Source organism: Pseudomonas sp. FYR_7 (assembly GCF_043106155.1).
Lineage (GTDB): Bacteria > Pseudomonadota > Gammaproteobacteria > Pseudomonadales > Pseudomonadaceae > Aquipseudomonas > Aquipseudomonas parafulva_B.
The window spans coordinates 1-56,617 of sequence record NZ_JBICMI010000076.1 but is presented as its reverse complement, the minus strand read 5'-3'; the positions used below and the strand labels follow the sequence as shown (position 1 = coordinate 56,617).

Below are 56,617 nucleotides of genomic sequence, written 5' to 3'. Positions count from 1 at the left end.
AGATGCCGGCGAGCAAGGTGCATCGTTACCTGCAAGCTCTGATTGCCAGCGGGTTCGCCGAACAGAATGCGGCTACCAATCATTACGGCCTGGGGCGCGAAGCCTTGCGCGTGGGCATGGCCGCGCTGGGCAGCATCGATGTGCTGAAAGTCGCCGCGCTGCCGCTCTCCCAGCTGCGTGATGAACTGAACGAGAGTTGCTTTATTGCGGTGTGGGGCAATCAGGGGGCGACCGTGGTAAGCATCGAACCGGCCGTACGCGCCGTCACCGTGGTGACGCAGATTGGCTCGGTATTGCCGCTGCTGACCTCGTCCACCGGGCTGGTGTTCGCGGCCCATTTGCCTGAGCGGGAAACCGTGGACTTGATGGCGCGCGAGCTGACCCAGCTCAAGCTAGGGCCTGGGGATTATCAGACGGTGCTGGCAGGTATACGTGAACGCGGTCTGCACCATATCCACGGGCTGCTGATGCCGGGTGTGGATGCGCTGTCGGCGCCGATCTTCAACGCCATGGGGCAGATCGCTGCGGTGATGACGGTGGTGGGGCCCACGTCGATGTTTCATGCCGATGAACAAGGCCCTGCGGCGCAGCGGCTTTTGGCTGCTACGCGCGAGGCAAGCTGGCGCATGGGGTACTGCCCAGCCCCTTGAACACCGCAGACTGTTGCCTGGTATGTAACGGTGAATGTCGCCGTATGCGGTTTTTCCAGTCGATTCAATTGCTTATTATCGGATCACTGGCTGGCACCGAGGGCTCTCCCCCCGCTCGCGGTGCCAGTCAGGTGTATCGACGTAGATTTTGAAGCTCCTTGATCTGACGTCTCGATTGACCGCTGCGAAAGGCAGCGGTTTTTTTTGCCTGCCGTTTGATCCTCAGGAGCCCGGTTGCCACGTCATCGGGTCAAAACCTGGCCACTTTGAGCGAGCCGAACCCTTGGGCGGGTTCCCTGAACGCCAGGTAATGACGCAATACCTGTTGCGGCGCTTCGGTATGCGGATGGTGGCCAATACCCTGCAACAGCACGACATCGGCGGTCGGAACGTGTCGACGGTAGTGCTCGACCATGTGCGCGCCATAAAGGGGATCGACTGCGCCGGCGATCAAACGCAACGGCACCGCCCCCTGCAGCGCCTGCGTCCAGCGATCACGGTGCTGCAAGCGTTCAGGCACGTAGCCGGCAAGCCTGTGCAGCACGCGCGTGCCGCGATTGGCAGCCAGCATGCTCCAGAAGTCGTCGAGCACGCTTTCGCTCGGGTGGGTACATGGCCCATAGACACGGGTCAGGTGACGCACCAGGTCATCGCGGCTGAACGAGCGCGCCACCAGCCAGCCCAGGCGACTTAGCAGCAGCTTCTGCAGTAACAGCATGCGACAACCTTCAGGAAACAGGCCGCTGTTGAGAAAGACGCAGCTGGCGATATTGGCGCGCTGCTCATGATGCCGAGCCAGCAGCTCCTGGGCCACGCTACCTCCGTAATCATGAGCCAGCACATCCACCGGCTGGTCGATCTGCAGGTGAGCCAGCAAGGCCTGCTGCAAGTCGGCCTGCTCCATCAGGCTATAGGCGTGATCAACTGGCTTGGCCGAATCGCCGAACCCCAGCATGTCGCAGGCCACCACCCGATAGCGCTGGGCCAGAGGGCCCCACAAGTAATGCCAGTCCCAGCTGCCTGTAGGAAAACCATGTAGCAAAAGCAGGGGCGTTCCTTGCCCTGCGGTCCAGTAGCGGATGCTCTGGCCCCGGAATGTGAAACTCTGTCCCCGGGTACGCCAGACGCACAATGGAATTTCGGCCATGGGCATCGGAAGGCACCGGGTTAAGGGATGTGGACGCGATAAGGCAAGGCTGCTGTCATTGCATGTCACCTCGGCACTTGCATGTGCTCTCTGTGCGAGACACAGTCTAGCCAGCGGCCGAGGCGCTTGAACTTGCGTTGCCAGCCAGCTTGATGACTGAGCGAGTCACCTGCACCAGCGGTAGGCGCAGCCTGACTGGTTGCCGGCTGCGTATCCTTCCTGCAAAAACGTCAGGCGCTCAGTGCCTGCACCAGTTCAGCCAGCCACGGCTCGGCATCGGTTTCCGGTGTCACGGTTTCGCTGGCATCAAGCCGCAGCATGGGCAGCACCTCCTGCACGCCAAGTTCGGCAAACAGTTCGCGCATCTGTTCGCCGCCACCGCAATAGGTATCGCCATAACTGGAGTCGCCCAAGGCGATGACTGCACCCGGCAGGCCACGCCAGTCGGCCGGCAGGGTGTCGCGCAGGGCGCTGTAGAGGGGCATGAGGTTGTCGGGTAACTCGCCCATGCCTGTGGTGGAGGTCACCGCCAGTACGGCCTGCGGGCCGAACGCCTGCAAGTCTTGCAAAGAGGCTCGGTTGGCGTGCCAGGCTTCCAGGCCAGCGGCCTTGAGCAGCGACTCGGCGTGACGGGCAACTTCTTCGGCGGTGCCGTACACCGATCCGGAAATAATGACGACTTTCATCAGGGAAAAGGATTCCGATACTGAGTGAAATCGTAGGATACTAGCACCCAGCGCTGGCACAAGGCCGTGGCAACGCCCGCGGCCCTCATTCCTTCACTGCATGACCCAGACATGATCAATGCGCAGTTGCTGCAATCGATGGTCGATGCCTCGGACGACGGTATCGTGGTCGCTGAACAGGAAGGCGACGACACCATCCTCATCTACGTGAACGCGGCTTTCGAGCGTCTCACCGGCTACAGCCGGGATGAAATCCTGTACCAGGACTGCCGCTTTCTGCAGGGGGACGACCGTGACCAATTGGGCCGCGCGCGCATCCGCAAAGCGCTGACCGAGGGCCGGGCATGCCGTGAAGTGCTGCGTAACTACCGCAAGGACGGCACCGCTTTCTGGAACGAGCTGTCCATTACCCCGCTAAGGCACGCGGCTGACCAGCGCCTGTACTACATCGGCATTCAGAGGGACGTTACCCGGCAAGTGGAAACGGAACGCGAACTGGCTGAGCTGCGCGCTCGTCAGAAAGCCGGTGATGGTGCGTGAACCAATGCGCTTTGGAGTCAATCGGGCCGTAGAACCCTCCACATCGAGTTTCAACATGCCCCCCGACACACTTCTGACCCAGGATGAGCTGGACTATATCCAGGATGTCCAGCACTCCCCGCAGTTTGACATGACCGAAGCCATGACGAGCCTCCTGGTCAATGGGGACAGCCGCATTCAGGGTCTGCTCACGCGCCTGGTCGCTCATGAGCAGGTTACCTTGCAGGCCCATGTCGACAACCAGCAGATCAGCATTCCGCTTCAGCTGATCGAGGACGAGTTTCATACGCTGCAATTGCAACTGGGCGCGCCCGATATCTTCGAGATAGGCCCCAGGCTGCGCCCATGGCGGCTGACCCTTGATCCGCCCTGTGCATTGCTCGACGCCCACGGTGAGGAGAGCGGGCTCTGGGTGTGCGATATCTCTGTCAAAGGTGTGCTTGTGCATGTGCGCGACCTGCTAGACGCTCCTGATGTCTTCACGCTCCGATTCGCCCCGGACGGTGTCTGCCCCATCGAGCTTCACGGCAAGCTGGGCCGGCGTATCGACGGCTCCAAGGCCGCCTATGACCTAAGTGGCACTGCCCAGGAAGACATCGAACGCCTGCGCGATTTCATCCTCCACAAGCACCGGCTTGCTCACCCTGAGTTGCATACGCAAATGCCCGGCTGAAGACGACACCCGACGAACGCACCGTGTTCTCCCACGGCGGTGGCTTACGCCCGCTCGGTCGATACGCCATAATCCGCGCCCACTTCTTGCATGCCTAACTGAGTCGACCACCACCCCGGCCGACACAGCCAAGGGGCCAGCTACCCGCCAGCCTCGTCGTCAGGAGATACACGATGTCTAGATCCCCCGTCACCTTGATGGTGTCGCGGCGCGCCGCCGATGGCCGCTATGAAGAACTGCTGGCCTGGCTCCATGAGGGCGAACAGCTGGCCACCGATTTCCCCGGCTACCTGGGCTCAGGGATTCTCGCACCGCCGCGCGACGGCGATGAATTCCAGATCATCTTCCGCTTCAGCGATGAGCCGACCTTGCATGCCTGGGAACATTCGGCCTCGCGGCGCGCCTGGCTCAAGCGCGGCAACGGGCTGTTCGAGCGCCCCAGGGAGGCACGGGTCAGTGGCATAAACGACTGGTTCGGCACTGCCTTGGTGCGTAAACCACCCCGTTGGAAACAGGCCACGGCGATCTGGCTGGCATTCTTTCCGGTGTCACTGGCCTTTAACATGCTGTTCGGTCACTGGCTGGCAGGCATGGACCTGTTGCCACGCGTGCTTGTCAGCACCCTGGCGCTCACCCCCCTGATGGTGTACCTGTTCATCCCCCTTTCAACGCACCTGCTGGCGGGCTGGCTGCAGGGGGCGGCGGCACGCGAACACGCCTGGCGTAGCCGGTAGGCGCAGGCCACACACGCGTTGGGCAGTTGGGGTATGCTGGGCGACAACCTTCGACTCATACAGTTGACCGCCCCGAACATGAACAGCCCTATCCTGATAACCGGAGCCAGCCAACGCGTCGGGCTGGCCCTGGCCATGGAACTGGCCCAGGCCGGCCATACGGTGGTTAGTGCCAGCCGCAGCGTCCAGCCTCAATCGCCACACCCCAATATCATTCCGTTCACCGCAGACTTGTGCCAGGCGGCCGATCGCCAGGCACTGATCGACTACCTCTACAGCCATTACGATGGCCTGCGCGCCGTCATCCACAACGCTTCGCTGTGGCTCGACGATGACCTGGCCAACCTCGACACCATGTTCCGCCTTCATGTCGAAGCGCCCTATCATCTCAATCTGGCCCTGGGCGAGCTCTTGGCCAAGGTCGACAAGGCCGACATCATCCACGTCTGCGACGAAACGTCCTCACGCGGCAGCAAGAGCCACATCGGCTACGCCGCCACCAAGGCCGCGTTGCAGAACATGGTGTTGTCGTTTGCCGAAAAGTACGCACCCACGGTACACGTCAACGGTATTCTGCCTGGGCTGCTGATCCTCAAGGAGGGCGGCGACGAAGCCTATCGCCAGCAGACGCTGAAGAAGGCACTGCTGGAATTCGAACCGGGCGCCGGGCCGCTGATCGAGACGGTCAAGTACCTGCTTGCCAGCCAATACAGCACCGGCAGCCAAGTGGTCATCAACGGTGGCCGCCACCTGAAAAACCGCATCATTTGAGAGAAGCCCATGACCCCACAGCAACAGCTCGAACTGGAAGCCGCCGCTTTCCGCCGGCTCGTGGAACACCTGCGCTCACGCACCGACGTGCAGAACATCGACCTGATGAACCTGTCCGGGTTCTGCCGTAACTGCCTGTCCAAGTGGTACAAGGCGGCAGCTGACGAGCGCCAGGTGGACCTGAGCCTGGATGACGCCCGCGAAGCCGTCTACGGCATGCCTTACGGCGAGTGGAAGGCCCAGTATCAAAAAGAGGCCAGCCCTCAGCAGCAGGCCGCATTCGAACAAGGAAAACCCCGTGACTGATCTGACTACCCTGCGCGCCAGCCTGGACAGTGGTGAACATGTGTTCGCCGACACCTTGGCATTCATTGCCGAACACTATGCCTATCAGCCCCAGGCCTTCAGCAACGGTGGCGTCGAAAACGCGGCCGGGCAGAACGAAGGTTCATGCAAGACCTTGGGCCTGGCGTTGCTAGAGGGATTGACTGATCGTGAGGCGCTGCTGGCCTTTGGCGAGCATTATCGAGATGTGCAGGCCACACCCGAGGGCCACGACCATGGGAATATCCGTGCGCTGATCGCGTACGGCCTGGCAGGCGTCAAGTTCGAGGCATTACCACTGTCGCGCAAGGCTTGATGGGGGTTGTCCATCCAGCGGTCTGCGCCCTGGAGTCGCGCACGGCAGCATGAAGACTGGGGCTGCTTGGCAGCCCCAGTAACCTGACCTCAGAGCGTTACAGCTGCACGCAATCGAACTGCACGTCGGTCGCCACATCTTCGTCGTAGTCGACGTCCGTGCGCTCGAAGCCGAACAGGTTCAGGAACTGCTTCTTGTAACCGGCATAGTCGGTCAGCTCGAACAGGTTCTCGGTGGTCACCTGTGGCCACATGGCCTTGCAGGCATCCTGCACATCATCACGCAGTTCCCAGTCGTCCAGGCGCAGGCGGCCTTTTTCGTCGACCTGCGCCGGGGCGCCGTCGGTGCGATACATACGGTCACGGAACATGCGATCGAGCTGATCCTGGGTACCTTCGTGGACACCCTTCTCCTGCATGATCTTGAACACCATCGACAGGTACAGCGGCATGACCGGGATGGCCGAACTGGCCTGGGTCACCACCGACTTGAGCACGGCCACATTGGCGCCGCCCTTGACCTCAGCTGCCAGCTTCTGGTCCAGGCGCAGGGCAGTGTCGTCCAGGTCCTGCTTGGCCTTGCCCAGGGCGCCGTGCCAGTAGATGGGCCAGGTGATTTCGGTGCCAATGTAGCTGAAGGCGACGGTGCGAGCGCCTTCGGCCAGCACATCGGCACCGGCCAGGGCGTCGATCCACAGCTGCCAGTCCTGGCCACCCATGACGGTCACGGTGTCGGCGATTTCCTGCTCGGTGGCCGGCTCGATGCTGGCCTCGATGATGGCGTCCTTGTTGGTGTCGATGGCCGTCGACTTGTACGGCTGGCCGATGGGCTTGAGCGCCGAGCGCACCAGTTCGCCCGTCTGTGGCAGCTTGCGCACCGGCGAGGCCAGCGAATAGATGACCAGGTCGACCTTGCCGCCCATGTCGTTCTTGATCAGCTCGATAACCTTGGCCCGCGCTTCGTCGGAGAAAGCGTCACCGTTGATCGACTTGCTGTACAGGCCCTCGGCCTTGGCGAACTTGTCGAACGCCGCCGCGTTGTACCAGCCTGCGGTGCCGGCCTTGGTTTCGGTGCCTGGCTTCTCGAAGAACACGCCCAGGGTGTCGGCCTTGAAACCGAAGGCCGCAGTGATGCGCGCGGCCAGGCCGTAGCCACTGGAAGCACCGATGACCAACACCTTCTTCGGACCATCCTCGCGCACGCCCAGTTTGCGGGTGGCTTCGATCTGGTCACGGACGTTGAGCTCGCAGCCCTTGGGGTGAGTCGTGGTGCAGATGAAACCGCGGACCTTAGGATGAATGATGGCCAATGTCTGTACCTCGTCTGGTTTATGCACGAAAACGCCACACAGGGCGCTTTCAGAATGGACTGAGGGGTAAGACTCACCCCGCAGGTTAGGCGACACATCTTAAGGGTTGAGCGCAGCGATGCAAAATCGGTGGCCGGTTGGCGACACGGCACGCGGCCCGGACGCACCCTTGCCGCGCCGAGGTATTGATTCGGTTTTCCTATCAATGGGCAATAAAAACAAACTTAACAAATGAGCAAAATGCGCCGATGCTGGTTGCCCTCACCTTCAGACGGAGAACAACAATATGAACGAAGTGGTGATCGTCGCCGCGACCCGCACCGCCATCGGTAGCTTCCAGGGCGCCCTGGCGGGCGTCCCGGCCGTCGACCTGGGGGCAGCCGTGATCAAGCGTCTATTGGAGCAGACCGGGCTGGAGCCGGCTCAGGTCGACGAGGTGATCATGGGCCAGGTGCTCACGGCCGGCGCCGGGCAAAACCCTGCACGTCAGGCAGCGATCAAGGCAGGCCTGCCGTTCAGCGTGCCTGCCCTGACCCTGAACAAGGTCTGCGGCTCCGGTCTCAAGGCACTGCACCTGGGCGCCCAGGCCATTCGCTGCGGCGACGCTGAGGTGGTGATCGCCGGCGGCCAGGAAAACATGAGTCTTGCCCCTTATGTAATGCCTTCTGCCCGCACCGGCCAGCGCATGGGCCATGGCCAGCTGATCGACAGCATGATCAGCGACGGCCTATGGGACGCGTTCAACGACTACCACATGGGCATCACGGCTGAAAATCTGGTGCAGGAGTACGCGCTGAGCCGTGAACAGCAGGACGCCTTCGCGGCCGAGTCGCAGCGCAAGGCGGTGGCAGCCATCGCCGCTGGCCGCTTCGAGGCCGAAATCACCCCGATCGTGCTGCCACAGAAAAAAGGCGAGCCCAAGGTTTTCGCCCAGGACGAACAGCCACGTTCGGACACCACGGCCCAATCCCTTGCCAAACTGCGCCCTGCCTTCAAGAAGGACGGCAGCGTGACGGCAGGCAATGCCTCCAGCCTCAACGATGGGGCCGCGGCAGTGCTGCTGATGAACGCTGCAAAGGCCCAGGCATTGGGCTTGCCCGTGCTGGCCAGGATCGCGGCCTATGCCAGCGCTGGGGTCGACCCCGCCGTGATGGGGATAGCCCCTGTCTCGGCGACTGAACGCTGCCTGGGCAAAGCAGGCTGGCAACTGGCCGACCTGGACCTGATCGAAGCCAACGAGGCGTTCGCGGCCCAGGCGCTGGCCGTTGGCAAGGCGCTGGCGTGGGATGCTTCGCGGGTCAACGTGAACGGCGGGGCGATTGCGTTGGGTCATCCCATCGGTGCATCCGGGTGCCGCGTGCTGGTCACCCTGCTGCACGAGATGATCAAGCGCGATGCCAAGAAAGGCCTGGCAACGCTGTGTATCGGGGGTGGGCAAGGCGTGGCCCTGGCGATCGAGCGCTGATCAACCGAGCCATGGGCATTTGGACGCCGCCGTGCACGCCCTAGCGGCGGCATCTGCGATGCACAATCAGGCGTTGGCTACCTGCAGGGCGTGGAACGCAGGTGGCGTGGCCTTGATCGGATCATTGAGCGCCCTGACCAGCCGGACCACTTCCTCACAGGCCTGCACGGCGACGCCCAGCGGGCTGTGCAGCAGTGAGCACGCCGTACCGATCCACAGTCGCTCCCCCAGACGCTCATTGGCTTCACACAGCCAGTGCCACTTGCTGTCCAGGGCATGCTGGGCATCGTTTTCTGGGTCGACCAGGCCCAACGACAGCACTTTGTAGGCAGGCAGGCGGTCCAGGGTGGTCGTCAACTGCTCAGGGTCGCTCACCAGATCGATGTGCAAGCCGTCCACCGGCAGGTGCGCGGCCAGGCCAAGGTTGCCCTGCAAGCCGCCAGCCCACGTCGCGATCAGCTTCTTCAACGGAGCGCGCTGCAGGATGTTGTAAACCCGCTCGTAGGCGTTCTTCCAGTCCTGCGGCAGCGCCTGGGCAAGGATCGGCTCATCGATCTGCACCCACTGCACGCCTTGTTCGGCCAGGCGATTGAGGACGGCGTCATAGTGCGGAAGCAGTTCGTCGACACATTCCAGCGCCAGGCTGTGCCCGTCTTGCGCCGCGCTTTGCCACAAATAGGTCAGGGGGCCGACGAGAACAGGTTTGACGGTGTGGCCCAGCGCGCTGGCCTGGGCCACTTCCTGTAGCAGCTGATCGGCAAGCAGGGTGAAATGCCGCGTCACAGGTGCCTGAGGGTCGCGCGCTGCGCCGCCCTGCCAGTCCACATCGCCTACAGGCAATAGCTCGATACCGGCGTCTTTCTGCATCTGCCAATGACGTGCGCGAAGCGCATGGTCGTTGCCAGTGCGTGGAAAGCCCAGGTTATGCGCCAGTGCCATGTGTATGTCCCCAATGTGCAGAAATGATGGGGGCATTTTCAGATCGATGAGCGTTTGAAACAAACTCAATAAATTTGAGATCAACTCAAGTTTCCCTCATGTTACTCGCGCTGGCGCACCCGTGACGCCTAGCCATGTCTTGATCAGATCAATGCGCTGCGCAACCGGGCATGACCCATTCACAGGGCTGGCGCACAATGCCAGCCTGCCCACACTCGGTGTTCCGTCATGAGCGTGCTCAAAACTGCCCTGCAACAACAGCAATTCGCTTGCGTCATGGAGTTCGTCCCCAAGCCGTCAGCAGAGCGTTTTGCGGCGATGGACGCCATAATGGCCCGCAGGCAGCTGTGTGGCTGGCCGATGACACTCGCCATTGGCGACCGGGTGAGCAGCCCGCTGGACATGTCACCCCTGGATGCCTTGGCCTGTTTTGAGCATCCGGTACCTGCCCTGCCCCACTTTTCCGGCAAGGACCGGGAGCGCCATCACCTGCTCGCCCAGATGCGGCGCATGGATGCTGCGGGCCAGCACCAGTTGCTGATGCTGACAGGGGACCGCCTGCCAGGCCATACCCCAGGCAAGCGCCCGGTGCGCTACCTGGAATCGGTGGCAGCGCTGCAGATCGCCCGGCAAACCTATCCGCACTGGTGGCTGGGCGCAGCGCTCAACCCGTTCAAATACCGTGAAGAAGAAGGCGCCGCTCAGTACCTGAAGGCTGAAAAGAAATTGGCAGCCGGTGCCGACTTTTTCATCCTGCAGCTAGGTTTCGATGCTGCCAAGCACCAGGAAGCCATGCACTGGATGCGCCGCCAGCGCGCACCTAAACCTATGCTGGCTTGTCTTATGAGCCTTACCCAAGGCCGTGCGGGCATGCTCGATCATGTCGCAGGCGTGACCGTCACCCCGTCGATGCGGCAAATGCTGGAAGCCGAGGCGGCGCAATCCAAGGCCTTTGCCCAGGCTCGCAGCATCGACCGCCTGGCCCTGCAGGTCATTGGGGTTAAGCTGATGGGCTATGCCGGCGTGCATCTGTCGGGCATCCATGAGCCCAGCCAGCTGCTTGCCTTGGAGGCACGCCTTGCGCACTGGCAGACGCAAGTGGCCACGCTGGAGCAATGGGCGCCTGCCTGGCAGGCCAGCTGGCAAATGCCTAGCCTACCGGCAGTGACGTTTCACCCACCGCAGGCGGCATGGCGCGAGGGAGAGTCGCGTGTCGTGGCTTCGTTTGCCCAGAAAGCCCGCTACCACGCCATGCATGGCATGCATGGCCTGTTATTCAGTCGTCGCAACCCGGTGAGTCAGTTGTTCGGGTGGGCGGTTCGCCAGCCGATGTGGGCGACAGGCCTGGGCGCCCAGGTGCTGCACAGCGTGGAGCGGGCCGTGAAGCGACCACTGCTTGGCTGCGACACCTGCGGTCGTTGCCGCCTGGAAGACACCTTGTACACCTGCCCCGAGACCTGCCCCAAGGGCCTGGCGAACGGCCCCTGCGGCGGTACCACCTTGAACCGGTGCGAGTTTGGCGATCGTGAGTGCATCCACAGTGCCAAGTACCGCACGGCCAAGGCGGTGCGGCAAACCGATGTGCTGGCCCAGCGCTTGATCCCTTGCGTGGAGCAGCACAACCGCCATCGAAGCTCCTGGCCGGGTTGGTTCGGTGGAAAGGTTCAGCCCGTCACTCGGCCGTCAGCGCCTCGAAGCCGGCGCGAATCGTAGCCTCGGGAAGATCATCGGCAATGAACACCATGACGCTCTCGCGCGGTTCGGCCTCAGCCCATTCAGCGTCCCAGTCGAACCCGTAGAGCTTGAGCACGCCCTGAAACACCAGCTTGCGATCCTCGCCCGCGATATTGAGCACGCCCTTGTAACGCAACAGTTGCGTGCCATGGGTTTCCAACAGGCCATTCATGAAGTCGCTGAGGCGGTCGATGTCCAGCGCCTTGTCGGTGCGCAACACCAAGGTGGCGATACGGTCCGGGGTGGCGGCTTTGAGTACTGGACGCAGGGTGGGTTTGAGGTTGGCGCCCAGGTCCGGGTTGAGGTTGAAGCCGCGTACATCGAGCAGTGCACCCAAGTCGATGCGGCCTTGTTCGACCACATGCATGGCGGCCCGCCCATTGATGCGGGCCAGGCGCTCGCGCAAGGCTTGCACGGTGGCCGGTTCCACCAGGTCGGTCTTGCTCAGCAGCAGGCGATCGGCAAAGCCCACCTGGGCCTGGGCGATGGTCTGGGTCAGGTGGACGTCGGCGTGAGCGGCGTCGACCAGGGTGATGATGCCGTCCAGGATGTACCGCTCGCGCAGCTCTTCGTCGATGAAGAACGTTTGAGCCACAGGCGCGGGGTCGGCCAGCCCTGTGCACTCGATCACCAGCCGATCAAAGGCAATTTCGCCAGCATCGAGCCGCTCCAGCAGCAGGAACAGCGCACGGGTAAGGTCGCCATGGATGCTGCAGCACACACAGCCGTTGGCCAGGGTCATGACCTGCACCGGCTCGTCGCCGAGCAACTGGCTGTCGATGCCTGCTTCGCTGAACTCGTTTTCGATCACGGCCAGCCGCAGGCCGTGCTCGGCCTTGAGCATGTGCTTGAGCAGCGTGGTCTTGCCGGCACCGAGAAAGCCGGTCAGTACGGTTACGGGAATCGGGGTCTGCACGCAGAACATCTCCTGTTCGGAAAAAACACAGGCCCCACCGCGACAGGCCTGCGCTCATCACCAGCACCTGCCCCCAAGAGGAGCGGGCTTGTCGATGACCACAGGCTGCCGACGATGGGGCCGGTACAGCTTAACGCTTTGGGCTTAACAGCACTTTGGCCCGGACTTGCCACCATAACGTGCTTCCTGGCGCTCTCGGAAGAACGCTTCGTACGTCATGACCGGTTTGTCCGGATGCGTCTTGTTCATGTGTTCGACGTAATTGTCGTAGTCAGGCATGCCCACCATCAAGCGTGCAGCCTGCCCCAGGTATTTGCCCAGCCGACCCAGGTCATTGAACATCGCAGCAGTCCTCTCAAGCGTCAGGCAGAGCCTGGAACGGGGTTTCCTTGTCGGTCCGCTCTTTGCGACCCCAGGCGGCGTAACCCACCTTGATCGCGAAGAACAGAATGCTGAATACCACCAGCAGGAACAGGATGGTCAGCCCGGCGTTAGTGTAGGCGTTGTAGATCACGTGCTGCATCTGCCCGATGTCCTTGGCCGGTGCCAGCACCTGACCAGCGTCCAGTGCGGTGCTGTATTTCTTGGCCAAGGCCAGGAAGCCCACGGCCGGGTTGGGATCGAACAGCTTGATCAGGCCGGCCGCCGTGGTGCAGATCAGCAACCAGGTGGCTGGCAGCAGCGTGACCCAGATGTAGCGCTGGCGCTTCATCTTGATCAGCACCACGGTGCCCAGCATCAACGCAATACCGGCCAGCATCTGGTTGGAGATGCCGAACAGCGGCCACAGCGTATTGATACCCCCGAGCGGGTCGATCACGCCTTGGTAGAGCAAGTAGCCCCACATGGCGACGCAACCTGCGGTGGCCAGCAGGTTCGCGCCCCACGATTCGGTGCGCTTGAGCGCTGGCACGAAGCTGCCCAGCAGGTCCTGCAGCATGAAGCGCCCGGCACGGGTACCGGCGTCCACGGCGGTGAGGATGAACAAGGCCTCGAACAAAATAGCGAAGTGATACCAGAACGCCATGGTGTTCTCGCCAGGCAGTACTTGGTGAAGAATCTGCGCGATACCCACGGCCAATGTCGGCGCACCGCCGGCGCGGGCCAGGATGGTGTGCTCGCCGATGTCACGGGCAACCGCCTCGAGCTGCTCAGGCGTGATCAAGAAGCCCCAGCTACTGACTGTCTGAGCCACCGAAACCGCGTCTGCACCGACCACGGCAGCCGGGCTGTTCATGGCGAAATACACGCCCGGCTCGATCACCGAGGCCGCGACCATGGCCATGATCGCCACGAACGATTCCATCAGCATGCCGCCGTAGCCGATGTAGCGGGCGTTGGTTTCGTTGTCCAGCAGCTTGGGCGTGGTGCCCGACGAGATCAGGGCATGGAACCCAGAGACCGCGCCACAGGCGATGGTGATGAACAGGAACGGGAACAGCGTGCCTTTCCAGACCGGGCCGGTGCCATCAGTGAACTGGGTCAGCGCTGGCATCTTGAGCTCAGGGGCGATGATCAGGATGCCGATGGCAAGGCCCACGATGGTGCCGATCTTGAGGAAGGTGGACAGGTAGTCACGCGGGGCCAACACCAGCCAGACCGGCAGCACGGCTGCGACGAAGCCGTAGCCCACCAGCATCCAAGTGATTTGAACACCGGTGAAGGTGAAGGCTGGGCCCCAAACCGGATCCGCGGCAATCTGACCACCCAACCAGATGGAAGCCAGCAGCAGCACCACGCCGATGAGGGAAATCTCACCAATGCGGCCAGGGCGGATGTAGCGCATGTAGACGCCCATGAACATGGCGATCGGGATGGTCGCCATCACCGTGAACATGCCCCAGGGGCTCTCGGCCAGGGCCTTGACCACGATCAGCGCCAGCACCGCGAGGATGATGATCATGATCAGGAAACAGCCGAACAGGGCGATGGTGCCCGGAATGCGGCCCATCTCTTCGCGCACCATGTCGCCCAGCGAGCGGCCGTTGCGGCGTGTGGACAAGAACAGGACCATGAAGTCCTGGACGGCACCGGCCAGTACCACACCGGCAATCAGCCACAGGGTGCCGGGCAGATAGCCCATCTGCGCCGCCAGCACCGGGCCGACCAAGGGGCCTGCGCCAGCGATGGCCGCGAAGTGGTGGCCGAAGAGGATGTGCTTGTTGGTTGGAACATAGTCCAGACCGTCATTGTTGAGCACCGCAGGGGTGGCGCGGCGCGGATCGAGTTGCATCACTTTGGTGGCGATGAACAGACTGTAATAGCGGTAGGCGACCAGATAAATGGCCACTGCCGCGACCACGATCCACAAGGCATTGATCGCTTCGCCACGGCGCAGGGCGACGACACCCAGCGCGCAGGCTCCCAGGACTGCCAGCACCAGCCACGGGAGGTGGCGTAGCAGGCTGTTGTTATTGTTCATAGTTGGCTTCCAGCTGAGAGGTTGGAATTGATGGCCCTCTGAGTCTAGGGCCTGCCTGCCGGCTTTACCATCTCCAATTGCATGCCGATTTACAGCGCAACTCCACGTGGTAGAGCGGCACCGCACTGCCAAATACCTGGTAGTTCTGCCAGTTGTCCCGCCAGGGCCGATTGGCCGACCTTTGGTACTTCCAACTCAGCAAGGAAGTCGCCATGAACTCACTTCATCTCATCATCGCAGCCAGCCTTGCGGCAGGCAGCATGCACGGCAATGCCGCACCTGTAGAGCCGATGCATGGCGCAGTCGAGATGCCTATTTCCAGGCAGTACTACTGTTATCAACAAGGTGACTACAACTGGCCAGTCGACGGTTCAAACATCAAAAGCCCAGGGTGCAAAGCGGCTTACCAGCATGTGTTTAAAAAGTTTGGCAACAATGCGCAACAGGCTGTGTACCAGTTCAATCAATGGCATGAGGTGTCGAAGAACGTCGTTGATTTCCGCAATAAGGAGGCTGTCAAAAAAGCCATTCCTGATGGTCAGCTGTGCTCGGCAGGCAATAGCGTGACGGATACGAATACGAAGGCTGGGCAGGTCAATGACAAGAGCGGCTTGGACATCCCTGCCGATTGGTACGCCCAGGACTGGAAAAAAGATGACGACAACAAGGCCCACTTGCGCTACAAAATCATGGCGCCGCACAACCCTAGCTACTGGGAAATCTATGTGTCCAAGCCGGACTACGACCCCACCCAGCGGGCCTTGGAGTGGGATGACTTGGAGCTGGTACAGGAAATCGGAGATGTCCAGCCTGTCAATGGCTACTACGCGTTCGATGTCGATCTCAAAGAACACGCTGGCCGACGTGTGGTCTATACCCGCTGGCAACGTGATGACGCTGCAGGCGAGGGTTTCTACAATTGCAGCGACGTGAATATCGTCAAGTAGTGCAGGGACGAATACGCGATCATGGCTGGTCTATAGTCTGAACATCAGATGAGGACTCGCCATGACCCCGCCACATTCCGAGCGCCGCCGCTTCCAACGCATCGATTTCGACGCACCTGCCGAACTTCGCCAAGGCGAGCAGCGCTGGCCTGCCAGGCTCATCGATCTATCCCTCAAAGGCCTTCTGGTCGAGCGCCCGACCGACTGGAACCCAGACCCAACCCAGAACTACGAGGCGGTCATCCAACTTGACGCCGATACCTGGGTGAAGATGCAAGTCGAACTGCGCCATGAAGAACTCACGCGGCTGGGCTTCGTTTGCCTGTACATCGACATCGACTCCATGAGCCACCTGCACCGTCTTGTGGAACTGAACATTGCCGACAGCACCGAAATGATGCGTGAGCTGCGTGAATTGATCGAATAACAGGATCTATTAGCTGGCTAACTGCCCGACCACCGCCCCTTTCCTGTCCATCTAGACAGCTTCCTGCCTGTCTCAGGCACCGTTGTATACACCCTTTCGTACAAGCGCTTTGGGTTGGTATGCCTCCTGCAACGAGGACGCGTACGCCCCAAGGCTGCCCATGACGGCGCTTGGATCAAAAAATTGTATACAATTTGTGTAGTACCTGTAGGCAATAACTGACTACAGTAGCTCCACAACAATAAACAGAGAGCCTGCGCCATGACTACGTCCACAAACACGTCTCCCGCCCAGCGGCCAGAGGACGAAAACCTCGGCCTGGGTGCCAATCTGGCCTATGGCCTGCAGCACGTGTTGACCATGTATGGGGGAATCGTTGCCGTACCCCTGATCCTGGGGCAGGCCGCAGGCCTCAATGGCGCAGAAATCGGTATGCTCATCGCCGCTTCGCTGTTTGCAGGTGGCTTGGCGACCTTGTTGCAAACCCTCGGCCTGCCGTTCTTCGGCTGCCAACTACCCCTGGTACAAGGGGTGTCGTTTGCCGGCGTCGCCACCATGGGCGCCATCCTCAGCAGTGAGAGTGGGGGCGGGCTGCCGGGGGTGCTGGGCGCGGTGATGGCCGCCTCGCTGATAGGGCTGCTGATCACCCCGGTATTCTCACGCATCACCAAGTTCTTCCCACCGCTGGTCACCGGCATCGTGATCACCACCATCGGCCTGACGCTGATGCCGGTGGCCGCGCGCTGGGTGATGGGTGGCAACAGCGCCTCACCTGACTTCGGCAGCATGGCCAACATTGGCCTGGCCGCCCTCACTTTCGCCATCGTGCTGCTGTTGAGCAAACTGGGCAGCGCGACTATATCCCGGTTGTCCATCCTGCTGGCGATGGTGGTCGGTACGCTGATCGCCTGGGCACTGGGCATGACCGACTTCAGCAAGGTTACCGAAGGCCCTGTTTTCGCCTTCCCCACGCCCTTTCACTTCGGCATGCCGGAATTCCACATCGCCGCCATCCTGTCGATGTGTATCGTCATCATGGTGACGCTGGTCGAAACCTCGGCCGACATCCTGGCCGTGGGTGAGATCATCGGTACCAAGGTCGACTCCAAGCGCCTGGGCAATGGCCTGCGTGCTGACATGGCCTCGAGCATCCTCGCGCCGGTGTTCGGCTCATTCACGCAAAGTGCATTCGCCCAGAACGTCGGCCTGGTGGCGGTCACCGGCGTGCGCAGCCGCTACGTGGTGGCCACCGGCGGTGTGATTCTGGTGGTACTGGGCCTGCTACCGATCATGGGGCGCATCATCGCTGCGGTGCCTACCCCCGTGCTGGGCGGCGCGGGCATCGTGTTGTTCGGCACGGTGGCAGCCAGCGGCATTCGCACCTTGTCCAAGGTCAGCTACCAGAACAACGTCAACCTGATCATCGTCGCCGCTTCCCTGGGCTTTGGCATGATCCCGATCGCCGCACCGGCCTTCTACCATCAGTTCCCCAACTGGTTCGAAACCATCTTCCACTCAGGCATCAGCTCGGCGGCGATCATGGCCATCCTGCTGAACCTGATCTTCAACCATTTCACGGCAGGCAACTCGGACCAGCAGTCAGTGTTCGCTGCCGGCTACGAACGCACCATTCGCTACTCGGATATCTCCGCACTACGCGACGGGGACTATTTCAAGGATGGCAGGCTGTTCGATGCCGAAGGCCACGAGGTGCCGATGAGGGGCCAGGACGAGCACGGCAGCGAGCCGGCCAAGCGCGCGGCGGTCACCGAGCACTGATCCATCAGGTGGGTGTTGTACAGGGCCGATGCGCATCGTCGGCCCTTTTTTTTGCCAGTGAATTATTCGAACAAGGCATCCAGCGCCTGCTCTAGACGCGTCACGGCGATCACCTCCAACCCTGCAGGCGCCTCTTTGGGTGCATTGCCCTTGGGCACGATGGCGCGCTTGAAGCCGTGCTTGGCAGCCTCCTTGAGCCGCTCCTGGCCACTGGGCACAGGCCGCACCTCACCCGACAGGCCGATTTCCCCGAACACCAGCAGGCCATGGGCCAGCGGCCGATTGCGCAGGCTGGACATGACGGCGGCGAGCAATGCCAGGTCCGAAGCCGTTTCCAGTACTTTCACACCGCCCACCACGTTCAGGAACACATCCTGATCGTGGGTCGGGATGCCCCCGTGCCGGTGCAGAACGGCCAGCAGCATGGCCAGGCGGTTCTGATCCAGGCCCAGGGTCACGCGGCGCGGGTTGGCCAGGTGGCTGTCATCGACCAGTGCCTGGACCTCGACCAGCATTGGCCGAGTGCCTTCCCATGTGGCCATCACGACACTGCCGGGGACTTCTTCCTGGGTGCGATTGAGAAAGATCGCCGAGGGGTTGGAGACTTCTTTCAAACCTCGGTCGGTCATGCCGAACACGCCCAACTCGTTGACCGCGCCGAAGCGGTTCTTCACCGCCCGCAGCAGCCGCAGGCGACCGTCGGATTCGCCTTCGAAATACAACACGGTATCGACCATGTGCTCCAGTACCCGCGGGCCTGCCAGCGAGCCTTCCTTGGTCACGTGGCCCACCAGGAAGATCGCCGTGCCACTTTGCTTGGCATAACGCACGAGCAGCGCCGTACTTTCACGCACCTGCGCGACCCCGCCTGGGGCCGATTGCAACTGTTCGGTGAAAATGGTCTGGATGGAGTCGATCACCATTACCCGTGGTTTTTCCTGACGGGCGGTGGCGATGATGGTCTCGATGCAGGTTTCGGTCATCACCTTGAGCTGGTCCTGGGGAAGGCCCAGACGCCTGGAGCGCATGGCCACCTGCTGCTGGGATTCCTCGCCGGTGACGTACAGCGCCGGCATGCCGACGGCGATGTTGCACAGGGTCTGCAGCAGGATCGTCGATTTGCCGATCCCAGGGTCGCCACCGATCAACACCACAGAGCCATCAACCAGGCCACCGCCCAGCACACGGTCGAGCTCGGTGCTGCTGGTGGTGAAGCGCGGGATCTCCTCGACGCTGACCTCAGCCAGGGTCTTGATCTGCGCCTGTTGCCCCGTCCAGCCGGCGCGGCCCGTGCTGGGTGCTGCGGCGCCGCCGCTCTCGATCATGGTTTCGACCAGCGTGTTCCAGGCGCCACACTCGCCGCACTGGCCAGCCCATTTCGGAAAAGTCGCGCCGCACTCGGTGCAGCCATACAAGCGCTTGGCCTTGGCCATGGGTGGGTGCCTCCGGGCAAAACCTGCATGATACCCGAGGCTGGCCGTGCCCCGAATGCCTTGGGATGCGACAAAACTATTCGGTGCGACGGAAGTCACTACCCCTGAATGCAGCGCATGAAGCGTTTAAGTGGCTTACACTGCGTTTACCTCACCATTTGTTACAAAGGAATCGAAACATGGGCATGATCAGTGAGTTCAAGGCCTTCGCGGTCAAAGGCAATGTCGTCGACATGGCGGTAGGTATCATCATCGGCGCGGCCTTCGGCAAGATCGTCTCGTCCTTCGTCGGCGACGTGGTCATGCCACCGTTGGGCCTGCTGATCGGCGGCGTTGACTTCAGCGACCTGGCCATCACCTTGAAGGCAGCGCAAGGCGACATCCCGGCCGTGGTGCTGGCCTATGGCAAGTTCATCCAGACTGTGATCGATTTCGTGATCATCGCTTTTGCGATCTTCATGGGCGTCAAGGCCATCAACCGGCTCAAGCGCGAAGAGGCCGTGGCGCCAAGCGTACCGCCCGCGCCGTCCCCCGAGCAGACCCTGCTTACCGAGATTCGCGACCTGCTCAAGGCTCAGAACCGGCCCTGAAGTGCACCGTTACAGGCTGCAGGAAGCGGCAAAGCTTCATGCACCGCTGCGCCCCTGTAGCCTGTAGCGGCACGCCGGCTACCAGTACGTCTCGACGGCCACCTGGCCCGGCCGTTTGCTAAGGCTCAATTGCAGATCACGGGCCTTGAGCACCTTGCGCGTTTCATCGATCATTTCAGGGTTGCCGCACAGCATGATTCGCGAATGCTCCGGTGACAGCTCAAGCCCTGCCGCCCTTTCCAACTCGCCGCTTTCGATCAAGGTGGTGATGCGCTGATTCAGGGCGCCTGGATGTCGCTCACGTGTCACGACCGGGATGAACTGCAACTTGCCGGCATGCTCGGCCAGGTACTCACGCTGCTCCAAGCCAGCAATCTCGTCCAGATAGGCCAACTCTTTGGCCTCACGCACCGAATACACCAGCTTGATGTTGTCGAAGCGTTCCCAGGCTTCGAAGTCCTGCAAAATCGACATGAACGGCGCGATGCCTGTACCCGTGGCCAGCAACCACAGGTCGCGTCCGTCGACAAAACGGTCGAGGGTGAGAAAGCCAAAGGCTTGCCGCTCCACCAGGAGCGAATCGCCCTCACCCAGTCGGCTAAGCTCACTGGTGAATTCGCCACCCGGCACTACGATTGAAAAGAACTCAAGGTATTCGTCGTGGGGTGCACTGACCATGGAGTAGGCGCGCCAAACCACACTGCCATCAGCCTTGGTCACGCCCAGGCGAGCAAACTGACCGGAGCGAAAGCGAAAACCCGCATCACGGGTGACCCGCAGGCTGAAGAGGTTCGGCGTGAGCGGCTGAACCTCGAGCAAGGTCTGGCGGGTGAATTTTTCGTCGCTGGCGGTCATGTCGGGCTCCATATCTTGGGGCCCTACAGTGTCGCGCAAAGCGCCCGCGATAAAAACCACTGGGTTTTTGCGGCTTCGAAAGTTGTACAAAGATATACAGAAGCACAGCACAGTTATAGCGAAAAAGACGGACACACCGGTTTGGAGCTATCTACACTGCCTTCGAACCCATACGGACTGGGCCGCGTCGCCCTTGGAGACTCACATGTTTCACTGGAACCCCGAGCACCTACACGCCCTGGTGAGTGAGCGTAATCCTCGGAAGCTGTTCGACATCGCGGTGCATCTGGTTCAGGATCTGGGTTTCGAGTATGTGGGACTTAAGCTTCGCATTCAGATTGCTACCCAGACACCACGGCATTACTTGTACAGCAATTACCCCAGCGCATGGATCGAGCGCTACCAGCGCGGAGAATTCTACAAGCAGGACGCAGCGGCTGCGCTCAGCCACCGCTCGACCAATCCTGTGGTATGGAGCGATGAGGTCTACCGCGAGGCACCGCATTTTCGCGAGGCAGCCTGCGAGCATGGCCTGCGTCATGGCTGGACCCAGTCCTTGCATGATCTGCAGCACAACGAAAGCCAGATGAGCGTGTCCAGGCCGCTGCGCACCGTCGAGACCGCCGAGCTGTTCGAAAAAGCCGGGGCCATCCAGTGGTTGTGCCATACCGTACATGCGGTGCTGAGCGCGCATCACCTCGATGCACTGTGCCCCTCCCAGCCCAAAATGAGCGAACGCGAGTTGGAAGTGCTGAAGTGGTCTGCGGCAGGCAAGACTGCTTCCGATGTCGCCTGCATCCTGTCACTGTCGCAGAGTACGGTGAACTTTCACATTCGCAGCGTCATTACCAAGACCAACGCCGCCAACAAAGCGGGCGCTGTCGCCATCGCCGCGTTGCGCGGCTGGATCTGATCCCGGGCCTGCGAGCCCAGCCAAAGCCCTGTAGAATCGCTCGACTAAGCCCGCAGCGAACGGTTGCGGGCAGCTTTGTACCCGAGCCAGATTGCCATGCCCCTGTTGACCACGCCCTTCGCCGAACTCGATCTGATCCGCCAGCCGGACCAGGCCAACGATCCCTTGCAGGCCTTTGACGCCGCCGATGAGTACCTGCTCGAACAATTGCATGCCCAGGCGTTGCCAGCCGGCAGCCGTGTGCTAGTGCTCAACGACAGTTTCGGGGCGCTGGCGGCAAGCCTCGCCAGGCACCTGCAGGTGACCAGCAGCGGCGACTCCTACCTTGCTCAACTCGCGCTGGCCAAGAACCTGGCACGTAACGGCCTGCCTGCCGACAGCGTTTCGTTCGTGCCTGCCTGTCAAACCTGGAACGGCCCCTTTGATCGGGTAGTGGTCAGGGTGCCCAAGACGCTTGCCTTGCTCGAAGATCAACTCATTAGGCTGCAAGGGCACCTGGCGCCGCAGGCGCAGGTGATTGCCGGGGCTATGATCAAGCACCTTCCCCGTGCTGCCGGCGACTTGCTGGAAAAGTATGTCGGCCCTGTGCAAGCCTCGCTGGCACGTAAAAAAGCCCGGCTACTGACCGCCACGGTGGATGCGCGCCCTGCCTTTACATCGCCCTACCCCAGCCGCTATCGCCTCGAATCGCCAGCGCTGGAGTTGCTCAACCATGCCAATGTCTTCTGTCGTGAAGGCCTGGACATTGGCACACGGGCATTTCTTCCGCATCTGCCGGATAACCTGGGCAACGCCCGGGTCGCGGACCTGGGTTGCGGCAATGGCGTGCTGGCCATCGCCAGCGCTCTAAAAAATCCAGACGCCCAGTACACCTTGGTGGACGAGTCGTATATGGCCGTGCAATCGGCACGGGAAAACTGGCAGCGTGCGCTGGGTGATCGGCCAGCCGACTTCCTGGCCGCAGACGGCCTGGCCGGCATCGAAAAACAGTCATTGGATGTAGTGCTGTGCAATCCGCCCTTCCACCAGCAGCAAGTGGTGGGTGACGTGCTGGCCTGGCGTATGTTCCAGCAGGCCCGCGAGGCGCTGGTGGTCGGCGGCGCCTTGTACATCGTGGGCAACCGCCACCTGGGCTATCACAGCAAGCTTGCCCGCCTGTTCCGGGGCGTGGAGCAGGTGGCGGCAACGCCCAAATTCGTGGTGCTCAAGGCGCGCAAGTAACTGTCGACTAGGTGGAACAGCGTACGGCGCCTGGGTGAGCAGGCGCGTTCGGCGTACTACCGGCTGATGCCGGGGTTCAGTGGGTGGTCAAGCCGGCTGCGCTCATGAACAGGCGCATCAACCATGCCGCCACACCCAGCGCGGCCACACTCAACGCCCAGATCAGCACCAGCCAGCCCAGGCGCTGCCACAGCGGTTTCTTGCTTGCCACGTCCTGATCACGGGTCATGGTGCAGTCTCCTAGTGATAGCCTTGGTCATGGGTGACCTTGCCGCGGAACACGTAGTAGCTCCAGAAGGTATAACCCAGGATCAGCGGTAGAATGAACAGCGTTCCCACCAACATGAAGCCCTGGCTTTGCGGTGGCGCGGCAGCCTCCCAGATCGAGATCGATGGCGGGATGATATTGGGCCACAGACTGATGCCCAAGCCACTGTAACCCAGGAAGATCAGCCCCAGCGTCAACAGAAACGGTGTGTAGTTCGCGCTGCGGGCTACTGCCTTGAACAGGTTGTAGAAGGTCAACAGCACCAGGATCGGCACCGGCATGAACCACACAAGGTTGGGCATGCTGAACCAGCGGTCGGCAATCTGCGGATAGGCGATTGGCGTCCACAGGCTGACGACACCCATGACGGCCAGCAACACGAGCGCCAGCGGCCGCCCCAGCTTGTGCATCTGCTCCTGAAGCGGCCCTTCGGTCTTCATGATCAGCCAGGTACACCCCAGCAGTGCATAGGCCACGATCAGCCCCAGGCCGCAGAACATGCTGAAGGGTGTCAGCCAGTCCAGCGAGCCGCCGGCGTAATGCCGATCCACCACCTTGAAGCCTTCGATGAAGGCGCCCAGCGCTACGCCTTGGAAGAACGTCGCCACCAGAGAACCCCAGATGAACGCCTTGTCCCATAGATGGCGGCCAGCATCGGTGGCCTTGAAGCGAAATTCGAAGGCCACGCCACGGAAGATCAGGCCGATCAGCATCAGGATCAGCGGTAGATAGAGCGCTTCGAGCACGACCGCGTAAGCCATCGGGAACGCGCCGAACAGCCCCGCGCCACCCAGCACGAGCCAGGTCTCGTTGCCATCCCAGACCGGTGCGACTGTGTTCATCATCACGTCCCGGTCACGCTCTTGTTTGACGAAGGGGAAGAGCATGCCGATGCCCAGGTCGAAACCGTCCATCACCACGTACATCATGACGCCGAAGATGATAATGACGGCCCAGATCAGTGGAAGATCGATACCCATGGCTCAGTTCCCCTTGCTCAGGTCTGCAGTGGTGGCATCGCTGCCTTCGTCGGCGGCGGACAATGGCCGCGCCGGCGTGCGTTTGCGGCCAGGACCGCCCGGACGCTGCTGATCGCCTTCGCCGGTATGCGGGCCCTTGCGCACCAGGCGCATCATGTAGGCGAACCCGGTGCCGAACAGCGCGAAGTACACCACCACGAACGCCACCAGGGTGAACCCCAGCTGGGTATAGCTGTGGTTGGAAACGCCGTCGGCTGTGCGCATCAGCCCGTAGACCACCCAGGGCTGGCGGCCGATTTCGGTGGTGAACCAGCCGGCGAGGATTGCCAGCAACCCGGAAGGCCCCATCCAGGTCACGAAGTGCAGGAACGGCCGCGAGGTGTACAGCTTGCCGCCCTTGCGCAATACAAGGCTCCACACGCCAGCGGCGATCATCAGCATGCCCAGCGCCACCATGATGCGGAAGGACCAGAAGATGATGGTGGAGTTGGGCCGGTCTTCAGGCGGGAACTCCTTCAAGGCCGGCACCTGCTTGTCAAGGCTGTGGGTGAGGATGAGGCTACCGAGCACCGGGATCTCGATCTTGAACCGTGTCGTTTCAGCTTGCATGTCCGGGATGCCGAAGAGGATCAACGGAGTAGGCTCGCCGGGGCGGTTCTCCCAATGCCCCTCGATAGCGGCGATCTTCGCCGGTTGATGCTTGAGGGTATTGAGGCCGTGGAAGTCGCCGATCACTGCCTGGATCGGCGCGACGATCAACGCCATCCACATGGCCATGGAGAGCATCTTGCGCACTGAAGGGTTGTCGCGCCCCCGCAGCAGGTGCCAGGCGGCCGACGCGCCCACGAAGAAGGCGGTGGCGACGAACGCCGCCGTGGCCATGTGCATCAAGCGGAACGGGAACGAAGGGTTGAAAATGACAGCGAACCAGTCGACCGGAATCACGCGACCGTCGATGATTTCGTGACCTTGCGGGGTATGCATCCAGCTGTTCGAGGCCAGGATCCAGAACGTGGAAACCAGCGTTCCGAGCGCCACCATGCAGGTAGCGAAGAAATGCAGCCCACGGCCCACGCGGTTCCAGCCAAAGAGCATCACTCCCAAGAAACCTGCTTCGAGGAAGAAAGCAGTCAGCACTTCGTAGGTCAACAAGGGCCCGGTGACCGAACCTGCAAATTCGGAGAAACGGCTCCAGTTGGTGCCGAACTGATAGGCCATGACCAGGCCCGAGACCACGCCCATGCCGAAGTTGACTGCGAAGATTTTCGACCAGAAGTGGTACAGGTCTCGATAGACCTGCCTGTCTGTCTTGAGCCACAGCCCTTCGAGCACCGCCAGGTAACTGGCCAGGCCGATGGTGATGGCAGGAAACAGGATATGGAAGGATACGGTAAACGCGAACTGGATCCGGGCAAGATCCAGTGCCTCCAGACCGAACATAGGTGCTACCTCATCAGATAATCCGGCGGTCGGGCACTCGGCCCTTTCGCCCACTGCCCCCACATAGTCGAGTACGGCATGTTGGAATTGTTCTGTTCGATGTGCAGGGATTGCGGCCAAAGGCCGAAATCGTCGGGGATCGTTGCAAACGTAACGATTGATCCAGGTCAACGATATGAGTCAAGCATAGCCCCGAACAGCCCGGTGCGAGGTGTGGTTGTTTGCCGCGTGACCGGTTGCCCCACCCCCTGTTCAGCGGCACGGAAACTGTGTCGAACACGGTAAACAGCAACTATTTGTTACATACAGATGATAGGCTGCGGAGCTTCCTTGCATCGAGGTCACAGGTGTCCGATGTCCGAGACTGAACCGCTGCTGTTGCGTCATCATCGCCCTTTTCTGGCGTTCTGGCTGGCACGGGTCTTCACCGCCAGCGGATTCCAGATGTTGACCGTGGCGATTGGCTGGCACCTGTATCAGCTGACCGGCAACGTGCTGGACCTGGGGCTTGTGGGGCTGGTGGAATTTGCACCCCGTGTGCTGTTCATGCTGCATACCGGCCATGTGGCCGACCGCTATGACCGGCGCAAGGTCGCCGCTCTGTGCCAAGGCCTGCAAGGGCTGATCGCACTGGCCCTGGCGCTGGGCAGCGCCACGGACCAGGTCAGCCGCGAGTTGATTTTCGTGCTGGCGTTTCTGCTCGGCGCCACCCGTTCGTTCGAGATGCCGGCGACCCAGGCGCTGTTGCCCAACGTCGTGCCCGCGGGCCTGTTTCCACGAGCGGTCGCCGCTTCGGCCTCTGCGACTCAGTCGGCCACCATCGTGGCCCCCGCCGTGGGCGGGTTCCTGTATGCCTTCGGCAGCGGCTGGGTCTACGGCCCGACTGTGGTGCTTTATGCCATAGCCTGTGGGCTGACCCTGAGCCTGCACGTGCGAGGACAGGTCGTTCAACGCGGCCGTGCCACCGTCGAGTCGCTGCTGGCCGGCATTCGTTTCATTCGCAGCCGACCGGATATCCTGGGCGCCATCTCGCTGGACTTGTTCGCCGTGCTACTGGGCGGGGCCACGGCGCTGCTGCCGGTATTTGCCAAGGACATCCTGCTGACAGGCCCGCTGGGCCTTGGGCTGCTGCGTTCGGCGCCCGCGGTGGGCGCGTTGCTCATGTCGGTGTGGTTGGCGCGCTTTCCCTTCGAGCGCAAGGTGGGCCGAACCATGTTCACGGCAGTTGGCGTCTTTGGCGTGGCCACTGTTGCGTTCGGCCTCTCGACGTCCTTCTGGTTTTCCCTGGCGGTCCTGGTGGTGCTGGGCGCTGCCGACATGATCAGCATGGTCATTCGAGGCGCCTTCGTGCAGTTGCATACCCCGGATGAAATGCGCGGGCGCGTCAGCGCCGTCAACGGGCTGTTCATCGGTGCCTCCAATCAGCTCGGCGAATTCGAATCGGGGGTCACCGCGCACTGGTTTGGTACGGTCCCGGCCGTCGTCATGGGTGGGGTGGGGACCCTGGTGGTGACGGGGGTGTGGATAAAACTGTTCCCCACCTTGGCCAACCGAGACCGTTTGCACGAAGGCTGAAAAGCCACCCCAGCGGCCCTGCACGCCATGCGCACCGGGCGGGGCCGGTCTATTCTCAGACGGCCATAGGCCCCTGCACGGCATGCTGGTATGATGCGCGGCTTTTTTCTGCCCCATAGAAATCACGGCAGCCGGTACGGTCTGTGCTTTGCTGATGGGGTCGACATATTCATGGCGCCGGGGGCGCCTCGGGGAGCGGGCATGCTGGAAAGGCTGTTTCAACTAAAAGCACACAACACCAATGTGCGCACCGAGATACTGGCGGGCGTCACCACCTTCCTGGCCATGGCCTACATTCTCTTCGTCAACCCGAGCATCCTCGGCGAGACGGGCATGGACAAGGGTGCGCTGTTCGTCGCGACCTGCCTGGCGGCGGCCATTGGCTCGACCACCATGGGCCTGATCGCCAACTACCCGATCGCCTTGGCGCCGGGCATGGGCCTGAACGCATTCTTCACCTACACCGTGGTGCTGCACATGGGGCACACCTGGCAGGTGGCTCTGGGCGCGGTATTCCTGTCGGCGGTGATGTTCTTCCTGCTGTCGATCTTCCGGATCCGGGAATGGATCGTGAACAGCATTCCCCTGCCCCTGCGCTCGGCCATTGCGGCGGGTATCGGGTTGTTCCTGGCGTTGATCGCGCTGCACAACGCGGGCATCGTCGTGGATAACCCTGCGACTTTGGTTGGCCTGGGTGACCTGCGCCAGCCGGCACCGATCCTGGCCACCCTGGGCTTCTTCCTGATCGTAGGCCTGGAAGCGCTGAAGGTGCGCGGCGCCGTGTTGATCGGCATTCTGGCCGTGACCGTGGCCGCCATTGCCATGGGCGTGACGCCATTCGGGGGCATCGTGTCCATGCCGCCTTCGCTGGCGCCGACCTTCCTGCAACTGGACATTGCCGGGGCGCTGGATGTGGGCCTGGTGAGCGTCATCTTCGCTTTCCTGTTCGTCGACCTGTTCGACAACTCCGGTACCCTGATTGGCGTAGCCAAGCGCGCCGGGCTGATGGGCAAGGACGGCCACATGCCGAAGATGGGCCGTGCCCTGATTGCCGACAGCACCGCGGCCATGGCCGGCTCGCTGCTGGGCACCTCGACCACCACCAGCTACATCGAGTCTGCGGCTGGCGTAAGCGCCGGGGGCCGTACGGGCCTAACGGCCATCGTGGTCGCCGTGCTGTTCCTGCTGGCCCTGTTCTTCGCGCCGCTGGCCGGCAGCGTACCGGCATTCGCCACTGCGCCAGCGTTGCTGTTCGTTGCCGTGCTGATGGCCTCGGGCCTGGCGGAAATCAACTGGGACGATGTCACCGAAGCCGCCCCGGTGGTGGTTACCGCGCTGGCCATGCCGCTGACCTATTCGATTGCCAACGGCATTGCCTTCGGCTTCATCGCCTGGACCGCCGTGAAGCTTATTTCCGGGCGTCGCCATGACCTGAACGCGGCCCTGGTGATTCTTTCCATCCTGTTCGTCATCAAATTGGGTTGGTTCAACGCATGAGTGCTGCATTCGACCCTAGCGCCTACGACGCGCAACTGCAGGATAAGGCCGCCCGCTTGCGTGCGCTGCTGGCCCCCTTTGGTGCGCCAGAGCCTGCCGTGTTCGACTCGCCGCGCGCGCACTATCGTCTGCGTGCGGAGTTCCGCCTGTGGCGCGAGGACGGCCAGCGCCACTATGCGATGTTCGCCCCTGGCGAGAAGCACAAGGCTATCCTGATCGACGATTTTCCGATTGCCAGCGAGCGCATCAACGACCTGATGCCGCGCCTGAAGGCGGCCTGGCAGGCCAGCGAGGCATTGAGCAATCGCCTGTTCCAGGTGGAATTCCTCACCACCCTGGCCGGTGATGCGATGGTCACCCTGTGCTACCACCGCCCGCTGGACGAAGCGTGGGAAGTGGCTGCGCGGCAACTGGCTGAAGACCTGGGAGTGAGCCTTGTCGGCCGCTCCAAGGGCAAGCGCCTGGTCATCGGCCGTGACTATGCGGTTGAAAAGCTCGACGTGGCCGGCCGTGTGTTCAGCTATCGCCAGCCTGAAGGTGCATTCACCCAGCCTAACGGCGCCGTGAACCAAAAGATGCTGAGCTGGGCCTTCGAGGCCATTGGCGAGCGCGATGACGACCTGCTCGAGCTGTACTGCGGCAACGGCAACTTCACCTTGCCGCTGGCCACCCGGGTGCGCCAGGTGCTGGCCACGGAGATCAGCAAGACCTCGGTCAATGCTGCACTGAGCAATCTGGCCGAAAACGCTGTGGATAACGTGCGGCTGGTGCGCTTGTCGGCTGAAGAGCTGACCCAGGCGCTGAACGAGGTGCGCCCGTTCCGCCGCCTGGAAGGCATCGATCTGAAAAGCTACGCATTCGGCACGGTCTTCGTCGATCCGCCGCGCGCCGGCATGGACCCGGACACCTGCGAGCTGACCCGGCGCTTCGAGCGGATCCTGTACATTTCGTGCAACCCGGAAACACTCGCGGCGAACATTGCCCAGCTCCACGATACCCACCGGATCGAGCGTTGCGCGTTGTTCGATCAGTTCCCCTACACCCACCACATGGAAAGCGGTGTGCTGCTGGTGCGGCGCTGAGCCTGGACCCTGTGCAGGTCGGGGCCGATGAAATTGAATTCAGCCGCCCCGGCAATCTCCAATGCGCTAGACAGCTGCCGGTGCTCTGACACCTGAGGCTGTGTTGAACTAATATTTGTCTTCTTGTTTCACGCTCTGGAGAGCACTCATGGAATGGCGAAAAGGCCGGCGTAGCGACAATGTGGTCGATGCACGGGGCGCAGGTGGCGGTGGCATGCGCTTTGGCGGTGGCAAAGGGCTGGGGCTTGGCGCCATCTTGCTGATTGTCGGGATCGGCTGGCTGACGGGCCAGGATCCCTTGCAGATCCTCGGTCAACTGACTGGCCAGATGCAGCAGCAAGCGCCTGCCGTGACCGATGGCAAGGCGCCACCGGCCAATGACCAGCAGGCAGAATTCGTCGCCTCCGTATTGGGCGACACCGAAGACACCTGGCAAGCCCTGTTCGCCCAGTCCGGCAAACAGTACAGGGACCCCAAGCTGGTGCTGTTCAGTGGTCAGGTGAATTCTGCCTGCGGCTTTGCCACCGCGGCGGTCGGGCCGTTCTACTGCCCGGCGGATCAGCAGGTGTACCTGGACATGTCGTTCTTCCGGGAAATGGAAACACGCTTCTCGGCTGCCGGCGACTTCGCCCAGGCATACGTGATCGCCCATGAAATCGGCCACCACGTGCAGACCCTGCTTGGCGTCTCGGCCAAGGTGGATGCGGCAAGACGCAGCGGCCAGCGCATGGAAGGCAGCAATGGCCTGCTGGTGCGCCAGGAACTGCAAGCTGACTGTTTTGCTGGCGTGTGGGCCTACCAGGCACAAAAACGCCTGAACTGGTTGGAACCTGGCGATGTGGAGGAAGCGCTCAATGCCGCCAATGCCATCGGTGACGACCGGCTGCAGCAACAAGGTCAAGGGCGCGTGGTGCCGGATTCGTTCACCCACGGCACCTCGGCGCAACGCGTACGCTGGTTCAAGGCCGGGTTCGCTCAAGGCGACGTCGACAGCTGCGACACCTTCAGCGCGCGTAATCTCTGAACATGTTCAGCGTTGCACCTGATTGATTCGACTATTGCAGCACCTGTGGTCGCTGAAACGCGCCGTATCGCCCTTACGGCTGAAAAAGCGTTTCAGCTTCCTCGCCAACGGCCGATAACTCCAGCACGATTGAGCGGGCATCCAGAATAACAACGCCTTGCGATCGGAGATCAAAAGAGCGAAAACAACTTCTGGAGTGCGTGCATGAACAGCTGGTTTGCCAATATCAGCGTCAACCTCAAACTCGGCCTGGGCTTCGGCTTGGTGCTGATCCTGACCGGCCTGCTGGCCCTGGTGGGCTGGACGAGCCTGGGCGGTCTCATCGACCGCAGCAACTGGATGAGCGACATCGGCCAGTTGAACAAGGACCTTACCGACCTGCGTATCGCCCGCCTGCAATACATGATCGCCAACGGCGATGACGCCGCTGCTGCCAACACCTTGGCCAAGCTCGACACCTTCAGCAAGCAGCAGGCTTACCTGGAGCACACGTTCAAGAGCCCTGAAAACGTCAAGTTGCTGGGCGAACTGGGCGACATCATCAGCGCCTACAAGGTATCGCTGTCCAAGATGCGCCAGGGCTATGACGCCAGCCGTGCCGCCCGCGCCGCCATGACCCGCGCCGGTAACCAGGCTGACCAAGCCATGGAGGCATTGAGCCAGGAAGTCATGGCTCGCCCAGAGGCCGACAGCGTGCGCCTTGCGCAGTACCAGCTGATCAGCAAGGCCCGCCAGCAGCTGATGCAGGTGCGCATCGATGTACGCGGCTACATCGCCGACAACACGGCGGACAATGAACAAGCGGCTCTGCGCCAGCTCGATGCGGCGCTTGCGGTGGTCGATAGTCTCAAGCGTGAGCTGTCCGGCCCAAGCGAGCGGGTGCAACAGCTCGAGCGCGCAGTCACCGACTACCGTGAAGCTACGCGTCAATTCCGCGATGCCGTGGCCACCATTACCAGTGCGCGCGCCGAGATGACGGTCCAGGGCGCGGATATCGTCAAGCACAGCGATGCGCTGTACAAGATCCAGCTGGAGCGTCGCGACGTCGAAAGCAGCCAGGCGCGCACCTTGCAGACCATCGCCACCCTGCTGGCATTGCTGGTGGGCATCGTGGCCGCCGTCCTGATCACCCGGCAGATCACCCGGCCGTTGCAGGACACCTTGGCCGCGGTCGAGAAAATCGCCAGCGGCGACCTGACCCAGCAGTTGCATGTCACCCGCCGCGACGAGCTGGGGGTGCTGCAGCAAGGCATTGCCCGCATGGGCACGACCCTGCGCGAGCTGATCGGCGGCATTCGCGATGGCGTGACCCAGATCGCCAGCGCTGCCGAGGAGCTGTCAGCCGTGACCGAACAGACCAGTGCCGGTGCCAACAGCCAGAAAGTCGAAACCGACCAAGTGGCTACGGCGATGCACGAGATGGCCGCCACGGTTCAGGAAGTGGCGCGCAATGCCGAACAGGCTTCGCAGGCGGCCACAGGTGCCGATGGCGAAGCGCGGGCCGGGGATCGGGTGGTGGGCGAGGCAATCTGCCAGATCGAGCGCCTGGCGCAGGACATGCACCGCTCCACCGAGGCCATGACCGCGTTGCAGCAGGAAAGCCAGAAAATCGGCAGCGTCATGGACGTGATCAAGTCGGTGGCCGAGCAGACCAACCTGCTAGCCCTCAACGCGGCCATCGAGGCGGCGCGTGCGGGTGAAGCCGGGCGCGGTTTTGCCGTGGTGGCAGATGAAGTGCGCGGGCTGGCCCAGCGTACGCAGAAGTCGACCGAGGAAATCGAGGAGCTGATCGCCAGCCTGCAGCATGGCACCCAGCAGGTGGCCAATGCCATGCAGGGCAGCCGCGCCTTGACCGACAGCAGCGTCGAACTGGCGCGCAAGGCGGGTGAGTCGCTTGAGAACATCACAGGCACCGTGTCGAGCATCCAGTCGATGAACCAGCAAATTGCCGCTGCGGCCGAGCAGCAGAGCGCGGTGGCTGAAGAGATCAGCCGCAGCATCCTGAATGTGCGCGATGTGTCGGAGCAGACGGCCTCGGCCAGCGACGAGACGGCGGCGTCGAGCGTTGAGCTGGCGCGGCTTGGGGGTGAGTTGCAAATGCTGGTCAGCCGGTTCCGGGTTTGACCTGAAGCAGAGGGTTGGACGGTGGGCCGTAGCAGAGGCGCCGCAGCAGTTTGTGCAGCCTGTCGTGGAGCTGGTTACCTGGGGCCGCTTTGCGGCCCATCGCGGCCGGTCCGGCGCCCCGGCAAGGCCGCTCCCACGGGTTTGCGTATCCAGAGGCTACCCGAATCCTGTGGGAGCGGCCTTGTGCCGCGGTAGGCCGCACAGCGGCCTCAGCTTTTGTTGCGGTCCCCAGCCATTGGCTGAATGCCAGCACTCCGGCGCGCCATCAGCCCTTTCACTTCACTACCATCCCTACCCCACGACCACGCGGGTCGGACGCGGTCTCAAGCGTCTGTCCATTGACCCGAATGGCCTGGATGTCGCCCATCTCCCAGCCTTGGTCCTCCAACACATAACCCATCTTGTTCAGATCAGCGGCCACCTGCCCGGTCAGCGGCGCATAGCTGTCGAAATAGATCGTGTCCTTGGGCAGCAACTGGTGGTGCACCCGCTGCGCAGCCACTGCCTTGTCCAGCGGCATGCCGTAGTCGTACAGGTTGTTCATCACCTGGAAAATCGAGGTGAAAATACGCGACCCACCCGGCGTGCCGATCACCAGCTCCACCTTGCCGTCACGGGTCATGAGGCTGGGGCTCATTGAAGACAGCATGCGCTTGCCCGGCTCGATGGCATTGGCATCGCCACCGATTACGCCGAACGCATTGGCAGCACCTGGCTTGGCGCTGAAGTCGTCCATCTCGTCATTGAGCAGGAACCCGGCCCCCTTGACCACCACGCCACTGCCGTAATCGAGGTTGAGCGTGTAGGTGTTGCTGACTGCATTGCCGGCTTTGTCGACGATGGAGAAATGCGTGGTCTGGTGCGGCTCCAGCCCTGGCTTGACCTGATCGGTGGCGGAAATGGCCTTGGGATTGACCTGGGCTGCGCGCTTGGCCAGGTAATCCTTGGCCACCAACTGGTCCACGGGCACTTTTGTGAAAGCCGGGTCGCCAAGGTAGTCGGCCCGATCGGCGAAGACGCGCTTTTCAATCTCGGCCAACAGGTGGATGTACTGCGCAGAGTTGTGCGCCACACCCTTGAAATCGGCGGCACGGTCCTCCTTGATGCCCAGCAGCTGGGCCAGGGCAACGCCACCGGAACTGGGCGGAGGCGCGGTGTACACCACATTGCCGCGCCAGCTGACGGCCATTGGCTCGCGCCACACGGCCTTGTAGTCCTTCAGGTCCTGCTTGGTGATCAGCCCATTGTCGGCCTGCATCTGCGCCACCAGCAGGTCGGCGGTCTTGCCCTGGTAGAACTCGCTTACGCCCTTGTCGGCGATGCGCTCGAGGGTCTGGGCCATCTCGGGTTGTTTGAACAGCTCACCGACCTTCATGCTGCCGAAGTAGTCGTTGAAGTTTGTGGCGGTCTTGAACATGCCCTGGGCATCGTTGCGGTACTGATACTGCTTGTCCGCGACCTTGAAGCCGTTTTTGGCGTAGCCGATGGCCGGTGTCAGCAGCTCGCTCCATGGCAGCTTGCCGAACTTGCGATGGGCCTCCCACAAGCCCATCACCGTGCCTGGTACGCCCGCAGCACGGGCCCCCACCAGGCTCAGGTTCTCGATCACTTCGCCCTTGTCATCCAGGTACATGTTGCGCGTGGCCGCCTTGGGCGCCACTTCACGGTAGTCGAGGAAATAGGGCTTGCCGTCCACGAACAACGTCATGAAACCACCACCGCCAATGTTGCCGGCCTCGGGGTAAGTGACTGCCAGCGTGAATGCGGTGGCTACCGCGGCATCGACCGCGTTGCCGCCTTTTTTCAGGATATCGGCGGCTACCTGGGCGCCGTACTGATCAGGCGCGGCGACAGCCCCGCCCTCCAGGGCAACGGCGTACACCGATGAGCTGCCCAACAGCGCGGCTGCCAGAGCCAGGTACTGGGAAGGGACGCTACGCATGACACATTCCTTGGGGGTTGTTCTTGTGGGACCGTCAGTAAGACCCAAGCGTCAGGCCTGTGCAATCTCACCGTCGAGAACGCGCCGCCCCTAGGCAGCAGATGTCGCGTTCAGGCAACTGAACAGGCGTAGATCGCCAACTTGCGCTGGATGAAATCCAGGAAGCATTGAATGCGCAGGGCCAGTTGGGTATTGCGGTAGTACACCGCATGGATGGGCTGACGGTGGCCGTTACTGGCCTGGGGCAGCACGACCTGAAGACGGCCGCTGCGAATGTCTTCGTGGGTCATGAAGTGCGACAGGCTGACGATGCCCTCCCCGGCCAGCGCCAGCTGGCGCAGCGTCTCGCCGCTGGACGCGACCAGCGTGGGCCGAATGGTCCAGTGCTCGCCCTGAGCATGGCGCAGAGGCCATTGGTTCAACGTCTCGGGTTGGCTGAAGCCAAGCAGGCAGTGATCGGCCAGATCCTCGACCCGCTGCGGTGTGCCGTGACGCCTCAGATAAGCCGGGCTGGCGAGTACCTGCACCGGGCTGCAACCCAGGTTGCGCGCGTGCAGGCTGGAATCGGCCAGCTCGCCGATGCGAATGGCCACGTCGGTACTGTGCTCAAGCAGGTCGATGATCAGGTCGTCGGTGTTGAGCGCCAACTCGATGCCAGGGTACTGCTGCCGGAACTCGCCTATCCAGGGCACGATGGCGTGAAGCATGAATGGCGTGGCCGCGTTGACCCGCAGGCGACCGGTGGGCGTCTGCCGGTTCATCGCCAGGCGCTCTTCCAGCTCGTCCATCTGCCGCAGCACCTGCCTTGCCTGTTCGAGAAAGAACCGTCCTTCCTCGGTCAGGTCCATGCGCCGGGTGGTGCGGTTGACCAGCGTGGTGCCCAGCTTGGCCTCCAGGCGCGCCAGGGTTCGGCTGACTGCCGAGGGCGTCTGGCCCATCTGCGCGGCCGCTGCAGAGATCGACCCACCGTCGATGACGGCGACGAACACCTGGAGTTCTTCGGATCGGGTTTTCACATCAAGGCCTGTGGATAGAGTTGCCTGGGTCTAGATAGCCGCTTGCGCGAGGGAAGTCCAGCGATGCCCACAAGGCAGAGGCCTACTGAGCCTTGCCAAACACGCGGTCCAGGTGCGCTTGATAGGCCGCTAACGCGGCCGGGACATCCGGTCGCTTCATGACGTCGGTGGCCAGGAAGGTCGGCAAGCCGCTCATGCCCAGGAACTGCTGCGCCTTGTGGAAAGGGAAGTACACCGCATCCACACCTTTGCCCTCGAAGAAGTCGTCAGCCTCGTCGAACGCTTGCTGCGGAGCATTCCACGTGAGCGACAGCATGTACTGCTTGCCTTGAATGAGCCCGCCACTGCCGTATTTTTGCGTGTGATCCGAGCGAGTACGACCATCACTGGCATACAAGCTGCCATGCCCGGCAGTGAAGACCTCATCGAGGTACTTCTTGACGGTCCAGGGGGCGCCCATCCACCAGCCTGGCATCTGGTAGATCACCACGTCAGCCCAGAGGAATTTCTCCACCTCCTCCTGCACGTCATAGCCCCCGTCCATAAAGGTCTGACGTACGTCGAAACCTGCACGGTCAAGGTGCGCCAGTGCGGCCTCGTGCAGGGTGGTATTGAGCTGCCCGGCGGAATGGGCAAACTGTTTGCCGCCGTTGAGTAGCAGGATGTTTTTCATAGGGGCCTCCCGGACCTGGACACTGATTGCAGGCAAGCAGGTTAAAGTCAGGCCAGGTTGGGAAACAGCCAATAAAAGGCAAAATACATTTGCCTCAAGATCACGAATCGACAGGGATTATTGCTTTAATCTCTAGCACTCCCGAAGCAGGAGAACGTCATGAACGAGCAGTACGCCTTCATCCTTAAAGCCAAGACACGCCCGGAAATGGCAGAAGCCTTCGAGCAACTGTTCCGGCCCTATGTCGAGCCCAGCCGCCGCGAACCCGGCTGTATCGAATACCACATGCTGCGCGATCAGCAGGACCCGAGCCTGTTCGTGTTCTTCGAAGTCTGGGCGAACAAGGCGGCACTGGATGTGCACTCGGCCCTGCCGCACATGGCCGCTTTTTTCGACCGGCGCATGGATTACCTGGAGCGCGACTTCGAAATCCAACGGGTCGACATGCTCAGCGGCTCATCCGCTAACCGTTGATCAGCAAATGCACGCCCAGCAGCATCAGGCCCACGAAGAAACAGCGGCGAAACACCTGTGCGCTGACGCGTCGACGCAGCCACTGGCCCGCCTGCATGCCAAGCAGGGCGGGCACCACCACCAGTAAAGAGGCACCCAGCGCCGGACCGCCGAGTACGCCCTGCCCGGCAAGGCCGAAGGCCAGCGCCAGGGTGGACACCGTAAATGCCAGCCCAAGGGCCTGAATCATCTCATCACGGTTAAGACCAAGGCTTTGCAGGTAAGGCACTGCCGGCATCACGAACACGCCCGTGGCCGCACTGATCACCCCGGTAGCCAGGCCGCAGACAGGACCTAGCCACCCTTCCCGTTTCCGCGCAACGCGCAAGGCCGGCCCAGCCAGCCCGTAAACGGCATAGAGCATCAGTGCGCCCCCCAGTGCATGCGCGGCCCAGGGGCCACTGCTGATGCCCAGCCACATACTGCCCAGCAAGGTGCCGATGAAAATCATGGCCAGCATCGGGCCCAGCCTGCGCAGCAACGCTTGCAAATGCCCCCCTGCCGCCAGTTGCCAGAGGTTGGTCACCGTGGAGGGGACGATCAGCAACGCAGCAGCCTGCGCAGGTGGCATAGCCAGGCCCAGCAGCCCCATGGCAACGGTTGGCAGGCCGAGCCCGATCACGCCTTTGACGGCACCTGCCAGAAGAAAGGTGGCAAATACCAGCGCAGTCAACAATGGGCCAAGGTCTTGGTAAAACGCTGTGAAGGTCATCATGTGCCCATCATGGTCAATGCATGACGTGCTGAACATCTGTCATATTCGTGGTCAGCCTATTGCCCAGACAGAGCCTCATGCATTTTGACCTCGTTGACCTGACGCTTTTCCGGCACACCGTCGAGTGCGGCAATATCACCGCCGGCGCTGGGCGCAGCCACCTTTCGCTACCGGCAGCCAGCGCCCGGATTCGTGCCATGGAAGCGTCCCTGGGCGTTGCACTCTTGCTGCGCAATCGCCGGGGTGTCTGCCCCACGCCTGCGGGGCAGGCCTTGCTGCAACATGCCCGGCTCATCGCGCAACAGGTCGAGCGCTTGCAATTCGACCTGGGTCAGTACGCGCAAGGGCATCAGGGCCAGGTGCGCTTGCTGTGTAACACCGCGGCCCTGACCCAATACCTGCCCGAACTGCTGGCGGCCTATCTGGCCGAGAACCCTGGGATGAGCGTGGATGTGCAGGAGCACCCGAGCTTGCGCATCGTGCAGGCCATCACCCAGGGCATGGCCGACCTGGGTATCATCTCCAGCGCAGCCCCTAGCGAGCATCTACAGACACGACCCTTTCGTGACGACCCGTTGGTACTGGTGACGCCGAATGATCACCCGCTCGCCAACCTTCCCACGCCGCGCTTCGTCGACAGCCTGGCCCATGGTCATGTCGGTCTCGGGCCGGCCAGTGCCCTGGCCCTTTACCTGGAAGAGCAGGCGCTGCGTGCAGGCCAGCGCATGCGCGTCAGGGTCCGCGCCGAGGGCTTGGAGGGTGTGTTGCGCATGGTCGCAGGCGGTGCCGGCGTCGGCGTCGTACCCCTGGCGGCGGTGCAGCGCTGGCAAGGGGTGTTGCCGCTGCGGGCCATGGCACTGCAGGAACCCTGGGCTAACCGGAGGTTGCTGTTGTGCGCGCGGGACTTCGCGGCCCTGCCAGGCTATGCAGCGGCATTGGTGGGGGTATTCACCGAGCGGACCTGAAACTTCTTGCAGCGCAGTCATGGTACCTGCGGCTTTACCGGCCACCAGGACTGCACCAGAATGCGCGACAACGCCCCACCAAAAAGGACTTGCCAGTGGCATCGATCTACCAGCTCAAACCCCGTTTCCAGGCCCTGCTGCGGCCTCTGGTGCAGCGCCTGTATGACCGTGGCATCACGGCCAACCAAGTCACGCTCGCCGCTGCCGTCATCTCCGTTGCGCTAGGGTTGTTGCTAGCGGCCCTGCCTCACCTCCACGGTTTGTTCATCCTGGTGCCAATATGGATGTTGCTGCGCATGGCACTCAATGCCATCGACGGCATGCTGGCGCGCGAATTTGGCCAGCAATCCACCCTTGGCGCCTATCTGAACGAGCTGTGCGACGTGATCGCCGATGCCGCCTTGTACCTGCCGTTCGCGCTCTTGGTGGGCGTGTGGCCGGCGCTGGTGGTGCTGGTGGTGCTGCTGGCGACGGTCAGCGAATACGCGGGCGTAATGGGCCCCTTGGCAGGTGCATCGCGCCGTTACGACGGGCCCATGGGCAAGAGCGACCGCGCCTTCGCCTTCGGCGTACTGGGTACCGGTGTCGCCCTGGGTTTGCTTGACGGCACCTGGGTCAATGGATTGCTGCTTGTGATCCTGGCGCTCTGCCTCTATACCCTCTACAACCGGGTGCGTCGCGGGCTGGCTGAAACCCGCTGAGTCTTCGCCCGTCGCATAAGGATATCGACCATGCGCCAAGCGCAAAGCCTGCATTTTTCCACCCATGACGGTGTCGAGCTGCACTACCGTCACTGGCCTGCCACGCGCAACGAACACCAGCCGCGTCGGGCGGTGGTGATGTTCCACCGCGGCCATGAACACGGCGGGCGAATGGCCCACCTGGCCGATGAGCTGGCCATGCCGGGCTATGACTTTTTTGCCTGGGATGCCCGCGGCCACGGCCTGTCGCCCGGCGCACGCGGGGACAGCCCAGGCTTTGCGACCAGCGTGAGCGATGTGCAGACGTTCATCGAGCACATTCAGGCCCGCCACGGGCTGGCCGAACAGGACCTGGTGGTGCTGGCGCAGAGTGTCGGCGCGGTGCTGGTGGCCACTTGGGCGCATGACTACGCACCCAAGGTACGTTGCCTGGTGCTGGCGTCTCCGGCGTTCAAGGTCAAGCTGTATGTACCTTTTGCACGCCCTGGCCTGAAGCTGCTCAAGGCCGTGCGCGGCAATTTCTTCGTCAACAGCTACGTCAAGCCACAACTGCTGACCCATGATCCGGAACGGGTCATGTCGTACAAGGCAGACCCGCTGATCAGCCGGCCCATTTCGGTGACCATGCTGCTAGGCCTGTATGAAGCCGCCGAGCGAGTGGTGGCCGACGCCCAGGCGATTCAGCTACCCACGCAACTGCTGGTCTCCGGTGCAGACCTGGTGGTCGAGCGCGCACCTCAGCAGCGCTTCTTCGACCGTCTGGGCAGTATGCGCAAGGAGATGCACGTGCTGCCAGGGTTCTTCCACGACACCTTGGGCGAACGCGAGCGGACACACGCCTTACGCCGTATTGAGCGATTCGTCGAGCACTGCTTCGCCTGCCCGGTCGAACGGCTTTCGCTGCTCAATGCGGACAAGACCGGCGCCAGTTGCGCCGAGGCCGAGAGCCTGGCCGCGCCCTTGCCCCGCCACTCGCTGCGCGGGCTTTACTGGCGCGCCACCCGTGCCGGGCTGCGCTTGGGCAGCAAGGTAGCGGACGGCGTGCGGCTTGGCTTCGACACGGGTTTCGATTCGGGCAGCACACTGGATTATGTGTACCGCAACCAGCCTGCGGGTAAAGGCAGGCTGGGCCGCCTGGTCGACCAGAACTACCTCAATGCCATCGGTTGGCGTGGCATTCGCCAGCGCAAGGTGCATGTCGAAGCGCTGCTGCGCCTGGCCATGGATCGTCTGCGCGATGCCGGCCGCCCGGTGCACATCGTGGATATCGCAGCCGGCCATGGCCGCTACATTCTCGAAGCCCTGCAACAGGTCGATCAGCGCCCTGAGTCAATCCTGCTGCGCGACTACAGCCCGCTCAACGTGCAACAAGGCGCCGCACTGATCCAGGAAAAGGGCCTGGGTGACATTGCCCGTTTCGTTCAGGGCGATGCCTTCGACCGCCATAGCCTGGCGACGCTGGAACAGCCTCCGACGCTGGCAGTGGTGTCAGGCCTGTACGAACTGTTCGCCAGCAACACCCTGGTGAGCCATTCACTGGCTGGCCTGGCGCAGGCGATGGAGGATGGCGGTTACCTGGTCTACACCGGTCAACCGTGGCATCCGCAACTGGAGATGATTGCGCGCGCCTTGACCAGCCACCGGGGTGGCCAGGCTTGGGTGATGCGTCGCCGCAGCCAGGCAGAAATGGACCAGCTGGTTGAAGCAGCGGGCTTTCGCAAGGTGACCCAACGCATCGACGAGTGGGGGATTTTCAGTGTCAGCCTCGCTCAACGGGTGCGCTGAGTGGACCTTGTGTTGGTCGCCAGCCTGCTGCGCCGGGGTCGGCAACTGGCAGGGCTCTCGGACGGCATGACCCTGCTGGCGCTCGGGTTCGGCCTGGTGCCGTTGCTCGGCGCGGCGCTGTCGCCCTGGTCGGTTGTGCCGTGCCTGCTGCTCGTTGGCCTGGGCATGCTGCACAAGTACTGGGCCATTCGCGTTGCGCTCGATGCCGAGCTGTTCGCGCACCTGGCCCAAAGCCAGGACCTGGCGGCAGACATGCAGGCGCTGGACCGCGCGTTGTTCGACCATGGGCTCAAGCCGCAGCCGACCGATGCGCGTACCTGGCCGCTGCGCAGCCGGGCTGCGCTCGGCCTGCTGCGTCGCCAGGCCCTGTGCCTGGGCCTGCAACTCACGGTGGCCTTGGCTACCGTGCTGATACTGTCTATCAAAGGATGATGAACGCTCCATGCTCGCCAACTTCACCGCCTACCTGATCACTTCGGCCGCACGCCTGATTACCGGGGCGCGAGCCCTCTGGCTGGGGTGCACGCCCCTTCCGGTGCAGCGGCTGTACTTTGCCAACCACAGCAGCCACGGCGATTTCGTCCTGCTGTGGGCATCGCTGCCCCAGACGCTGCGGCGTCGCACTCGGCCGGTAGCTGGCGCCGACTACTGGGCCAAGCCGGGTATTCGCGATTTTCTCATCCGCAAGGTGTTCAATGGCGTGCTGATCCAGCGACAACGCGACGAAGGCCAGGGTCACCCCTTGCAACCGGTGCTCGATGCCGTGGCCCAGGGCGATTCGCTGATCTTCTTTCCCGAAGGCACACGCAACCTCAGCGATGAGCCCTTGTTGCCGTTGCGAAGTGGCCTGTACCACCTGGCGGCGGCCCACCCACAGGTCGAGCTGGTGCCGGTGTGGATCGCCAACCTCAATCGGGTGATGCCCAAGGGACGCGCCTTGCCGTTACCGTTGCTGTGCACCCTGAGTTTCGGCGAACCCTTGCACCTGCAGGCCGACGAAAGCAAGCAAGCCTTTCTGGAGCGGGCTGGCCAGGCCCTGCTCGATCTAGCCCCCAAGGACGTTTGACATGCACGACAATACCTTCGCGCTGTTCGCCGGCATCGGCGCCCTGCTGCTGCTCGCCAGTGTGATCGGCCGTGTCCTGAAATGGCGCGCAGGCCCCGGGCCCCATGCGGTGATCGACAACCTCAACGCCCGCGTCAATGCCTGGTGGGTCATGGTGCTGGTGATCGGCATCGCCTTCGTCTTCGGCAAATACGGCGTGATCGTGTTGTTCTACGGCGTGTCGTTCTACGCCTTGCGCGAATTCATGACCCTCACCCCCACCCGGCGCAGTGACTACCCCGCCCTGGCAGCGGCGTTCTATATTGCGCTGCCCGTCCAGTACGTGCTGATCGCCATGGACTGGTATGGCCTGTTCAGCATCTTCATTCCGGTCTACCTGTTCCTGTTGCTGCCGATCCTGGCAAGCCTGGGGGGCGACACCACGCGCTTTCTGGAGCGGGCTTCCAAGGTGCAGTGGGGCTTGATGATCGCGGTGTACTGCGTGTCGGCGGTACCGGCGCTGATGACTCTGGAGATTCCCGGTTTTGAAGGGCGCAACCTGCTGCTTATCGCCTGGCTGATCGTGGTGGTGCAGCTCAGTGATGTGCTGCAGTACGTGTGCGGCAAGCTGTTCGGCAAGCGCAAGGTGGCGCCAAACCTCTCGCCCTCCAAAACCCTCGAGGGCCTGGTGGGCGGCGTGGCACTGGCCACGCTGATCGGCGCGCTGCTGTGCTGGATCACGCCGTTCAGCTTCTGGCAGGCTGCCCTGATGGCCCTGGCGGTCAATGCCATGGGCTTCTTTGGTGGGCTGGTGATGTCGGCGATCAAGCGCGACCGTGGCGTGAAGGACTGGGGGCATATGATCGAAGGCCATGGCGGCATGCTCGACCGCATCGACTCGGTCTGCTTCGCTGCACCGGTTTTTTTCCACTTCGTGCGTTACTGGTGGGCTTGAAGCGGCGCCAACGCCTGGTAGCGAACTAGCCTGTAGCCTGAGCTGAATCTGCATGAACAGCGCGGCCAGGCACCTGGACGTCGACTTCAGGCAACTGCACGGGCGCTTCAACACCTATGGTGACGGGTCATTCAACCAGTCACAGGAGTTGTGCCATGTCCGATTTCATCACCGTGCTGCGTGAAACCTGCCCCACCCCGGTCGTGGACGCTACCAAGTGGAAACGTATCGGCGGCGACCCGCACACCGTGAACCTGAACGCCTACCTGTCAGCCGACGGCAGCAAGATCATGGGCACCTGGATCTGCACCCCAGGCAAGTTCGAAGTCAACTATGACAAGTGGGAATACTGCCACTTCCTCGATGGCTACTGCATCGTCACCCCGGAAGGCGAGGAACCGAAGCACCTCAAGGCAGGTGACGTGTTCGTGATCGAGCCAGGAATGAAGGGCACGTGGGAGGTGGTCGAGACGGTGCGCAAGTACTTCGTCTTCGCCTGATTCGCAGGCGCAGGGGGCGCGATGAGCCGCCCCCTGCACGTTCATGACGTGCCCCTTTGCTCACTGTGGCTTGCGATAGGCCTCAATGATGGCTGAAAAGTCCTTGCCACCCTCCCCACGCAGGCTCATGGCCTGATACAGCTGTTGCGCAACGGCGCCAAGGATCACAGGCTGGCGGGCCTGACGCGCAGCTTCAGTGGCCAGCCCCAGGTCCTTGAGCATCAATTCGGCGCCGAAGCCGCCGGTGTAGCCACGCGAAGACGGCGCCGTGTCGATCACGCCAGGCCAGGGATTATAGGTGTCGGAGCTCCAGCAGCGTCCGGTGGAGCTGTTGATGATCCCTGCCAGCACCTGGGTGTCGATACCCAAGGCATTGCCCAGTGCCATGGCCTCGGACACACCGATCATCGAAATGCCCAGCAGCAGGTTGTTGCAGATCTTGGCGATCTGCCCCGTCCCCACTTCGCCGCAGTGCACGATGTTGCGGCCCATTTGCTCGAGCACCGGCTTGAGCGCTGAGAACAGTGCGTCGCTGGCCCCGACCATGAACGTCAGCGTACCGGCCGCCGCCCCACCCGTGCCCCCTGAGACCGGTGCATCGCCCATGTCCACGCCCTTGGCGGCCGCCGCCTTGGACACCTCGCGGGCGGTTTGCGGGTCGATGGTGCTGCAATCGACGGTAGGCGTGCCAGCTCGGATCCCGGCCAGTACCCCATCGTCATCGAGGTAGACGCTGCGCACGTGCGCGGCGGCCGGCAACATAGTGATGACCAGGTCGCTTTCGGCCACCGCCTCGCGTGGTGAGGCGCTGACCTGCCCACCCAGGGCGCCGAGTTCTGCCAGTACCTCCTTGTTCAGGTCGAACAGGGCAAGGTGGTGACCGGCCTTGATCAGGTTGCGGGCCATGGGGGCGCCCATGTTGCCCAAGCCAATGAATGCGATACGCATGTCGTGCTCCTTAGCGCAGGCTGATGGTGGTGTTCACGCCGTCGTTGATACTGTCGTCATCGAACCAGCGGGCGGTAACCGTCTTGGTCTGGGTGTAGAACTGCACCACCTGCTTGCCGTACGGCCCCAGGTCTCCCAGCTTGGAGCCGCGCGAGCCGGTGAAGCTGAAGAACGGTACGGGTACCGGGATCGGGATGTTGATGCCCACCTGCCCGACGTCGATCTCGCTCTGGAACTTGCGCGCCGCCGCGCCGCTCTGGGTGAACAGACCGGTCCCGTTGCCGAACGGGTTGGCGTTGACCAGTGCGATGGCCTCGTCGAGGGTATCGACCTCGAGCGTGACCAGCACCGGCCCGAAGATTTCCTGGGTATAGACCTGCATGTCGGTGGTCACCCCGGAGAACAAGGTGGGGCCGACGAAGTTGCCTTGCTCATAGCCCGGCACCTTGACGTCGCGGCCATCGAGCTCCAACGTGGCGCCTTCTCGGATGCCGCTCTCGATCAGGCTCAGTACACGCTCCTTGGCCCGCTTGGACACCACCGGCCCCACATCGGTACCCGGCTCGCAGCCAGCGTTGACGCTGAGCTTGCTCGCCGCCTGCTTGATGTCCGGCAGCCATTCGCGGGCCTTGCCCACCAGCACCGCGACCGAGGTGGCCATGCAGCGCTGGCCTGCGGCACCAAAGGCCGCCCCTACAAGGGCATTCACGGTCTGCGTACGGTTGGCGTCCGGCAGCACCACGGCATGGTTCTTGGCGCCCATCATCGACTGCACGCGCTTGCCATGCTGGCTGGCCAGGTTGTAGACATGGGTACCCACTTCGGTCGAGCCGACGAAGGAAATCGCCTTGATGTCCTGGTGCGTGCACAGGGCATCGACCACGGCCTTGCCCCCATGGACGACGTTGAGCACACCGGCCGGCACCCCGGCCTCCACGGCCAGCTCGACCAGCAACAGCGTGGACAACGGGTCCTGCTCGGAGGGCTTGAGCACGAACGTATTGCCACAGACGATGGCCATGGGGAACATCCACAGCGGGATCATCGCGGGGAAGTTGAACGGTGTGATGCCGGCGCACACCCCGATCGGCTGGCGCAAGGTGTAGGTATCGACACCGCCTGCCACGTTTTCGGCGAATTCGCCCATTTGCAGGGTGCCGATGGAAGCCGCGTGCTCAACCACTTCCAGGCCACGGAAGATATCGCCCTCGGCGTCGGCCAGTGTCTTGCCCTGTTCGGCGCTCAGCACCTGGGCGATGCGCTTGCTGTGCTCACGAATCAGCGCCTGGAGCTTGAGCATGATGCGCATGCGCGCGCCAATCGGCGTATGGCGCCAGGTCAAAAAGGCGCGCTGGGCCGCTGCCACGGCGGCGTCCACCTCCTCGGTGGTGGCGAACGGAACACGCGCCAGCACGGCCTGGGTGGCCGGGTTGACGATATCGCGCCACTCGCTCGTTCGGGACTCCACCCATTGGCCATCAATCAGCAGCTTGGCCTGCTCGACCTTGGTCTGGTCAGGTGACTGGGGTGCGTTCATCTGCGTTCTCCTTGGAATTATTGTCAGGACGAGATCGCCAGCGCCGTCGCTAACGCGGGGTGGCGTGAGAGGGCATGTTTCGAGTATAGATGTGCAAACATCCTACAAGAACGCATAAAAATTCCGGATCATCATGCAAAAAGACCTCACATCCCTGAGCGCGCTCAACTGGGACGACTTGAAGTTCTTTCTTGAAGTAGCCCGCACCCGCAAGGCCAGCAGCGCGGCCAAACGCCTGAGCGTGGACTACACCACCGTCTCGCGGCGCATCACGTCGCTGGAGGGGGCGCTTGGCACCTTGTTGTTCGAAAAATCGCGCACCAGCGGATTTGTGCTGACGGCAGAAGGCCAACGCCTGCTCGGTTATGCCGAGGCCATCGAGAGTACGCTGCACATGGCGTGCGAGCAGGTGTCAGGCTCCGGGGTGGCGCTGTCGGGGCATGTGCGCATGGGCTGCACCGAAGGCTTCGGCAGCTTCTTCATCACCCCGCAGCTGAGCCACTTCGTCGATGCATACCCGGCGATTTCAGTGGATATCCTGCCGCTGCCGCACTTCATCAGCCTGTCCAAGCGCGAGGCAGACATCGTCATCGCCCTGGAACGCCCGGAACACGGGCCCTATGTATGCTGCAAGCTATGCGACTACCGGCTGCGCCTGTACGCCACCCAGGCCTACCTGGACAGCCACGCGCCGATCCAGGCCGTTGCCGACCTGGCCGGGCATCCCTTCATCAGCTATGTCGACGACCTGGCTTTCAGCTCCGAGCTGCTGTACCTGGCCAACCTGATCCCTGGGGCCACGGCCCACCTGCGCAGTACCAGCGTGATTGCCCAGTACACCGCGGCGCTTCAAGGTCGGGGGCTGGCCATTCTGCCGTGTTTTCTGGCCGCGCAGGACCCGCGGCTGGTCACGGTGCTGCCCGATCAGGTGGAGGTGACGCGGCAATTCTGGATGTATTGCCGCGAAGACCTGCGCAAACTCAAGCGCATCACCTTGTTGTGGGACTACATCCGCGAGGTGACCGAAGCCAATGCCGCACTGATGATGGGGCAGGATACGGTGATGCGCTTTGCCAGGTCCTGCACCCAGCCCTGACGGCGCTGGCGATCATCATCCTCACACCTGCTCGAGCATCAACCCCGAGATACGTCGAACCTTGCGCTCCACGGCTTCCTCGAAGATGCCCTGGCGAGGTTCGACCAGGCTGAAGCAGTGCTTGGCACGGGTGATGCCGGTGTAGATCAGCTCCTTGGTCAGCACCGGATTGAGTGCGTCGGGCAGGACCAGTGCGGTATGGCCGAATTCCGAGCCCTGGGATTTGTGCACGGTCATGGCGAACACGGTTTCCACCTCGTTCAAGCGGCTGGGCAGTACAAAGCGTACGCCTCCCTTGCCATCGTTGCGGGGAAAGGCCACGCGCAGCAATGGCCTGCCCTGTTCGTCCGGCAGGCACAGGGCGATGCCGATGTCGCCGTTCATCAAACCCAGCCCATAGTCGTTGCGCGTGACCAACACCGGGCGGCCCTCGTACCAAGGCTGCTGGCTGTCGATCAGGCGGGCGTTGTGCAGCACCCGCGCTACCCGCTCGTTCAACCCTTCAACGCCCCAGGCGCCGCGGCGCACGGCGCACAACAGCTGGAAATCCTCGAAACTGTGCAAGACCTTGGCAGCCCAGCGCTCCCACGCAGGGTCGTCGAAGGGAGTGTCCAGCGCCGGACGCTGGCTGCCCAGTGTACGCAGGTAGCTGCGATACCCCTGAGGGCCTTCTGCGCCGCGGTCCAGGCCGTCGAGCAGCAGGCGATCGAAGGCGCGGTCATGCTCCTGTTTCAGGGCCAGGCTGTGGACGTCGGGCGGCGGCATGGCCAGTAGGTTGCGCGCCGCGTGGCTTTGCTGGCGATTGACCAACCGGGCGAGCTGGCCGATGCCGCTGCCTTCGCCGAAGCGCCGGGAAAAGCGCAGCATGACCACTTGCTGAGCCAGTGGGTGGCGCTGTTCATCACCTGGCTCAAGACCGCTTTCAGACAGCGATTGCCCGCCGATATGCTCCAGCCATGCTTGGGTCGCTGGGGAGTAGCGGCCCTGCTCGGCATCCCGGCACAAATCACCCAGCACCGCACCGGCCTCCACCGAGGCCAGCTGATCCTTGTCACCCAGCAGCACCAGCCGTGCCTTTGGCGGCATGGCATCGAGCAGGTTGGCCATCATCTCCAGGTCGATCATCGAGGCTTCATCGACCACCAGTACGTCCAGGGGCAGCGGGTTGGCGGCATTGTGACGGAAATGTCGCGAGCCTGGACGGCTGCCGAGCAGGCGGTGCACGGTGCTGACTTCAGTGGGGATATGGCCACGCACGGCGCTGCTGACCTGCAGACGCTCGACTTGCTGGCCAATGGATTCGGTCAGGCGAGCAGCGGCCTTGCCCGTGGGCGCCGCCAGGCGGATGCGCAACGGCCTGCCCGCTTCCACTGCCGGGGCCTGGAGCAAGGCAAGCAGGCGTACCACGGTGGTGGTCTTGCCGGTGCCAGGCCCACCGGTGATGATGCTGAACCCGGCGCGCGTGGCCAGGGCGCAGGCAAGCTTCTGCCAGTCCACCTGCCCTGCGAGGCTGCCGCCCTCGAACAGGGCGTCCAGACGCGCCGCCAGGTCTGGGGGTATGGCGTCGGCCTGGGTCAGGCGTTGGCGCAATGTGCTGTCGATGCGTCGTTCATAACTCCAGTAGCGGCGCAGGTAGAGGCGTTCGCCGCTGAGGACCAAAGGCCGTGTGTGCTGCCCGGGCGCATCGGCGGCTGCCACCAGCGGGCTTGCGGCAATGCGCTGGCGCCAGGCGTCCAGGTCAAGGCCGGCCAGCAGCTGGGAGGGCAACAGCAGCGGGCCGGTCAATGCATCACCCTCAGGCGGTAACGAGAGCGCGAAGTCAGGTTCGGCCAAGGTCTGCTGCAAGTCCAGGCAGACGTGCCCATGCCCCAGTTGATGGCTGGCAAGGGCGGCGGCCAACAGCAACAGCGGGTCACTGCCCGGCGCAAGCGTCTCCAGAAATGACACGAAAGCACGGTCCAGCGCCCGCAACCAGCCGCGTTCGACCCAGCGATCGAGCAGTTGCAGCAGGTCACTGCTGCGGTGTTGAGGGGCCAGGGCCAGTAGGTGCTCGGCGTGCAGGGGGGTGGGCAGCAGGTCGAGGAGGCTTCGGCTCATGGGGTGTCTCCGGCGAACAAATCATGCTGAATAGGCGCGTGCTCGCCGCGAAACAACGCATCGAGGGTTTCGATCAACTCGCGTGGGGGCTTGGCGTGATAAATGCCATGCCCGCTGCCGTTGGCCCCTCGCAGGAAAATGAAAAGGGCCCCGCCGACATGAAGGTCGTAGTCATAGTCCGGCAGGCGGGCGCGCAGCTGTCGGTGCAGGGCCAACAGGTACAGCACGTACTGCAGGTCGTAACGATGCTCGAGGATGGCTTGCTGCATCGCGGCAGGGTCATATGCCTGGATGTCCGGGCCCAACCAGTTGGATTTGTAATCGGTCACGTAGTAGCGCCCCTGCAGCTCGAACGCCAGGTCGATGAAGCCCTTGAACATGCCGTTGAGCAGCGTCGGCTGCGCAGCTGGGCGCAGTAGACCTGGATGGGTGTAGTGGGCCACCAGGCGGTCGAGTTGCTGGGCATCGACCTGATGACTGGCAAACCAGAACTCCATCTCGACCTGATAGTGGGTGAGCTGGCTGAGGGTCACGGTCAGGCCGTTTTGCGCCACTGGCATCGGTGTGTCGAGCAGGCCTGTGAGCCACTGGGTCAGCGTCGGTATCCAGCCCTCCCAACCGCGCCGGTTACAGCGCTGGCCCACGGTGCGGGCCAGCGCTTGCGGGTTGTCGCGCACCTGGGCAAAGCCTTCGCGCCCGGCCCACTCCAGCAAACCGTGGAGGAACGTGCCGGGGTTGGGACCGCGCGGGAAGCGGTGGATGTCTCCGCTATCGGCCGGGACCTCGCGCAGAACCTGGGTATCGACGCGCTCATCATCGAGCAGTTGTTGCGCCAGGGAACTGTCGACGCCCAGCGCCTGTTCGCCGATCCGCAGGGCGCTGTAAGAGGCGATCCACCACTGTTCGGCCGCCGCGCGGCGGGGCATACGGGCTGGAACCAGCTGATGCTGCAACTGCGGTGTCTGGTAGGGCGCCCGGTCCGCCTCCGGAAGCCCTGGGCAGGTAATGTGCGCGCTGGTATCGGCCAGTGCCTGCAACCAGTCTGCCAGTTGCTTGGAGTCGGCAAGCTCAGCGCCGCCGCCCAGCAGGTAGCCGAGCGCCGAGCGATGCAGGTTCGAGCGCTTGTGATTCCCGCGCTTGAGGTCGGCCACCCCCAGCCAGCAGGCGTGCTGGGCACGGGTAAGCGCCACATACAAAAGGCGCAAGTCTTCGGCCAAACGTTCGTCATCGGCGCGCTCGATCTGCGTGGCGTCCGGCGTCAGGGTCAAGTGCGCATTGCCTTGGCTGTCATGCCAGGCGAGCGGCAGGCGGCTACCGTCCACCGGTTTGCTGGAGCAGATGAACGGGAGATATACCAAGGGGTATTCCAGGCCTTTGGACTTGTGGATGGTCACCACCTTGACCAGTTGCTCGTCACTCTCCAGGCGCAGGATCTGCTCCTCGCCAGCCTGGCCTGAACTGGCCAGATGATCGGCCAGGTGCCGGATCAGCGCCTGTTCACCGTCCAGCTCGCCAGCGGCCTGCTGGAGCAACTCGGCCAGGTGCAACAGGTTGGTGAGCACTCGCTCACCGTCCGTGCGGCGAATGAGCGTTCGCGGCAGTTCGAAGTCATGCAGCAACTGGCGCAGCATGGGCAGTACGCCCTGGCGCTGCCACGTGTCGCGGTAGGCGCGAAACCGCATCACCCAGCTTTCCCACACCCGTTCGTCCTGGTTCAGGCGATCAAGCGCCGGCAGCGACAGGTCGAGCGTCAAGCTGGCTAACGCCGCCTTGAGCAGACGCTCGGAGTCCGGCTCTGCGCAGGCTTTGAGCCAGGCCAGCAGGTCATGGGCTTCCTGGGCGGCGAACACCGAGTCCTTGTCGGAGAGGTAGACGCTGCGCACGCCTCGGGCAGCGAGCTCCGTGCGGATGCGTTGCGCCTCGTGGCCATCGCGCACCAGGATGGCGATGTCCGAAGGCAGGCACGGGCGCAATTGGCCATTGGCGTGCGCAAAGCCTGCCGCGCCGCGTTGACTGGCGTTAAGCAGGCCCACGATGTGGCTCGCGCAACTGGCGGCCATCTGCTGCCGGTAAACGCCCACCGAAACCGGCTCGTCGCTGGGTAGTTGCCAGCACTGAAGTGCGGCGCAGGGTTGCCCTTGAAGCATCAGTTGCTCGCTGCGGCCCTGGGCGCGCACGGCAACGAAGGGCAGAGGGTTGTCGTGCGCCTCCCGAAAGAGGAAGGCGCCACGCCCGCCGGGACGCGCCTCGGCTTGCTGGAACACCTGGTTGACCGCCGCGACCATGCCTTCGCTGGAGCGGTAGTTGGTGTCCAGGCTGTGCAAGCGCCCTTGGGTCGCGCGCCGGGCAGCGAGGTAGGTGTAGATATCGGCACCGCGGAAGGCGTAGATCGCTTGCTTGGGGTCGCCGATCATGAACAGGCCGGTGTCGCCGTGGTTCTCGCCGATGCGGTAGATGCGTTCGAAGATGCCGTACTGGACCGGATCGGTGTCCTGGAATTCATCGATCATCGCCACCGGGAACTGCTCGCGAATCAATCCGGCCAGACGCTCGCCTGCCTCGCTGTGCAGCGCCTGCTGCAACCGCAGGAGCATGTCATCAAAGCCCATTTCCGCGCGGCGCCGCTTCTCCACTTCGAACTGCGCCGAAACCCAACTGGCGGCATGTTCGAGCAGCGCTGCATCCGGACTGGCTAGGCCCTGCAGGTCCTGTTGCAGGGTTTGCATGGCATCGAGTGCAGGGTGCGCTGGCGGCTCGCCGACTTTCCAGGCCTCGGCCAGGCCCGCAGGGGTCAAACGGGTGAAACCTGTGCCCAGGTCAAGTTCTACGCACTGCTCGTCGTTGCACCACAGGCACAACTTGTCGAACCAGGGTTCGAAATAGCGGGCCTGCATTTTCCTGCCATCCACGTGCTTGGCGGCCACGGCGTCGCGACACAGCTGTCGCAGCTCCGGTGCCCAGGCAGCCCAGGGCCTCTTGAGCCGGGCCAACTGCTCATCGCGGGCCTGCAACGCCTCAAGGATCAATGTCTCGGGCTCAGGCCCTTGGTGGGCGGCACGCACCCTGCCAAACAACGGGCGAATGCGGGGCAAGAGCGCGGCAGGGCTGACCCAATGGCTACGTACCCACGCCAGGGCCTGGCTTTGCATGCCGTAGCAGAAACGCCGCCAGTAATCGCGCACCACCTGCCCCAGCAGTTCACTGTGGTCGGTTTCCAGGGTCTGGGTGAACAGGCTACCGCTGTCGAATGCGTGCTCACGCAGCATGCGCTGGCACCAGCCGTGAATGGTCGATACGGCAGCCTCGTCCATCCACTGCACAGCCGTTTCCAGCCGGGCGGCGCTGCTTGGCCAAGCGTGCTCTGGATAATCGTCACGCAGTTGCGCCAGCAGCGGGTCGACGGCTTCGAGTTCACCGCGGAAAAACCGCGCCGCCTCGGCCAGCCGAGTCCGGATACGCTCGCGCAACTCCTTGGTGGCAGCGTCGGTGAACGTGACCACCAGAATCTGCGGCGGCAGCAGCTCTCGTTCGAAACCCTGCTCGCCACCATGGCCGAGGATAAGGCGCAGGTACAAGGCCGAAATGGTGAATGTCTTGCCGGTTCCCGCGCTGGCCTCGATCAGCTGACTGCCATGCAAGGGGAAATTCAGGGCCAATGGCCGAGCCTGGGTCATGCGTTTTTCTCCGGGTTGCCCAGGGTTTGCCAGGGGGCGTCGAACAGGGGGCGGTACAAGACCTCGCACCATCCCTCGAAGGTTTCGTCGGCCGTGAGCGCGGCGAAATCGCGGAACTGCCGGGCCAGGGCAACGCTTTCACCGCGCTCGCCGGCACCAGTGCGTTCGTCGCCTTCGTAAGCACGGGCAGCGGCAGCCATGGCTTTGTCCGGCTCGTCCTGGGCGAGCCAGGCGAATGCCGTCTTAGGCGCCACTGGCAGCGGTGCACACATGCCTGCCTGGCGTGCCACCAGCAGTTCTCCCAACAGCTGTGCTGCCGCTTGCTGGCCGACTGGCGCCAGTAGCAGGGTCACGTCACTGGCTACCAGCGCAGTGTGATAGGCGTATCCTGCGGCGCAGGCGGCAAGGTGTGTCACCCATGGCGCGATGAGGCGATGCCATTTGAGGCTGTTGCGCCCTGCACTGATGGTGTTGGGGACCGGGGTGATGCTCAGCACGCTCTGGTCATCGCCTTGGAACACGCGGCCCAGCCAGCCCTCCAGCCGATGAGGACCGTGTTCGAAATGCACGGGCAGTGCGCCCTCAACCTGCCGCGGCCAGCGTTCGAGCAACTGCCCATGGCGTTGCAGCAAGTCAGGCAGCGGCTCGATTAGGTCGTGCTGCAAGAGCTCGCCAAAACCGGCCAAGGGCAACAGGCCCTGGGCCTGCAGGCGGCGTGCTTGCTGATGCAGGGCACGCTGGGCATCCTCGGGTGCGCTCAAGGCTGCGCTGAGTAATGCTTCACTTGCGCCATAACGTTGCAAGGCGTCGAGTACGAAAGGCTCTTCGTCCGGCGTGGGCGCTTCGAGCGCTTCGAAGTAGACCTTGAGCCGCTGACTGAAGAAGTGCCGCACTGGGTGCCTCAGAAAATCGGCCAGCTGGTTCAATGTCAGCGGCTCATCATCCTGGTAGGGCGTCAGCTCGGACAGGTCGTGAGGGTCGTCGCTGTGGGCCTGGTGTAGCACTTGCCACTCGTGCGCGTAACTGAACAGCACGCTGCCTTGTTCGAAATAGCGCAGGCTGAACGGCTGCAATGGGTGTTCCTGGGTCAGGGCGTGAAGCAGTTGCTGGCCCGGATCGTGTTTGGTGTCGGCTTGCGCATCGGCCAGTTGCCATCCCGCCGCGATGTGATCGCGAAGCTGGCCGATCAGTACCGAGGCAGGACGCTCGCTGTTGTCGCGGATACTGTGGCCCACCCAGCTCACGTAGAGCTGGTCCTGGGCCGACAATAGGGCTTCGAGCAACAGGTAGCGATCATCTTCCCGACGCGAACGATCACCTGGGCGATAGTCGGTGGCCATCAGGTCGAAATCCAGCGGTGGCTGCGCGCGAGGATAGTCACCGTCGTTCATGCCCAGCAGGCAGACCACGCGAAACGGGATGGCCCGCATGGGCATGAGGGTACAGAAATTCACCGAGCCTGCCAGAAAGCGCTGGGACAATTTGCCTTGATCCAGGCCCGACAACCAGGCCTCGCGCACCACCGTAAGGGGCAGTGGATCTTGCAGGTCCACGGTTTCGCAGACATCCAGCCACGATTCGCGCAGGTCCTGCAACTGGATCAGCAAGAACTCGTCCTGCTCATCCTCGGCCAGGAAGAAGACGTGCAGCAGGGCATTGAGGCGTTCGCTCCACTCGCCGGCGTTGGCCGGGGATGACAAGGTTTGGCACGCCACTTCCAGCGCATCGAGCAACGCGACAAGCGGGCCAATCAGCGCAGCGTCCAGCCCGCCTATCTCGTCATAAGGCTCGATGCCATCGCAGGCATCACCCACACCCACGGCATACCCCAGCAACATCCGCCGCAAACCAAAGCGCCAGGAGTTCTGCTCGAGCCCTTCCGGCAAGCCCAGGCTGGCCCGTTGCTCGGCATTGAGCCCCCAGCGAATGCCGGCCCCTTCGATCCAGCGGTGTAGGGTGGGCAAGTCGCCTTCGCGAATGCCAAACCGAGCCCGTACTGCCGGCACGTCCAGCAGGTCCAGCACTTCGCTGACGGCAAAGCGGCTTTCGGGAAGTTTGAGCAGGTGCTCCAAGGCGATCAGCAGCGGCTCGCGGCCACGCTGGCCCTGGTCGGTCAAGGTAAAAGGGATGTAGCGAGGGTCTTTACGCTGCACCTGGCCGAAGACGGCCCGTATGTGCGGTGCGTAGCTATCCACGTCGGGCAACATGACGATGACGTCGCGTGGACGCAGTGTGGGATCTGCGCTGAAGCGAGCCAACAACTGATCGTGGAGAATCTCGACTTCCCGTTGCGGGCTGTGCGCAACGTGAAAGCGCACCGAACGGTCGCGGCGTGCATTGACCGGCGGCCACTGCTCACGGGATTCGGCCAGCGGGCGCAATTGAAGGATATCGTCCTGTAGCTGGTTGAGCAGCGTTACGGGTGAGCCTTCGGTGAACAGGTCGATGCGTCCATCGCTGAAGACACCCTGGTAACTTCCTGGGTCGTCGTAGCTGTCGAGCAGATTGATGTAGTCGCGGCCTTGCTTGCCCCAGGCTGCCAACAGGGGATGTGCGTGTTGGTGCAGTGACTGGTCATCGAGTTCCAATGGCATGCCGGGCCGGCGTTGCTGACGCTTGTACTGGTGCCGCAGCAAGTCCTTGTCGGCCACGATATCGGCCCAGTGATGGCGACAAGGATTGTGCACGCATAACAACACCTGGCTGAAACGGGCGAGACCGGCCAGCGCTTCGAGCGTCTGGGCCGGCAGCGAGGAGATACCGAACACGATGACCCGCGCGGGCAGGTTTGCCGGGGCCTGCTTCAGGTCGTCGATACAGGCCATGAACCGCTGGTGGACGCCGGCACGGCTCTGGGCCATGCCCTGCTCGCCTACGTCCTCCAACAAGGCACGCCACAGCTCTGCCTGCCAGCAGTTATCCACAGGCAATGGCTTGCGTTCGCTGCGTGCAGTATTGAGCACATGCCGTCCTGCGGCCCACTCTTTCAACCAGTCGGCGCGGTATACCTGATATTGGTCGAACAGGTCGGCCAGGCGCTCGGCGAGCTGATAGCGTTTGCGCAGATCGCTGTCGTCAGTCAGAAAACGCCGCAACGGCTCGAAGTGCGGCCGCTCAATCAGCTCGGGTAATAGGCGCATCAAGCGCCAGGTGAGCGGTGCCTTGTCGAGCAGCGACACTTCCGGTATCTGATCGCGGCCCAACACGGTGCGGTACAGCTGCCACATGAAACTACCCGGGAGCTGCATCTCGATGGCAGCGGCAATGCCACAACCGCCCTGGTCATCCTCTAGGGGGTCTTCGGCCAAAGCGAGCTTGAGCCATTGGGCGATACCATTGCTCTGAACCAGCGCGATTTCGTTCTCTAGAGGCGCCAGGGGGTAACGGCGCATCCAGCTCACCACCAGGCTGCGCAGGTCGTCGGGGCGATTGCCGTGGACGATCATGAAGCCAGGCTGGAGGTGAGTACTGGACATCGGCAGGTCTCTTTAAGGGCGAGTTGACTTGGGCAGGAACGATATCACGGCGCGGATCAAGGGCGGGGCCGTAGCAAGGTGTGGAAGCGTTGATGCGGGGTATTTAATGCTCCAAGGCATAGCAGTCGCGTGCTCACACCTGCTGCTCAATGGCGGTTGCTCGTTTGACGACACCGACGCTGATACGTAAGTTTTTCA

50 protein-coding genes and 1 pseudogene (1 of these 51 cut by a window edge) are annotated in these 56,617 nt (G+C 62.7%); 30 read left to right on the top strand and 21 right to left on the bottom strand.

Features of this window, described 5'->3' with window-relative positions:
* Positions 1-650 carry the 3' portion of an IclR family transcriptional regulator gene (locus ACF8R3_RS18845; RefSeq protein WP_058604883.1) on the top strand. The gene continues 133 nt to the left of window position 1, outside the view, so only the last 650 of its 783 coding nucleotides appear in the window; its start codon lies off the left edge, out of view; the stop codon is at positions 648-650.
* Positions 651-900: 250 nt separating this feature from the next.
* On the opposite strand, the gene ACF8R3_RS18840 is transcribed toward ACF8R3_RS18845, so the two are convergent.
* Both ACF8R3_RS18840 and ACF8R3_RS18835 read right to left on the bottom strand, forming a co-directional pair.
* A complete protein-coding gene (locus ACF8R3_RS18840; RefSeq protein WP_058604882.1) occupies positions 901-1,803 on the bottom strand; it encodes an alpha/beta fold hydrolase in 903 nt (300 codons plus the stop codon).
* Positions 1,804-2,027: 224 nt separating this feature from the next.
* Complete coding sequence (locus tag ACF8R3_RS18835) at positions 2,028-2,483, bottom strand: flavodoxin (RefSeq protein ID WP_058637204.1); 456 nt, start codon at positions 2,481-2,483, stop codon at positions 2,028-2,030.
* A 111-nt stretch (positions 2,484-2,594) separates the two neighbouring features.
* On the opposite strand from ACF8R3_RS18835, the gene ACF8R3_RS18830 reads away from it, so the two are divergent.
* The 6 genes from ACF8R3_RS18830 (at position 2,595) to ACF8R3_RS18805 (ending at position 5,841) form a co-directional block, all read left to right on the top strand.
* On the top strand, positions 2,595-3,023 hold the full coding sequence (locus ACF8R3_RS18830; RefSeq protein WP_058637205.1) for a PAS domain S-box protein: 429 nt from the start codon (positions 2,595-2,597) through the stop codon (positions 3,021-3,023).
* A 55-nt stretch (positions 3,024-3,078) separates the two neighbouring features.
* Positions 3,079-3,696, top strand: a complete 618-nt coding sequence (locus ACF8R3_RS18825) for a PilZ domain-containing protein (RefSeq protein WP_058637206.1) — start codon at positions 3,079-3,081, stop codon at positions 3,694-3,696.
* Positions 3,697-3,869: 173 nt separating this feature from the next.
* Entirely contained in the window at positions 3,870-4,430 is a 561-nt protein-coding gene (locus ACF8R3_RS18820; RefSeq protein ID WP_078478012.1) for an antibiotic biosynthesis monooxygenase, read from the top strand.
* A 33-nt stretch (positions 4,431-4,463) separates the two neighbouring features.
* On the top strand, positions 4,464-5,201 hold the full coding sequence (folM, locus tag ACF8R3_RS18815) for a dihydromonapterin reductase (protein ID WP_058637208.1): 738 nt from the start codon (positions 4,464-4,466) through the stop codon (positions 5,199-5,201).
* Positions 5,202-5,210: 9 nt separating this feature from the next.
* Entirely contained in the window at positions 5,211-5,507 is a 297-nt protein-coding gene (locus ACF8R3_RS18810) for a DUF1244 domain-containing protein (RefSeq protein ID WP_058637209.1), read from the top strand.
* Complete coding sequence (locus tag ACF8R3_RS18805) at positions 5,500-5,841, top strand: HopJ type III effector protein (RefSeq protein WP_058637210.1); 342 nt, start codon at positions 5,500-5,502, stop codon at positions 5,839-5,841. The genes ACF8R3_RS18810 and ACF8R3_RS18805 overlap by 8 nt, the downstream gene beginning before the upstream one ends.
* A gap of 97 nt (positions 5,842-5,938) precedes the next feature.
* Here ACF8R3_RS18805 and fabV read toward each other — a convergent pair whose 3' ends face one another.
* Positions 5,939-7,150 carry an enoyl-ACP reductase FabV gene (gene fabV / locus ACF8R3_RS18800; protein ID WP_058604875.1) on the bottom strand — a complete coding sequence of 404 codons (1,212 nt, stop codon included), beginning with the start codon at positions 7,148-7,150 and terminating at the stop codon, positions 5,939-5,941.
* A gap of 286 nt (positions 7,151-7,436) precedes the next feature.
* On the opposite strand from fabV, the gene ACF8R3_RS18795 reads away from it, so the two are divergent.
* Positions 7,437-8,615: an acetyl-CoA C-acetyltransferase gene (locus ACF8R3_RS18795; protein ID WP_058604874.1), complete on the top strand. Its 1,179-nt coding sequence runs from the start codon at positions 7,437-7,439 to the stop codon at positions 8,613-8,615.
* Positions 8,616-8,681: 66 nt separating this feature from the next.
* Here the strand turns inward: ACF8R3_RS18795 and ACF8R3_RS18790 are convergent, their stop codons facing one another.
* Positions 8,682-9,554 (bottom strand): 5-methyltetrahydropteroyltriglutamate--homocysteine methyltransferase, encoded by an 873-nt coding sequence (locus ACF8R3_RS18790; protein ID WP_392475720.1) that lies wholly within the window; start codon positions 9,552-9,554, stop codon positions 8,682-8,684.
* Between the two features lie 228 nt (positions 9,555-9,782).
* Here ACF8R3_RS18790 and ACF8R3_RS18785 point away from each other — a divergent pair, with 228 nt between their 5' ends.
* Positions 9,783-11,267, top strand: coding sequence for a methylenetetrahydrofolate reductase C-terminal domain-containing protein (locus ACF8R3_RS18785; protein WP_058637212.1), 1,485 nt, complete (start codon positions 9,783-9,785; stop codon positions 11,265-11,267).
* Here ACF8R3_RS18785 and yjiA read toward each other — a convergent pair.
* The 3 genes from yjiA to ACF8R3_RS18770 all read right to left on the bottom strand — a co-directional run bounded on the left by yjiA (position 11,227) and on the right by ACF8R3_RS18770 (position 14,626).
* The gene (gene yjiA, locus ACF8R3_RS18780) at positions 11,227-12,204 is read right to left on the bottom strand and encodes a GTPase (RefSeq protein ID WP_058637236.1); all 978 of its coding nucleotides are present in this window, start codon (positions 12,202-12,204) and stop codon (positions 11,227-11,229) included. The genes ACF8R3_RS18785 and yjiA overlap by 41 nt on opposite strands.
* Positions 12,205-12,348: 144 nt before the next feature.
* Positions 12,349-12,546, bottom strand: a complete 198-nt coding sequence (locus ACF8R3_RS18775; RefSeq protein ID WP_023534469.1) for a YbdD/YjiX family protein — start codon at positions 12,544-12,546, stop codon at positions 12,349-12,351.
* A gap of 13 nt (positions 12,547-12,559) precedes the next feature.
* Positions 12,560-14,626 (bottom strand): carbon starvation CstA family protein, encoded by a 2,067-nt coding sequence (locus ACF8R3_RS18770; protein ID WP_058637213.1) that lies wholly within the window; start codon positions 14,624-14,626, stop codon positions 12,560-12,562.
* 212 nt (positions 14,627-14,838) lie between these two features.
* Here ACF8R3_RS18770 and ACF8R3_RS18765 point away from each other — a divergent pair, with 212 nt between their 5' ends.
* The 3 genes from ACF8R3_RS18765 to ACF8R3_RS18755 all read left to right on the top strand — a co-directional run bounded on the left by ACF8R3_RS18765 (position 14,839) and on the right by ACF8R3_RS18755 (position 17,779).
* The gene (locus ACF8R3_RS18765) at positions 14,839-15,573 is read left to right on the top strand and encodes a lytic polysaccharide monooxygenase auxiliary activity family 9 protein (protein WP_392516005.1); all 735 of its coding nucleotides are present in this window, start codon (positions 14,839-14,841) and stop codon (positions 15,571-15,573) included.
* Positions 15,574-15,634: 61 nt separating this feature from the next.
* Positions 15,635-16,000, top strand: a complete 366-nt coding sequence (locus tag ACF8R3_RS18760; RefSeq protein WP_058637215.1) for a PilZ domain-containing protein — start codon at positions 15,635-15,637, stop codon at positions 15,998-16,000.
* A gap of 261 nt (positions 16,001-16,261) precedes the next feature.
* Complete coding sequence (locus ACF8R3_RS18755) at positions 16,262-17,779, top strand: nucleobase:cation symporter-2 family protein (RefSeq protein WP_392475676.1); 1,518 nt, start codon at positions 16,262-16,264, stop codon at positions 17,777-17,779.
* Positions 17,780-17,841: 62 nt separating this feature from the next.
* On the opposite strand, the gene radA is transcribed toward ACF8R3_RS18755, so the two are convergent.
* Positions 17,842-19,212 (bottom strand): DNA repair protein RadA, encoded by a 1,371-nt coding sequence (gene radA / locus ACF8R3_RS18750; protein ID WP_197843722.1) that lies wholly within the window; start codon positions 19,210-19,212, stop codon positions 17,842-17,844.
* A gap of 179 nt (positions 19,213-19,391) precedes the next feature.
* On the opposite strand from radA, the gene mscL reads away from it, so the two are divergent.
* A complete protein-coding gene (mscL, locus tag ACF8R3_RS18745; RefSeq protein WP_058604868.1) occupies positions 19,392-19,802 on the top strand; it encodes a large-conductance mechanosensitive channel protein MscL in 411 nt (136 codons plus the stop codon).
* Positions 19,803-19,880: 78 nt separating this feature from the next.
* On the opposite strand, the gene ACF8R3_RS18740 is transcribed toward mscL, so the two are convergent.
* Entirely contained in the window at positions 19,881-20,657 is a 777-nt protein-coding gene (locus tag ACF8R3_RS18740) for a ferredoxin--NADP reductase (RefSeq protein ID WP_058637218.1), read from the bottom strand.
* A 205-nt stretch (positions 20,658-20,862) separates the two neighbouring features.
* Here ACF8R3_RS18740 and ACF8R3_RS18735 point away from each other — a divergent pair, with 205 nt between their 5' ends.
* Positions 20,863-21,570 (top strand): autoinducer binding domain-containing protein, encoded by a 708-nt coding sequence (locus ACF8R3_RS18735; RefSeq protein WP_058637219.1) that lies wholly within the window; start codon positions 20,863-20,865, stop codon positions 21,568-21,570.
* A 96-nt stretch (positions 21,571-21,666) separates the two neighbouring features.
* Complete coding sequence (locus tag ACF8R3_RS18730) at positions 21,667-22,791, top strand: methyltransferase (RefSeq protein WP_078478007.1); 1,125 nt, start codon at positions 21,667-21,669, stop codon at positions 22,789-22,791.
* Positions 22,792-22,867: 76 nt separating this feature from the next.
* Here the strand turns inward: ACF8R3_RS18730 and ACF8R3_RS18725 are convergent, their stop codons facing one another.
* From ACF8R3_RS18725 to ACF8R3_RS18715, 3 genes are read right to left on the bottom strand one after another with little or no spacing between them, the layout of a single operon-like run.
* Positions 22,868-23,020: a DUF2474 domain-containing protein gene (locus ACF8R3_RS18725; protein ID WP_058637221.1), complete on the bottom strand. Its 153-nt coding sequence runs from the start codon at positions 23,018-23,020 to the stop codon at positions 22,868-22,870.
* An 11-nt stretch (positions 23,021-23,031) separates the two neighbouring features.
* Positions 23,032-24,039: a cytochrome d ubiquinol oxidase subunit II gene (gene cydB, locus ACF8R3_RS18720; RefSeq protein ID WP_058604864.1), complete on the bottom strand. Its 1,008-nt coding sequence runs from the start codon at positions 24,037-24,039 to the stop codon at positions 23,032-23,034.
* 3 nt (positions 24,040-24,042) lie between these two features.
* Positions 24,043-25,479 carry a cytochrome ubiquinol oxidase subunit I gene (locus ACF8R3_RS18715; RefSeq protein ID WP_078478006.1) on the bottom strand — a complete coding sequence of 479 codons (1,437 nt, stop codon included), beginning with the start codon at positions 25,477-25,479 and terminating at the stop codon, positions 24,043-24,045.
* Positions 25,480-25,833: 354 nt separating this feature from the next.
* Between ACF8R3_RS18715 and ACF8R3_RS18710 the strand changes: the two genes are divergently transcribed.
* The 6 genes and pseudogenes from ACF8R3_RS18710 to ACF8R3_RS18685 all read left to right on the top strand — a co-directional run bounded on the left by ACF8R3_RS18710 (position 25,834) and on the right by ACF8R3_RS18685 (position 32,781).
* Positions 25,834-27,054 carry an MFS transporter gene (locus ACF8R3_RS18710; protein WP_078478005.1) on the top strand — a complete coding sequence of 407 codons (1,221 nt, stop codon included), beginning with the start codon at positions 25,834-25,836 and terminating at the stop codon, positions 27,052-27,054.
* A gap of 201 nt (positions 27,055-27,255) precedes the next feature.
* Positions 27,256-28,551: an NCS2 family permease gene (locus tag ACF8R3_RS18705; protein ID WP_023534351.1), complete on the top strand. Its 1,296-nt coding sequence runs from the start codon at positions 27,256-27,258 to the stop codon at positions 28,549-28,551.
* Positions 28,548-29,633: a tRNA (uridine(54)-C5)-methyltransferase TrmA gene (gene trmA / locus ACF8R3_RS18700; RefSeq protein WP_058604861.1), complete on the top strand. Its 1,086-nt coding sequence runs from the start codon at positions 28,548-28,550 to the stop codon at positions 29,631-29,633. The genes ACF8R3_RS18705 and trmA overlap by 4 nt, the downstream gene beginning before the upstream one ends.
* Before the next feature lie 148 nt (positions 29,634-29,781).
* Positions 29,782-30,657 carry a neutral zinc metallopeptidase gene (locus ACF8R3_RS18695; protein ID WP_058604860.1) on the top strand — a complete coding sequence of 292 codons (876 nt, stop codon included), beginning with the start codon at positions 29,782-29,784 and terminating at the stop codon, positions 30,655-30,657.
* 204 nt (positions 30,658-30,861) lie between these two features.
* A pseudogene (locus ACF8R3_RS18690) lies at positions 30,862-31,926 on the top strand (methyl-accepting chemotaxis protein); the annotation flags it as partial.
* Positions 31,918-32,781, top strand: coding sequence for a methyl-accepting chemotaxis protein (locus tag ACF8R3_RS18685; RefSeq protein WP_392475719.1), 864 nt, complete (start codon positions 31,918-31,920; stop codon positions 32,779-32,781). The pseudogene ACF8R3_RS18690 and the gene ACF8R3_RS18685, both read left to right, overlap by 9 nt.
* A 274-nt stretch (positions 32,782-33,055) precedes the next feature.
* Here the strand turns inward: ACF8R3_RS18685 and ggt are convergent, their stop codons facing one another.
* The 3 genes from ggt to ACF8R3_RS18670 all read right to left on the bottom strand — a co-directional run bounded on the left by ggt (position 33,056) and on the right by ACF8R3_RS18670 (position 36,412).
* Positions 33,056-34,723 carry a gamma-glutamyltransferase gene (gene ggt / locus ACF8R3_RS18680; protein WP_392475364.1) on the bottom strand — a complete coding sequence of 556 codons (1,668 nt, stop codon included), beginning with the start codon at positions 34,721-34,723 and terminating at the stop codon, positions 33,056-33,058.
* 110 nt (positions 34,724-34,833) lie between these two features.
* The gene (locus ACF8R3_RS18675; protein ID WP_058639884.1) at positions 34,834-35,739 is read right to left on the bottom strand and encodes a LysR family transcriptional regulator; all 906 of its coding nucleotides are present in this window, start codon (positions 35,737-35,739) and stop codon (positions 34,834-34,836) included.
* Positions 35,740-35,821: 82 nt separating this feature from the next.
* Positions 35,822-36,412, bottom strand: a complete 591-nt coding sequence (locus tag ACF8R3_RS18670; protein WP_392516004.1) for an NAD(P)H-dependent oxidoreductase — start codon at positions 36,410-36,412, stop codon at positions 35,822-35,824.
* 159 nt (positions 36,413-36,571) lie between these two features.
* Between ACF8R3_RS18670 and ACF8R3_RS18665 the strand changes: the two genes are divergently transcribed.
* Positions 36,572-36,886: a putative quinol monooxygenase gene (locus tag ACF8R3_RS18665; RefSeq protein WP_058604855.1), complete on the top strand. Its 315-nt coding sequence runs from the start codon at positions 36,572-36,574 to the stop codon at positions 36,884-36,886.
* On the opposite strand, the gene ACF8R3_RS18660 is transcribed toward ACF8R3_RS18665, so the two are convergent.
* Positions 36,876-37,640 (bottom strand): sulfite exporter TauE/SafE family protein, encoded by a 765-nt coding sequence (locus ACF8R3_RS18660; protein WP_197843725.1) that lies wholly within the window; start codon positions 37,638-37,640, stop codon positions 36,876-36,878. The genes ACF8R3_RS18665 and ACF8R3_RS18660 overlap by 11 nt on opposite strands.
* A gap of 77 nt (positions 37,641-37,717) precedes the next feature.
* Between ACF8R3_RS18660 and ACF8R3_RS18655 the strand changes: the two genes are divergently transcribed.
* The 7 genes from ACF8R3_RS18655 (at position 37,718) to ACF8R3_RS18625 (ending at position 43,591) form a co-directional block, all read left to right on the top strand.
* The gene (locus ACF8R3_RS18655) at positions 37,718-38,605 is read left to right on the top strand and encodes a LysR substrate-binding domain-containing protein (RefSeq protein ID WP_058604853.1); all 888 of its coding nucleotides are present in this window, start codon (positions 37,718-37,720) and stop codon (positions 38,603-38,605) included.
* A 95-nt stretch (positions 38,606-38,700) separates the two neighbouring features.
* Positions 38,701-39,306: a CDP-alcohol phosphatidyltransferase family protein gene (locus tag ACF8R3_RS18650; RefSeq protein WP_196124815.1), complete on the top strand. Its 606-nt coding sequence runs from the start codon at positions 38,701-38,703 to the stop codon at positions 39,304-39,306.
* 30 nt (positions 39,307-39,336) lie between these two features.
* The gene (locus tag ACF8R3_RS18645; RefSeq protein WP_392516003.1) at positions 39,337-41,091 is read left to right on the top strand and encodes a bifunctional alpha/beta hydrolase/class I SAM-dependent methyltransferase; all 1,755 of its coding nucleotides are present in this window, start codon (positions 39,337-39,339) and stop codon (positions 41,089-41,091) included.
* Positions 41,092-41,523, top strand: coding sequence for a hypothetical protein (locus ACF8R3_RS18640; RefSeq protein WP_078477996.1), 432 nt, complete (start codon positions 41,092-41,094; stop codon positions 41,521-41,523).
* 10 nt (positions 41,524-41,533) lie between these two features.
* Positions 41,534-42,157, top strand: coding sequence for a lysophospholipid acyltransferase family protein (locus ACF8R3_RS18635; protein WP_392475362.1), 624 nt, complete (start codon positions 41,534-41,536; stop codon positions 42,155-42,157).
* A 1-nt stretch (position 42,158) separates the two neighbouring features.
* The gene (locus ACF8R3_RS18630; RefSeq protein ID WP_392475361.1) at positions 42,159-43,091 is read left to right on the top strand and encodes a phosphatidate cytidylyltransferase; all 933 of its coding nucleotides are present in this window, start codon (positions 42,159-42,161) and stop codon (positions 43,089-43,091) included.
* 155 nt (positions 43,092-43,246) lie between these two features.
* Positions 43,247-43,591: a cupin domain-containing protein gene (locus tag ACF8R3_RS18625; RefSeq protein WP_023534343.1), complete on the top strand. Its 345-nt coding sequence runs from the start codon at positions 43,247-43,249 to the stop codon at positions 43,589-43,591.
* Positions 43,592-43,651: 60 nt separating this feature from the next.
* On the opposite strand, the gene mmsB is transcribed toward ACF8R3_RS18625, so the two are convergent.
* Entirely contained in the window at positions 43,652-44,539 is an 888-nt protein-coding gene (gene mmsB / locus ACF8R3_RS18620; RefSeq protein WP_058639892.1) for a 3-hydroxyisobutyrate dehydrogenase, read from the bottom strand.
* 10 nt (positions 44,540-44,549) lie between these two features.
* Entirely contained in the window at positions 44,550-46,076 is a 1,527-nt protein-coding gene (locus ACF8R3_RS18615) for a CoA-acylating methylmalonate-semialdehyde dehydrogenase (RefSeq protein WP_058639893.1), read from the bottom strand.
* A 133-nt stretch (positions 46,077-46,209) separates the two neighbouring features.
* On the opposite strand from ACF8R3_RS18615, the gene ACF8R3_RS18610 reads away from it, so the two are divergent.
* The gene (locus ACF8R3_RS18610) at positions 46,210-47,172 is read left to right on the top strand and encodes a LysR family transcriptional regulator (protein WP_058639894.1); all 963 of its coding nucleotides are present in this window, start codon (positions 46,210-46,212) and stop codon (positions 47,170-47,172) included.
* A 21-nt stretch (positions 47,173-47,193) separates the two neighbouring features.
* Here the strand turns inward: ACF8R3_RS18610 and recD are convergent, their stop codons facing one another.
* Genes recD through recC form a run of 3 tightly spaced genes read right to left on the bottom strand, consistent with a single transcriptional unit; the run spans position 47,194 to position 56,419 of the window.
* Positions 47,194-49,269: an exodeoxyribonuclease V subunit alpha gene (gene recD / locus ACF8R3_RS18605; RefSeq protein ID WP_196124809.1), complete on the bottom strand. Its 2,076-nt coding sequence runs from the start codon at positions 49,267-49,269 to the stop codon at positions 47,194-47,196.
* Positions 49,266-52,943: an exodeoxyribonuclease V subunit beta gene (recB, locus tag ACF8R3_RS18600; protein ID WP_392516002.1), complete on the bottom strand. Its 3,678-nt coding sequence runs from the start codon at positions 52,941-52,943 to the stop codon at positions 49,266-49,268. Before recB ends, recD begins: the two co-directional genes overlap by 4 nt.
* On the bottom strand, positions 52,940-56,419 hold the full coding sequence (gene recC, locus ACF8R3_RS18595; RefSeq protein ID WP_392516001.1) for an exodeoxyribonuclease V subunit gamma: 3,480 nt from the start codon (positions 56,417-56,419) through the stop codon (positions 52,940-52,942). Before recC ends, recB begins: the two co-directional genes overlap by 4 nt.
* Between the last annotated feature and the right edge of the window lie 198 nt (positions 56,420-56,617).

Coding starts and splice junctions, on each gene's coding strand:
- ACF8R3_RS18840 (WP_058604882.1), bottom strand. CDS start 1,803: ATGCCCATGGCCGAAATTCCATTGTGCGTCTGGCGTACCCGGGGACAG.
- ACF8R3_RS18835 (WP_058637204.1), bottom strand. CDS start 2,483: ATGAAAGTCGTCATTATTTCCGGATCGGTGTACGGCACCGCCGAAGAA.
- ACF8R3_RS18830 (WP_058637205.1), top strand. CDS start 2,595: ATGATCAATGCGCAGTTGCTGCAATCGATGGTCGATGCCTCGGACGAC.
- ACF8R3_RS18825 (WP_058637206.1), top strand. CDS start 3,079: ATGCCCCCCGACACACTTCTGACCCAGGATGAGCTGGACTATATCCAG.
- ACF8R3_RS18820 (WP_078478012.1), top strand. CDS start 3,870: ATGTCTAGATCCCCCGTCACCTTGATGGTGTCGCGGCGCGCCGCCGAT.
- folM (WP_058637208.1), top strand. CDS start 4,464: ATGCTGGGCGACAACCTTCGACTCATACAGTTGACCGCCCCGAACATG.
- ACF8R3_RS18810 (WP_058637209.1), top strand. CDS start 5,211: ATGACCCCACAGCAACAGCTCGAACTGGAAGCCGCCGCTTTCCGCCGG.
- ACF8R3_RS18795 (WP_058604874.1), top strand. CDS start 7,437: ATGAACGAAGTGGTGATCGTCGCCGCGACCCGCACCGCCATCGGTAGC.
- ACF8R3_RS18790 (WP_392475720.1), bottom strand. CDS start 9,554: ATGGCACTGGCGCATAACCTGGGCTTTCCACGCACTGGCAACGACCAT.
- ACF8R3_RS18785 (WP_058637212.1), top strand. CDS start 9,783: ATGAGCGTGCTCAAAACTGCCCTGCAACAACAGCAATTCGCTTGCGTC.
- ACF8R3_RS18775 (WP_023534469.1), bottom strand. CDS start 12,546: ATGTTCAATGACCTGGGTCGGCTGGGCAAATACCTGGGGCAGGCTGCA.
- ACF8R3_RS18770 (WP_058637213.1), bottom strand. CDS start 14,626: ATGAACAATAACAACAGCCTGCTACGCCACCTCCCGTGGCTGGTGCTG.
- ACF8R3_RS18765 (WP_392516005.1), top strand. CDS start 14,839: ATGAACTCACTTCATCTCATCATCGCAGCCAGCCTTGCGGCAGGCAGC.
- ACF8R3_RS18760 (WP_058637215.1), top strand. CDS start 15,635: ATGACCCCGCCACATTCCGAGCGCCGCCGCTTCCAACGCATCGATTTC.
- ACF8R3_RS18755 (WP_392475676.1), top strand. CDS start 16,262: ATGACTACGTCCACAAACACGTCTCCCGCCCAGCGGCCAGAGGACGAA.
- radA (WP_197843722.1), bottom strand. CDS start 19,212: ATGGCCAAGGCCAAGCGCTTGTATGGCTGCACCGAGTGCGGCGCGACT.
- mscL (WP_058604868.1), top strand. CDS start 19,392: ATGGGCATGATCAGTGAGTTCAAGGCCTTCGCGGTCAAAGGCAATGTC.
- ACF8R3_RS18740 (WP_058637218.1), bottom strand. CDS start 20,657: ATGACCGCCAGCGACGAAAAATTCACCCGCCAGACCTTGCTCGAGGTT.
- ACF8R3_RS18735 (WP_058637219.1), top strand. CDS start 20,863: ATGTTTCACTGGAACCCCGAGCACCTACACGCCCTGGTGAGTGAGCGT.
- ACF8R3_RS18730 (WP_078478007.1), top strand. CDS start 21,667: ATGCCCCTGTTGACCACGCCCTTCGCCGAACTCGATCTGATCCGCCAG.
- ACF8R3_RS18725 (WP_058637221.1), bottom strand. CDS start 23,020: ATGACCCGTGATCAGGACGTGGCAAGCAAGAAACCGCTGTGGCAGCGC.
- cydB (WP_058604864.1), bottom strand. CDS start 24,039: ATGGGTATCGATCTTCCACTGATCTGGGCCGTCATTATCATCTTCGGC.
- ACF8R3_RS18715 (WP_078478006.1), bottom strand. CDS start 25,479: ATGTTCGGTCTGGAGGCACTGGATCTTGCCCGGATCCAGTTCGCGTTT.
- ACF8R3_RS18710 (WP_078478005.1), top strand. CDS start 25,834: ATGTCCGAGACTGAACCGCTGCTGTTGCGTCATCATCGCCCTTTTCTG.
- ACF8R3_RS18705 (WP_023534351.1), top strand. CDS start 27,256: ATGCTGGAAAGGCTGTTTCAACTAAAAGCACACAACACCAATGTGCGC.
- trmA (WP_058604861.1), top strand. CDS start 28,548: ATGAGTGCTGCATTCGACCCTAGCGCCTACGACGCGCAACTGCAGGAT.
- ACF8R3_RS18695 (WP_058604860.1), top strand. CDS start 29,782: ATGGAATGGCGAAAAGGCCGGCGTAGCGACAATGTGGTCGATGCACGG.
- ACF8R3_RS18685 (WP_392475719.1), top strand. CDS start 31,918: ATGGGCACGACCCTGCGCGAGCTGATCGGCGGCATTCGCGATGGCGTG.
- ggt (WP_392475364.1), bottom strand. CDS start 34,723: ATGCGTAGCGTCCCTTCCCAGTACCTGGCTCTGGCAGCCGCGCTGTTG.
- ACF8R3_RS18670 (WP_392516004.1), bottom strand. CDS start 36,412: ATGAAAAACATCCTGCTACTCAACGGCGGCAAACAGTTTGCCCATTCC.
- ACF8R3_RS18665 (WP_058604855.1), top strand. CDS start 36,572: ATGAACGAGCAGTACGCCTTCATCCTTAAAGCCAAGACACGCCCGGAA.
- ACF8R3_RS18660 (WP_197843725.1), bottom strand. CDS start 37,640: ATGATGACCTTCACAGCGTTTTACCAAGACCTTGGCCCATTGTTGACT.
- ACF8R3_RS18655 (WP_058604853.1), top strand. CDS start 37,718: ATGCATTTTGACCTCGTTGACCTGACGCTTTTCCGGCACACCGTCGAG.
- ACF8R3_RS18645 (WP_392516003.1), top strand. CDS start 39,337: ATGCGCCAAGCGCAAAGCCTGCATTTTTCCACCCATGACGGTGTCGAG.
- ACF8R3_RS18635 (WP_392475362.1), top strand. CDS start 41,534: ATGCTCGCCAACTTCACCGCCTACCTGATCACTTCGGCCGCACGCCTG.
- ACF8R3_RS18630 (WP_392475361.1), top strand. CDS start 42,159: ATGCACGACAATACCTTCGCGCTGTTCGCCGGCATCGGCGCCCTGCTG.
- ACF8R3_RS18625 (WP_023534343.1), top strand. CDS start 43,247: ATGTCCGATTTCATCACCGTGCTGCGTGAAACCTGCCCCACCCCGGTC.
- mmsB (WP_058639892.1), bottom strand. CDS start 44,539: ATGCGTATCGCATTCATTGGCTTGGGCAACATGGGCGCCCCCATGGCC.
- ACF8R3_RS18615 (WP_058639893.1), bottom strand. CDS start 46,076: ATGAACGCACCCCAGTCACCTGACCAGACCAAGGTCGAGCAGGCCAAG.
- ACF8R3_RS18610 (WP_058639894.1), top strand. CDS start 46,210: ATGCAAAAAGACCTCACATCCCTGAGCGCGCTCAACTGGGACGACTTG.
- recD (WP_196124809.1), bottom strand. CDS start 49,269: ATGAGCCGAAGCCTCCTCGACCTGCTGCCCACCCCCCTGCACGCCGAG.
- recB (WP_392516002.1), bottom strand. CDS start 52,943: ATGACCCAGGCTCGGCCATTGGCCCTGAATTTCCCCTTGCATGGCAGT.
- recC (WP_392516001.1), bottom strand. CDS start 56,419: ATGTCCAGTACTCACCTCCAGCCTGGCTTCATGATCGTCCACGGCAAT.